General features: G+C 48.3%; 52 protein-coding genes. 49 read left to right on the top strand and 3 right to left on the bottom strand.

Annotated features, from left to right (window positions below; genetic code table 11):
- Positions 1–354 precede the first annotated feature (354 nt).
- From CX651_RS11150 to CX651_RS11320, 35 genes are all read left to right on the top strand, one after another.
- Positions 355–780 carry a flagellar protein FlaG gene (locus CX651_RS11150; RefSeq protein ID WP_101056060.1) on the top strand — a complete coding sequence of 142 codons (426 nt, stop codon included), beginning with the start codon at positions 355–357 and terminating at the stop codon, positions 778–780.
- 30 nt (positions 781–810) lie between these two features.
- Positions 811–2,166 carry a flagellar filament capping protein FliD gene (gene fliD, locus CX651_RS11155; RefSeq protein ID WP_101056061.1) on the top strand — a complete coding sequence of 452 codons (1,356 nt, stop codon included), beginning with the start codon at positions 811–813 and terminating at the stop codon, positions 2,164–2,166.
- Between the two features lie 18 nt (positions 2,167–2,184).
- Positions 2,185–2,532 carry a hypothetical protein gene (locus CX651_RS11160; RefSeq protein WP_101056062.1) on the top strand — a complete coding sequence of 116 codons (348 nt, stop codon included), beginning with the start codon at positions 2,185–2,187 and terminating at the stop codon, positions 2,530–2,532.
- A 9-nt stretch (positions 2,533–2,541) separates the two neighbouring features.
- Positions 2,542–2,952, top strand: coding sequence for a flagellar export chaperone FliS (gene fliS / locus CX651_RS11165; RefSeq protein ID WP_039035634.1), 411 nt, complete (start codon positions 2,542–2,544; stop codon positions 2,950–2,952).
- Positions 2,953–3,230: 278 nt separating this feature from the next.
- Positions 3,231–4,661, top strand: coding sequence for a sigma-54 dependent transcriptional regulator (locus CX651_RS11170; RefSeq protein ID WP_039035635.1), 1,431 nt, complete (start codon positions 3,231–3,233; stop codon positions 4,659–4,661).
- A 79-nt stretch (positions 4,662–4,740) separates the two neighbouring features.
- Positions 4,741–5,805 (top strand): sensor histidine kinase, encoded by a 1,065-nt coding sequence (locus CX651_RS11175; RefSeq protein ID WP_101056063.1) that lies wholly within the window; start codon positions 4,741–4,743, stop codon positions 5,803–5,805.
- Positions 5,802–7,133, top strand: coding sequence for a sigma-54-dependent transcriptional regulator (locus tag CX651_RS11180; RefSeq protein ID WP_101056064.1), 1,332 nt, complete (start codon positions 5,802–5,804; stop codon positions 7,131–7,133). The genes CX651_RS11175 and CX651_RS11180 overlap by 4 nt, the downstream gene beginning before the upstream one ends.
- Positions 7,134–7,310: 177 nt before the next feature.
- Positions 7,311–7,643 (top strand): flagellar hook-basal body complex protein FliE, encoded by a 333-nt coding sequence (gene fliE / locus CX651_RS11185; RefSeq protein ID WP_039035638.1) that lies wholly within the window; start codon positions 7,311–7,313, stop codon positions 7,641–7,643.
- 41 nt (positions 7,644–7,684) lie between these two features.
- Positions 7,685–9,394 (top strand): flagellar basal-body MS-ring/collar protein FliF, encoded by a 1,710-nt coding sequence (fliF, locus tag CX651_RS11190; protein ID WP_101056065.1) that lies wholly within the window; start codon positions 7,685–7,687, stop codon positions 9,392–9,394.
- Positions 9,387–10,430 carry a flagellar motor switch protein FliG gene (gene fliG / locus CX651_RS11195; protein ID WP_025011061.1) on the top strand — a complete coding sequence of 348 codons (1,044 nt, stop codon included), beginning with the start codon at positions 9,387–9,389 and terminating at the stop codon, positions 10,428–10,430. The genes fliF and fliG overlap by 8 nt, the downstream gene beginning before the upstream one ends.
- 13 nt (positions 10,431–10,443) lie before the next feature.
- A complete protein-coding gene (gene fliH, locus CX651_RS11200; RefSeq protein WP_101056066.1) occupies positions 10,444–11,418 on the top strand; it encodes a flagellar assembly protein FliH in 975 nt (324 codons plus the stop codon).
- The gene (gene fliI / locus CX651_RS11205) at positions 11,387–12,727 is read left to right on the top strand and encodes a flagellar protein export ATPase FliI (protein WP_101056100.1); all 1,341 of its coding nucleotides are present in this window, start codon (positions 11,387–11,389) and stop codon (positions 12,725–12,727) included. Before fliH ends, fliI begins: the two co-directional genes overlap by 32 nt.
- Positions 12,728–12,849: 122 nt before the next feature.
- Positions 12,850–13,299 (top strand): flagellar export protein FliJ, encoded by a 450-nt coding sequence (fliJ, locus tag CX651_RS11210; protein WP_101056067.1) that lies wholly within the window; start codon positions 12,850–12,852, stop codon positions 13,297–13,299.
- A 148-nt stretch (positions 13,300–13,447) separates the two neighbouring features.
- Positions 13,448–14,992, top strand: coding sequence for a flagellar hook-length control protein FliK (locus CX651_RS11215; protein WP_101056068.1), 1,545 nt, complete (start codon positions 13,448–13,450; stop codon positions 14,990–14,992).
- Between the two features lie 65 nt (positions 14,993–15,057).
- Positions 15,058–15,582, top strand: coding sequence for a flagellar basal body-associated protein FliL (gene fliL / locus CX651_RS11220; RefSeq protein WP_101056069.1), 525 nt, complete (start codon positions 15,058–15,060; stop codon positions 15,580–15,582).
- 26 nt (positions 15,583–15,608) lie between these two features.
- Positions 15,609–16,637, top strand: coding sequence for a flagellar motor switch protein FliM (gene fliM, locus CX651_RS11225; RefSeq protein WP_101056070.1), 1,029 nt, complete (start codon positions 15,609–15,611; stop codon positions 16,635–16,637).
- An 11-nt stretch (positions 16,638–16,648) separates the two neighbouring features.
- The gene (fliN, locus tag CX651_RS11230; RefSeq protein WP_101056071.1) at positions 16,649–17,029 is read left to right on the top strand and encodes a flagellar motor switch protein FliN; all 381 of its coding nucleotides are present in this window, start codon (positions 16,649–16,651) and stop codon (positions 17,027–17,029) included.
- A gap of 10 nt (positions 17,030–17,039) precedes the next feature.
- A complete protein-coding gene (gene fliO, locus CX651_RS11235) occupies positions 17,040–17,396 on the top strand; it encodes a flagellar biosynthetic protein FliO (RefSeq protein WP_101056072.1) in 357 nt (118 codons plus the stop codon).
- Positions 17,393–18,139: a flagellar type III secretion system pore protein FliP gene (fliP, locus tag CX651_RS11240; protein ID WP_101056073.1), complete on the top strand. Its 747-nt coding sequence runs from the start codon at positions 17,393–17,395 to the stop codon at positions 18,137–18,139. The genes fliO and fliP overlap by 4 nt, the downstream gene beginning before the upstream one ends.
- A gap of 9 nt (positions 18,140–18,148) precedes the next feature.
- The gene (gene fliQ / locus CX651_RS11245) at positions 18,149–18,418 is read left to right on the top strand and encodes a flagellar biosynthesis protein FliQ (RefSeq protein WP_039035647.1); all 270 of its coding nucleotides are present in this window, start codon (positions 18,149–18,151) and stop codon (positions 18,416–18,418) included.
- Between the two features lie 3 nt (positions 18,419–18,421).
- Complete coding sequence (gene fliR / locus CX651_RS11250; RefSeq protein ID WP_101056074.1) at positions 18,422–19,219, top strand: flagellar biosynthetic protein FliR; 798 nt, start codon at positions 18,422–18,424, stop codon at positions 19,217–19,219.
- Positions 19,219–20,355, top strand: coding sequence for a flagellar biosynthesis protein FlhB (flhB, locus tag CX651_RS11255; RefSeq protein ID WP_039035649.1), 1,137 nt, complete (start codon positions 19,219–19,221; stop codon positions 20,353–20,355). Before fliR ends, flhB begins: the two co-directional genes overlap by 1 nt.
- Positions 20,356–20,417: 62 nt before the next feature.
- Positions 20,418–22,523, top strand: coding sequence for a flagellar biosynthesis protein FlhA (gene flhA / locus CX651_RS11260; RefSeq protein ID WP_101056075.1), 2,106 nt, complete (start codon positions 20,418–20,420; stop codon positions 22,521–22,523).
- 6 nt (positions 22,524–22,529) lie between these two features.
- Positions 22,530–23,906: a flagellar biosynthesis protein FlhF gene (gene flhF / locus CX651_RS11265; RefSeq protein WP_101056076.1), complete on the top strand. Its 1,377-nt coding sequence runs from the start codon at positions 22,530–22,532 to the stop codon at positions 23,904–23,906.
- Positions 23,907–23,910: 4 nt separating this feature from the next.
- Positions 23,911–24,792, top strand: a complete 882-nt coding sequence (locus CX651_RS11270) for a MinD/ParA family protein (RefSeq protein WP_039035673.1) — start codon at positions 23,911–23,913, stop codon at positions 24,790–24,792.
- Complete coding sequence (locus CX651_RS11275; protein ID WP_101056077.1) at positions 24,785–25,504, top strand: RNA polymerase sigma factor FliA; 720 nt, start codon at positions 24,785–24,787, stop codon at positions 25,502–25,504. Before CX651_RS11270 ends, CX651_RS11275 begins: the two co-directional genes overlap by 8 nt.
- Before the next feature lie 47 nt (positions 25,505–25,551).
- The gene (cheY, locus tag CX651_RS11280) at positions 25,552–25,935 is read left to right on the top strand and encodes a chemotaxis response regulator CheY (protein ID WP_025011074.1); all 384 of its coding nucleotides are present in this window, start codon (positions 25,552–25,554) and stop codon (positions 25,933–25,935) included.
- Between the two features lie 13 nt (positions 25,936–25,948).
- Positions 25,949–26,686, top strand: coding sequence for a protein phosphatase CheZ (locus tag CX651_RS11285; protein WP_039035653.1), 738 nt, complete (start codon positions 25,949–25,951; stop codon positions 26,684–26,686).
- A 15-nt stretch (positions 26,687–26,701) separates the two neighbouring features.
- Positions 26,702–28,999, top strand: a complete 2,298-nt coding sequence (locus CX651_RS11290; protein WP_101056078.1) for a chemotaxis protein CheA — start codon at positions 26,702–26,704, stop codon at positions 28,997–28,999.
- Between the two features lie 20 nt (positions 29,000–29,019).
- Positions 29,020–30,168 (top strand): protein-glutamate methylesterase/protein-glutamine glutaminase, encoded by a 1,149-nt coding sequence (locus tag CX651_RS11295; RefSeq protein WP_101056079.1) that lies wholly within the window; start codon positions 29,020–29,022, stop codon positions 30,166–30,168.
- Positions 30,161–30,646 (top strand): membrane anchored protein in chemotaxis locus, encoded by a 486-nt coding sequence (locus tag CX651_RS11300; protein ID WP_101056080.1) that lies wholly within the window; start codon positions 30,161–30,163, stop codon positions 30,644–30,646. Before CX651_RS11295 ends, CX651_RS11300 begins: the two co-directional genes overlap by 8 nt.
- A 76-nt stretch (positions 30,647–30,722) precedes the next feature.
- The gene (locus CX651_RS11305) at positions 30,723–31,514 is read left to right on the top strand and encodes a ParA family protein (RefSeq protein WP_101056081.1); all 792 of its coding nucleotides are present in this window, start codon (positions 30,723–30,725) and stop codon (positions 31,512–31,514) included.
- The gene (locus tag CX651_RS11310; RefSeq protein WP_101056082.1) at positions 31,498–32,433 is read left to right on the top strand and encodes a chemotaxis protein CheW; all 936 of its coding nucleotides are present in this window, start codon (positions 31,498–31,500) and stop codon (positions 32,431–32,433) included. Before CX651_RS11305 ends, CX651_RS11310 begins: the two co-directional genes overlap by 17 nt.
- A 7-nt stretch (positions 32,434–32,440) precedes the next feature.
- Entirely contained in the window at positions 32,441–32,935 is a 495-nt protein-coding gene (locus CX651_RS11315) for a chemotaxis protein CheW (protein WP_101056083.1), read from the top strand.
- Positions 32,936–32,968: 33 nt separating this feature from the next.
- Positions 32,969–33,379, top strand: a complete 411-nt coding sequence (locus tag CX651_RS11320; RefSeq protein WP_101056102.1) for a DUF2802 domain-containing protein — start codon at positions 32,969–32,971, stop codon at positions 33,377–33,379.
- A gap of 113 nt (positions 33,380–33,492) precedes the next feature.
- On the opposite strand, the gene CX651_RS11325 is transcribed toward CX651_RS11320, so the two are convergent.
- Complete coding sequence (locus tag CX651_RS11325; protein ID WP_101056084.1) at positions 33,493–33,816, bottom strand: EscU/YscU/HrcU family type III secretion system export apparatus switch protein; 324 nt, start codon at positions 33,814–33,816, stop codon at positions 33,493–33,495.
- Between the two features lie 9 nt (positions 33,817–33,825).
- Positions 33,826–35,538 (bottom strand): hypothetical protein, encoded by a 1,713-nt coding sequence (locus tag CX651_RS11330; protein WP_146226003.1) that lies wholly within the window; start codon positions 35,536–35,538, stop codon positions 33,826–33,828.
- 303 nt (positions 35,539–35,841) lie between these two features.
- Between CX651_RS11330 and CX651_RS11335 the strand changes: the two genes are divergently transcribed.
- Positions 35,842–36,612 carry an MlaA family lipoprotein gene (locus CX651_RS11335; RefSeq protein WP_101056086.1) on the top strand — a complete coding sequence of 257 codons (771 nt, stop codon included), beginning with the start codon at positions 35,842–35,844 and terminating at the stop codon, positions 36,610–36,612.
- A 77-nt stretch (positions 36,613–36,689) separates the two neighbouring features.
- The gene (locus CX651_RS11340; RefSeq protein WP_101056087.1) at positions 36,690–37,796 is read left to right on the top strand and encodes a response regulator; all 1,107 of its coding nucleotides are present in this window, start codon (positions 36,690–36,692) and stop codon (positions 37,794–37,796) included.
- Positions 37,797–37,895: 99 nt separating this feature from the next.
- On the opposite strand, the gene CX651_RS11345 is transcribed toward CX651_RS11340, so the two are convergent.
- Positions 37,896–39,407, bottom strand: a complete 1,512-nt coding sequence (locus CX651_RS11345; RefSeq protein ID WP_101056088.1) for a peptide MFS transporter — start codon at positions 39,405–39,407, stop codon at positions 37,896–37,898.
- Positions 39,408–39,839: 432 nt separating this feature from the next.
- Here CX651_RS11345 and rfaH point away from each other — a divergent pair, with 432 nt between their 5' ends.
- The 12 genes from rfaH to rfbA all read left to right on the top strand — a co-directional run bounded on the left by rfaH (position 39,840) and on the right by rfbA (position 54,189).
- On the top strand, positions 39,840–40,337 hold the full coding sequence (gene rfaH, locus CX651_RS11350; protein ID WP_101056089.1) for a transcription/translation regulatory transformer protein RfaH: 498 nt from the start codon (positions 39,840–39,842) through the stop codon (positions 40,335–40,337).
- Positions 40,338–41,129: 792 nt separating this feature from the next.
- Positions 41,130–43,868, top strand: coding sequence for an SLBB domain-containing protein (locus CX651_RS11355; protein WP_101056090.1), 2,739 nt, complete (start codon positions 41,130–41,132; stop codon positions 43,866–43,868).
- 84 nt (positions 43,869–43,952) lie between these two features.
- Positions 43,953–44,924 (top strand): Wzz/FepE/Etk N-terminal domain-containing protein, encoded by a 972-nt coding sequence (locus tag CX651_RS11360; protein ID WP_101056091.1) that lies wholly within the window; start codon positions 43,953–43,955, stop codon positions 44,922–44,924.
- 276 nt (positions 44,925–45,200) lie between these two features.
- A complete protein-coding gene (locus tag CX651_RS11365; protein WP_101056104.1) occupies positions 45,201–46,190 on the top strand; it encodes an exopolysaccharide biosynthesis polyprenyl glycosylphosphotransferase in 990 nt (329 codons plus the stop codon).
- A gap of 6 nt (positions 46,191–46,196) precedes the next feature.
- Complete coding sequence (locus tag CX651_RS11370; RefSeq protein WP_101056092.1) at positions 46,197–47,126, top strand: polysaccharide pyruvyl transferase family protein; 930 nt, start codon at positions 46,197–46,199, stop codon at positions 47,124–47,126.
- 33 nt (positions 47,127–47,159) lie between these two features.
- Positions 47,160–48,269 carry a hypothetical protein gene (locus CX651_RS11375; RefSeq protein WP_101056093.1) on the top strand — a complete coding sequence of 370 codons (1,110 nt, stop codon included), beginning with the start codon at positions 47,160–47,162 and terminating at the stop codon, positions 48,267–48,269.
- 18 nt (positions 48,270–48,287) lie between these two features.
- Complete coding sequence (locus tag CX651_RS11380) at positions 48,288–49,121, top strand: glycosyltransferase family 2 protein (RefSeq protein ID WP_101056094.1); 834 nt, start codon at positions 48,288–48,290, stop codon at positions 49,119–49,121.
- A 2-nt stretch (positions 49,122–49,123) separates the two neighbouring features.
- On the top strand, positions 49,124–50,200 hold the full coding sequence (locus CX651_RS11385) for a hypothetical protein (protein WP_101056095.1): 1,077 nt from the start codon (positions 49,124–49,126) through the stop codon (positions 50,198–50,200).
- Between the two features lie 14 nt (positions 50,201–50,214).
- Entirely contained in the window at positions 50,215–50,955 is a 741-nt protein-coding gene (locus CX651_RS11390) for a glycosyltransferase family 2 protein (RefSeq protein ID WP_101056096.1), read from the top strand.
- Between the two features lie 220 nt (positions 50,956–51,175).
- A complete protein-coding gene (gene galU, locus CX651_RS11395) occupies positions 51,176–52,060 on the top strand; it encodes a UTP--glucose-1-phosphate uridylyltransferase GalU (protein WP_101056097.1) in 885 nt (294 codons plus the stop codon).
- Between the two features lie 159 nt (positions 52,061–52,219).
- Positions 52,220–53,317 carry a dTDP-glucose 4,6-dehydratase gene (gene rfbB / locus CX651_RS11400; protein WP_101056098.1) on the top strand — a complete coding sequence of 366 codons (1,098 nt, stop codon included), beginning with the start codon at positions 52,220–52,222 and terminating at the stop codon, positions 53,315–53,317.
- Positions 53,317–54,189 carry a glucose-1-phosphate thymidylyltransferase RfbA gene (rfbA, locus tag CX651_RS11405; protein WP_101056099.1) on the top strand — a complete coding sequence of 291 codons (873 nt, stop codon included), beginning with the start codon at positions 53,317–53,319 and terminating at the stop codon, positions 54,187–54,189. Before rfbB ends, rfbA begins: the two co-directional genes overlap by 1 nt.
- The last annotated feature ends 129 nt before the right edge of the window (positions 54,190–54,318 follow it).

A 54,318-nucleotide genomic window follows, 5' to 3' on the forward strand; every position in this document is an offset into this window, starting at 1 on the left:
TCAGACTTCCTCTGCGATGCTGGCCCAGGCGAACCAGTTGCCTCAGGTGGCCCTGTCACTGCTCTAAGCGATGATGCTCTGATAACGGCAGGCTGACATAAACGCCGCTGCGATTTGAACCGCAGCGGTATATCAGGAGGGGGAGGGCACGATGCCCTCCCTTTTGTTTGAGGACGCCATCTGTTTGCCATGCCCGGCGCAATGAGCTGGTTTAAGGCATAATAAGACCATGCTGTCGCAGCCTGTGTTTACATTAGGTATATGGCTGCCAAATGGTTACACTGGGCCCGTACGGCGACGCTGGAAATGTATAGCGGCATACGGCAAGAACAGGTATGTGTAGGGAGGAAACCCATGAGCGGTGAAATACAAATAGCTTCCACAGCCACATTTGCTGGGACATCGGCAACATACGACCGAGCCTTGCCGCCGGACGGGGCAAACAATGCCAGTCAAGTTGGCATAAAAAATGCTGGTTTTGCCGCGAAGGGCGAAGAGATTGGCAAGGTTGCCGCCTCAGAGCAGGTCTCTGGCACCCAGGCAACCAGCGAAGCAGATACCGAAGCCCTGCTGGAATTGACCGAGTCACTCACCGACATGATGAGCCTGATGCGTAAAGGCCTGGAGTTTAGGGTAGATGAAACCCAGGGCGCACCGGTGGTCAGTGTGATGGATATGGACTCGGGTGAACTGATAAGACAAATTCCTTCCGAAGAGGCTTTGGCCTTGGCTGAGAAAATGTCTGAAATTGCCGGTGTATTGATGAAGACTGAGGCGTAACTGGTACGTCACAATATGTAGGAGGTTAGCATGGCGGGTTTAACTGCGACCGGCATAGGTTCTGGGCTGGATATTAGTGGTATTGTTTCTGCTTTGGTTAATGCCGAGAAGGCACCCAAGGAGGCTAGGCTCAATCAGACTGAAGGGTTGATCAACACTCAAATTTCGGCGATAGGTGCGTTGAAAAGCAGTATTTCCGAGTTTATGGATAAGTTGAAACCCTTGTCTGAAAGCAAAACCTTTACCGGCTTTACTTCCAACTTATCCAAGAGCGATTATTTATCGGCCAAGGCGACGCCGGATGCTGTTGCCGGCAGTTACAACCTGGTGGTTGAACAGTTGGCGCAGAGCCAAAAGCTGGGTTCGGCCAATGTAACCGATGTGACCTCCCCTATTGGCAGTGGTTCGCTGGACATTGATGTTGCAGGTGAAAGCTTTGCAATTGAGGTCAATAGTGATGATTCGCTGCAGGATATAGTGAAAAAAATCAATAGCGCAGAGGATAATGTAGGGGTCACGGCGACTATTATCAACAGTGATGCCGGCCCCCAGATGGTGCTGACTTCCAATAAGACCGGAACAGACAATCAGATTCAATTATCGGCTACAGATGATACTGGCACTGCGTTGGCAGATACTTTCGCAATGACGGAAGTTCAAGCCGCTAAAGATGCCATATTGTATGTTGATGGTTTGAAGGTAACATCAAATTCCAATGAGGTTGAGAATGCCATTCAGGGGGTGACATTAAACCTCAAAGATGCGGATGCCGATAAAAGCACAACTCTGACCATAGAGCCGGACAGGGCTGGGGCAACCAAGGCGATTAAAGAGTTTGTTGATGCCTATAACAGCATGATGGAAACGGCCCGTGGGATGTCGAGTTATGATCCTAAGACCAAGCAGTCAGGTGTATTTCAAGGTGACTCTCTTATCCGGAGTTTACAAGGGCAATTTAGGGGTGCCATCTCATCGTCTTACGGTGAAGGTATGGCATTGGCCAATCTGGGGATCAAGACTACCCGCGATGGTTCCTTGGAACTTGATGAAGATCGTCTAAAAGAAGTTCTGGAAAATGATTTAGCCAATGTCACAGACTTTTTTACCAATGAAGAGAATGGGTTCGCGGCTAAAATGAAAAGCGTTGGTGATACCTATGTCCAAACTGGCGGATTGCTCGATAGTCGTGATGAATCACTGGATAATCGTCTGGCCAGGATTGGAGATGAACGCGAGTCTCTGGAATTAAAAATGAAGGCTTATGAGGATAGGCTCACTAAACAATACAATGCGATGGATTTATTGGTTGGTCAACTCAACTCTCAAGGAGCCTTGCTGAGCCAGCGTTTGAATTCTCTCCCTGGATTGGTATCCAATGATAAGTAACTCTATTATGGAGGTTAATTGAATTTGGAGCAGCAGATACTGTTGGACGAGTTGGCAAATTTGTCCAAGAAGCTTGTGGGGGTAGTAGACCAACTTGAGCAATGCTTGATGGAGCAGCTGGAAGAACATGAAGAGTTGGCTAGAGTCTTGCAGGGTTTGGTATTCGAGCGCCAAAAATTAATCGAACAGTTGGTAACATTACCACTGGAAAGTAGTCAAGATGTATTGGAACAACAACACCAACTGACTTTGGACATAGAACGTCGGATTTCTGTTGTTAGGAAAGCCTATGCCGATACTTTGATTACGCTCCGGGGGAATGATCGCAAACTGAATGTTTATCGAACCCTAGATTTTGAAAGGTAGGAACGAGCTATGAGAGGTTCACTGCAGTCGTATAGAACAGTTTCTCTGGAAAGCCAGCTTTCTGAGGCGAGTCCTCATAAAATCACTCAAATGATGTTCAGCGGGGCTTTGGAAAGAATCGCGCAGGCCAAAGCTGCGATGGAGCAAAATAATGTTGCCCAAAAAGGCGTCCTCTTGGGTAAAGCTATTGGTATTATCCAGGGGTTAAGAGGAAGCTTGGTAATGGAAGCCGGTGGTGAAATCGCTACCAACCTCAATAATCTGTATGACTTTATGCTGCGGCGTATTACAGAGGCGAATCTCAACAATGATGTGCAGGCTCTGGATGATGTTGCGGCTGTGCTGCGGGATATCAAAGAAGCCTGGGATGCTATCCCCGCCGATAAACATCACCTTACGGCTCATGAAGAAAATCGCTGAGTTATTGCTCACTCTGAACAAAGGCGCTTAAAGCGCCTTTTTGACATCCGTCATTTAATTGACGATATCGGTGTTTGTACCCTGAATTTAGACTAAAATCTGGAAGGGGTAGGCAGAAAAGCCATCCTAGGCTTGCTTATATCGTGCCGATAATACAATATTCAGCATTGCTAAAAATTTAGCTGAGTATGTGAAGAAAGCATTGCCAGACTTTCCAGAGCAACTAACACTAATAATTAATGCGAATCCATAATTGCCAAAGCTTAGCGGCCCACTGAATGATGCATACAGATCAACGAATTTTACTTGTCGGACCCCCCTCTGAGCGTACCAATCGCTTGTCTTGTGTTTTAGAGTTTATTGGTGAGCAAGTGGAAGTCGTGGCTCCCGATACCATTGATGCGCAATCTCCGGAAACTCGATGTCGGGCCATGATTTTGGTTGCAGATAGCGTAGAGGGTGATGCATTACAATCTCTGATGTTCAAACTGCCATGGCAGCCTATGTTGCTGCTTGGGCAGAGTAGCATTAGCTCCTCGAATCTGCTCGGCCGGATTGATGAACCCCTGAGCTATTCCCAGTTAACCGAGTTGTTGCACTTCTGTCAGGTTTTTGGCCAGGTCAAGCGGCCTCAGGTACCTACCAGTGCCAATCAGACAAAACTGTTCCGCAGTCTTGTTGGCCGTAGCGAAGGTATCGCCAATGTGCGCCATCTGATCAACCAGGTGGCCGGCTCTGATGCTACTGTGTTGGTGCTGGGGCCCTCTGGTACAGGCAAAGAAGTGGTTGCCCGTAATATCCATTATCTTTCAGAGCGTCGTGATGGCCCTTTTATTCCGGTCAATTGCGGCGCCATTCCACCGGAACTGTTGGAAAGTGAGCTGTTTGGTCATGAGAAAGGTTCTTTTACCGGCGCCATCAGCTCCCGTAAGGGGCGTTTTGAACTGGCCGAAGGCGGCACTTTGTTCCTCGATGAAATCGGCGATATGCCGCTGCAGATGCAAGTCAAGTTGCTGCGGGTGTTGCAGGAGAGAGTGTTTGAACGTGTGGGCGGCAACAAGGCGATTAACGCTGATGTACGGGTAGTTGCCGCGACTCACAGAAATCTGGAAACCATGATTGAAGAAGGAGAGTTCCGCGAAGACCTCTTCTATCGTCTCAATGTATTTCCCATCGAAATGCCGCCCCTTAGTGAGCGCCGGGATGATATCCCGCTATTATTGCAGGAGTTGGTCAGCCGGGTGTTCAATGAAGGCAAGGGCCGGGTGCGTTTTACCCAGCGTGCCATCGATTCGCTTAAGGAACATGGCTGGTCAGGTAATGTCCGTGAACTGTCCAATCTGGTTGAGAGGTTAACGATTCTCTACCCGGGTGGCCTGGTTGACGTTAATGACTTACCGGTTAAATACCGTCATATTGATGTGCCCGAGTACTCGGTTGAGGTTAGCGAAGAACAACTTGAGCGTGATGCTTTGGCATCTATCTTCAATGACGAAGAACCGGTTGATCTGCCTGATACCCGTTTCCCCAGTGAGCTGCCGCCTGAAGGAGTCAATCTTAAGGATCTCTTGGCTGAGTTGGAAATCGATATGATACGCCAAGCACTGGATCAGCAGGATAATGTCGTTGCCCGCGCGGCTGAAATGCTGGGTATTCGCCGCACCACTTTGGTGGAGAAAATGCGTAAATATGGCATGAGTAAAGATTAATATCCTGATAATTTTGACTTTTAAGTTGGCATAAAGTCTGCATTAACCCTGTCAGCATCGTATTTTTGACGGGGTTTATATGTCCGCAAGCCCGCTGGCACAGCTCGAAACCATCTCTCATCATGGCCGCGAATGGATCCCGGTAAGGGAAGCCGCCAATATGTCCAATCGTATGGAGCATATTCTGCAGGCCATGCCTTCGGGCGTCGTTATCCTCAATGGTGACGGCTTGGTCAGCGAAGCCAACCCGGTTGCCGAATCTTTGTTGGGTGTTCCTTTGGTGGGTCAGCGCTGGCTCACTATTATCAATCGCGCCTTCGCGCCGCAAAAAGACGATGGTCATGAAGTTTCCCTGCGAAATGGCCGCCGGGTGAAGCTGGCTATTACGCCGCTGACACCTGAGCAGGGGCAGCTGATTATGCTGACCGATCTCACCGAAACCCGGCTATTGCAGCAAAATCTTTCCCACCTTGAACGCCTGTCTGCTCTGGGAAAAATGGTTGCCACGCTGGCGCACCAAATACGCACTCCGCTTTCTGCCGCTTTACTTTATGCCGCTAATTTGGGTAGTCCAAGACTGGATACCGGCTCCAGAGAGCGTTTTCAGGGCAAACTGCTCGACAGACTTTCCGAGTTGGAACAGCAGGTCAATGACATGTTGTTGATTGCCAAAGGTAAGCAAGAGGAAGCCTGCGACAGAGTGCCTTTCTCGACAGTGCTGGAAAAAGTGATGGCCAACTGCGAGCCAATTGCCGCCAAGCAAAACGCCGAATTGAGTCTGCAACTTGAAGGTGACCGCGAGATGCAGGTCAATCTTCATGGATTGAGCTCTGCCATCAATAATCTGGTGATCAATAGCCTGGAAGCCGGTGCCACAAACGTCATTCTGCGCCTGAGCTGTGACCAGGCACTGCGCCTTGATGTGATAGATAACGGCAAGGGGCTTGATAGCAAGATGCAAAAACAGGTGTTGGAGCCTTTCTTTACCACCAAGCGTCAGGGCACAGGGCTTGGGCTGGCGGTGGTGCAGTCAGTCGTGCGCAGCCACGGCGGCAAATTGGATCTCAGCTGTGAGTTGGGCGCCGGTTGTACCGTTACGCTGAGCTTCCCACTGATGACAGCTTCTCAAGGGGGGACGGTATGAGCGAAGCAAAAATTCTTTTGGTGGAAGATGACGCCGCGCTCCGGGAAGCGCTGCTCGATACCTTGCTGCTGGCCTGTTACGAGTGTGTTGACGTCGCCAGCGCCGAAGAAGCGATAACGGCTTTGAAAGGTAATCGTTTTGACATGGTGATAAGCGATGTACAGATGGAGGGTATCGGCGGTATGGGGCTGCTGGATTATCTGCGTCAGCAACATCCGCAGTTGCCAGTCCTGTTGATGACGGCCTATGCCACTATTGATAATGCCGTCAGTGCTATCAAGTTGGGAGCGGTAGATTATCTCGCCAAGCCGTTTGCTCCTCAGGTGCTGCTTAATCAGGTGAGTCGTTATTTACGCCCCAAGGTGGTTAGTGGCAGCCCCGTAGTGGCTGATGAAAAGAGCTTGGCCTTGCTGGCATTGGCGCAGCGGGTAGCCGCTTCTGACGCCTCTGTGATGATAAGTGGCCCCAGCGGCTCGGGCAAAGAGGTGTTGGCTCGCTACATTCATCGGCACAGCCAAAGACCTGACGGGCCTTTTGTGGCGATTAACTGCGCTGCCATCCCGGAAAATATGCTCGAAGCCACCTTGTTTGGCTACGAGAAAGGCGCCTTTACCGGGGCTTATCAGGCTTGCCCCGGCAAGTTTGAACAAGCTCATGGTGGCACACTGCTGCTCGATGAGATTTCCGAGATGGAGCTGTCTTTGCAGGCCAAGCTGCTGCGGGTGCTGCAGGAGCGTGAGGTTGAACGCCTGGGGGGCCGCAAGACCATTAAGCTCGATGTCCGGGTACTGGCAACTTCCAACCGGGATCTGAAAGAGATGGTGGCCAAGGGCGAGTTTCGCGAAGATCTTTATTACAGGATCAATGTGTTCCCGCTTGCCTGGCCGGCATTGAATCAAAGACCGGCGGATATCATTCCGCTGGCCAAGCATCTGTTGGCACGCCATGCCGAAAATGCGGCAATTAACCCGGTTCCAGTTCTCAGCGATGCTGCCGTGCGGCGTTTGTTGGCCCATCGCTGGCCGGGGAATGTCCGTGAGCTGGATAACGTGATCCAGCGAGCACTGATCTTGAATCAAGGGCAGATAGAAGCCGGCGATATCATTATCGATTTGCAGGATGTTGCGCTGGGAGATACCACAGCCCAGGAAACGCCTGAGGCGCTCGGTGATGAGCTCAAGGCTCAGGAGCATGTGATTATTCTCGAGACTCTGGCCCAGTGTCAGGGCAGTCGCAAGCTGGTAGCCGAGAAATTGGGGATCAGTGCCCGCACTCTCAGATACAAGATGGCGCGCATGCGCGAGATGGGCATAGAGGTGCCCGCCTGAATATCCCCCAAAGCGGCCGTCAGGCCGCTTTCCAATCTTTATGTTTTTCCTCTGGCTCTGCTTGAATTCAGGGCCTTTAGCCATCTCAATTTTGATTATTCCACTTTTGGCAAACTAATTGCATAGAGTCCGGTAACCCAGATTTTTCGTCAATTCGCTGACGACAGGAGTGAGAAGATGCAAATAGGTGCCAATTCTTTATTGCAGGAAATGCAATCACTTAAAGGTGAAATTGCCCCAACGGGATTTCAGTCTTCGCCTGTACGTCAGGTGGGCAATACCTCAGGGGCCGACTTTAGCCAATTGCTGGCCCAGGCGGTCGGCAATGTCAGTGAGTTGCAAAGCACATCATCCAATCTGGCTACCCGGCTGGAGATGGGCGACACCACTGTGTCTCTGTCTGACACTGTTATTGCCCGCGAGAAAGCCAGCGTTGCCTTCGAGGCCACAGTGCAGGTGCGCAACAAGCTGGTTGAAGCCTACAAAGAGATTATGAGCATGCCTGTTTAAGGCCTGCTTGCATCACAGATCCCGGATAACAGGAACGCACAGTGAGCACAGAATTAGTAGCAGGATCCAATGTTTCCGCCGCTGGAACTACGCTGGATGGGGCCCAACAGGAAAACAAGTCGGGTGTATTGGGCTCCCTCGGGGGAGTGGATATGCTGCGGCAGATCACCATGATCCTGGCATTGGCTATCTGTCTGGCACTGGCGGTATTTGTGATGATTTGGGCTCAGGAGCCTGAATATCGGCCACTGGGCAAGATGGATACCCAGGAGATGGTACAGGTTCTCGATGTACTGGATAAGAACCGGGTGCCGTACAAGATTGAAGTCGATGTGATTACTGTGCCTGAAGACAAGTACCAGGACGTGAAGATGATGCTGAGCCGCGCCGGTATAGATTCCAGCGCCGATGCCAAGGATTATCTGAGCCAGGATTCCGGCTTTGGTGTCAGTCAGCGGATGGAACAAGCCCGGCTGAAGCAGAGTCAGGAGATGAATCTGGCGCGGGCGATTGAAGAGCTCAATAGTGTCAGCCGTGCCAAGGTGATCCTGGCGCTGCCAAAGGAAAATGTATTCGCCCGCAATCGCGCCAAACCCAGTGCCACAGTGGTGGTCAGTACCCGCAGGGGCGGTTTGGGCCAGGAAGAGGTTGATGCAATAGTAGATATTGTTGCCTCTGCAGTTCATGACATGGATCCCAGCCGGGTGACTGTGACAGACTCCAACGGCCGCTTGCTGAACTCAGGCAGTCAGGATGGGGTATCTGCCCGCGCCAGACGCGAGCTTGAGCTGGTGCAGCAAAAAGAAAACGAATACCGCAACAAGATAGATTCGATTCTGATGCCGATCCTCGGCCCGGAAAATTTCACTTCCCAGGTGGATGTCAGCATGGACTTCACCGCCGTCGAGCAAACAGCCAAGCGTTTCAACCCGGATCTGCCATCACTTCGCAGTGAAATGACAGTGGAAAACAACAGCGTTGGTGGCAGCAGTGGCGGCATCCCCGGAGCCCTTTCCAATCAGCCGCCGATGGAGTCCAATATTCCTGAAAACGCTGCCGATGCCGCAGAAAGCAGCAGTGTTACTTCAGGCAACAGCCATAGGGAAGCGACCCGTAATTTTGAGCTGGATACCACCATCAGCCATACCCGTCAGCAGATAGGTGTGGTACGCCGGGTCAGTGTCTCAGTGGCGGTCGACTACAAGGCAGGTGCTGCCGGTGAAAATGGTCAGGTCGCCAGAGTACCTCGCACAGGTGAAGAGATGGCCAATATCCGTCGCTTGCTGGAAGGCGCCGTTGGCTTCAACAGCCAAAGGGGCGACATGATAGAAGTGGTGACTGTGCCCTTTATGGATCAACTGGTTGAAGATTTGCCTGAGCCACCTCTGTGGGAGCAGCCCTGGTTCTGGCGGGCGATGAAACTCGGCATAGGTGCCTTGGTGATTTTGGTGCTTATCCTGTTCGTGGTGCGTCCCATGCTCAAACGCCTCATCTATCCCGATGGCCAGAATATGCCGGATGAACCTGCGCTGGGGCATGAGCTGGCAGATATTGAAGATCAGTACGCTGCCGACACCCTGGGCATGCTCAACCGCCCTGAAAGTGAATACAGCTATGCCGATGACGGTTCGATACTGATACCGGATCTGCACAAAGATGATGATATGATTAAGGCCATACGTGCTCTGGTGGCCAATGAACCTGAACTGTCCACCCAAGTGGTGAAGAACTGGTTGCAAGAAGATGCCTGAAAAAAAAGCGGATAAACCAGCCGAGAGCGGCTTCGACGTCAAGAATCTCAACGGGATTGAGAAGACCGCCATTTTGTTGCTGAGTCTCAGTGAAGCCGATGCGGCCTCTATTCTCAAACACTTGGAACCCAAACAGGTTCAAAAGGTGGGTATGGCCATGGCGGCCATGCAGGAGTTCGGCCAGGAGAAGGTGGTTGCGGTTCACAAGCTGTTTCTGGATGATATCCAGAAATACTCCTCCATAGGCTTTAACAGCGAAGAGTTTGTGCGCAAGGCACTGACTACCGCGCTGGGTGAAGACAAGGCCGGTAACCTTATCGAGCAGATTGTCATGGGCAGTGGCGCCAAAGGCCTCGACTCGCTCAAGTGGATGGACGCCAGGCAGGTGGCGACTATCATCCAGAATGAACACCCGCAGATCCAAACCATTGTTTTGTCCTATCTTGAACCGGATCAGGCAGCGGAAATCTTTGCCCAGTTCCCGGAAAACACCCGTCTCGATTTGATGATGCGTATCGCCAACCTTGAAGAGGTACAACCTGCAGCACTGCAGGAGCTTAACGACATCATGGAGAAACAGTTTGCCGGTCAGGGTGGCGCCCAGGCCGCCAAGATGGGTGGCTTGAAGGCTGCTGCCAACATTATGAACTACCTGGATACCGGGGTGGAGAGCCAACTGATGGAAACCCTGCGCGAGTCCGACGAAGAGATGGCGCAGCAGATCCAGGACTTGATGTTCGTGTTCGAAAACCTTATTGATGTCGACGACCGTGGTATTCAGACGCTGCTGCGGGAAGTGCAGCAGGATGTACTGATGAAGGCGCTCAAGGGCGCCGACGAGCCATTGAAGGAAAAGATCCTCGGCAATATGTCCAAACGTGCCGCCGAATTGCTGCGTGACGATCTCGAGGCCATGGGGCCAATTCGTATCAGCGAAGTGGAAGTGGCCCAGAAAGAGATATTGTCCATCGCCCGTCGCTTGTCCGATGCCGGAGAGATTATGCTCGGTGGCGGCGGCAGTGAAGAATTCCTCTGACAGGCGAGTTTGAATGACTGACAAAAAGGTGTCCCACAACATTTTGCCGCCGGATGAAGCGGACGAGTTTGTTCATTGGCAGTTGCCCGATGTGGGTGACGCCATGCCGCTTAAGCCGAGTAATCTGTTTGGCTATAAGCCTGGACGCATAGAGCCCAAGGCCGCCGAAGAGGCTGTATCACCACCGACTTTGGCTGAAATCGAATCTATCCGCGAGCAAGCCGAGCAGGAAGGTTTTGCCGAAGGCAAGGAACAAGGGCTGGCCAAAGGCCTGGAGGAAGGCCGTCTTCAGGGCTTGGAACAGGGCCACAGTGAAGGTTTTGCCCAGGGGCTTGAGCAAGGCCGGGAAGAAGGCTTGCAACAGGCCGCCGCCATGATAGAGCGTTTCGACGCCTTGCTCGCTCAGTTCGAGGCGCCGCTGGCGCTGCTGGATACCCAGATAGAAGAATCTTTGCTGACCTTGGTCGGCACTTTGGCGCGCAATCTTATTGCCCATGAGCTGAAGACCCACCCGGAACATATACTGGCGGCGCTCAGGCAAGGGATAGATGCCCTGCCTCTCAAAGAGCAGAAAGTGAATCTGCGCCTGCATCCCGAAGATATGGCTTTGGTCAGTGAGCTCTATGGTGAAGAGCAACTGACACGTAACCGCTGGACACTGGAAGCCGATCCCGGCCTCAACCGGGGCGATTGTGTGGTGGACAGCCAACGCTCGCAAGTGGATATGCGTCTGGAAACCCGTTTGGAAGGGGTGTTTGCCAATCTTGAAGCCGAACAATCCATGTTGGCGAAAAAGGCAGCCCAGCAGCAGGCCGCAATAGACGATAGGCCAAGCCTGCCTATACCGGACAGCGAGCAGGAGCAAACGCTTGCCGATGAACAAACTGCCGCGATAAACGATAAGACAGAGACTGCAAGCCAAGAGGGCGAACAGCCCAGCGAAGGAGACACTCATGATGCAGCAGCGCCGAAGCCAACTGCTGAGTGAACTCAAACACTTGGCTGAAAAGCAGGCGCCGTTTCAAGCGGTTGCCAGCGGCCAGTTGGTGCGGGTGGTTGGCCTGACGCTGGAAGCCAGTGGTTGCCGGGCGCCGGTTGGTAGTCTCTGCGCCATAGATACTATGGCGGGTAAGCTTATTGCCGAGGTGATAGGTTTTGACGATGAGCTGCTGTATTTGATGCCGGTGGAAGAACTCAGGGGCGTGCTGCCCGGCGCCAAAGTGATGCCGCTCGGTGAGCAAACCGGGCTCAGTGTTGGTTTGAGTCTTCTTGGTCGGGTGCTGGACGGCAACGGCCAGCCGCTTGATGGTATGGGCGCCCTGCACACAGACGAACAAGCCTCGCGCCACAGCCCGGCAATCAACCCCTTGGCCAGACGGGCGATTACCGAACCGCTCGATGTAGGCGTCAGAGCCATCAACGCCATGCTTACCGTGGGCAAGGGCCAACGTATGGGGCTCTTTGCCGGCTCCGGCGTGGGTAAGAGTGTGCTCCTTGGCATGATGACCCGCGGCACCACGGCCGATATTATTGTGGTTGGCCTGGTGGGGGAGCGTGGCCGGGAGGTGAAAGAGTTTATCGAAGAGATCCTGGGCGCCGAGGGGCGGGCCCGCTCTGTGGTCATAGCCGCCCCGGCCGATACCTCCCCCTTGATGCGCCTTCGCGCCTGCGAAACCTCGACTCGGATAGCCGAGTATTTTCGCGATCTCGGCTATGATGTTCTGCTGTTGATGGATAGCCTGACCCGTTACGCCCAGGCGCAGCGGGAAATCGCCCTGGCGGTCGGTGAGCCGCCGGCAACCAAGGGGTATCCGCCTTCGGTATTTGCCAAGTTGCCCCGTTTGGTGGAGCGCGCCGGTAATGGCGGTGAAGGGCAGGGCTCGATCACTGCCTTCTATACTGTGCTTACCGAAGGGGACGATCAGCAAGATCCCATTGCCGATGCCTCGCGGGCTATTTTGGATGGTCACATAGTGTTGTCACGGGCCTTGGCCGACTCTGGGCATTATCCGGCGATAGATATTGAAGCTTCCATCAGTCGGGTGGCACCTATGGTGATAAGCGAGGGGCACCTGGAAGCGATGCGACGCGTCAAGCAGGTTTATTCGCTCTACCAGCAAAACCGGGATCTGATCTCCATCGGTGCCTATTCCCAAGGCTCGGATCCGCGTATCGATAACGCCATACGCCTGCAACCCGCCATGAACGCCTTTTTGCGGCAGGGGATGCGCGATGCCATCAGTTTCAGCGATTGCCAGCAGATGTTGGGGCAGCTTGCCGCCCAATGTAAGGTGTAATGCTATTGAGTGCGGGAGTTTGCGTGCTCGACAAAAATGCAGTGACAATAGGGGAGCCTGATCTCAATAGAGCGCCGGGTTAAGGCCCGCAAGGCAGGCAATTTTAAGGAATAGTATTACAGATGGCGAAACCCGATCCTTTGCACACTGTGTTGAAATTGGCGGTCGAAGCCGAAGAGCAGGCGGCACTGCAGCTTAAAGCTGCGCAAATGGAATGCCAGAGGCGTAAGTCTCAGCTGCAGGCGCTGCAGGAATACCGTCTCGACTATATGAAGCAACTCGATGCTCAGCAGGGGCAGAGCATTGGCGCCTCCTATTACCAGCAGTTTCATCGATTTGTGCGTCAGGTAGATGATGCCATAGGGCAACAACTTGCTGTGGTCGCCGAGGCCGATAAGCAGCGGGGCTATCGGCAGCAACATTGGCTGGAGAAGCAGCAAAAGCGCAAGGCGGTGGAGATGTTGCTGGAGAAAAAAGCTCTGCAGGCCGAAGCCAAAGCTGCCAAACAGGAGCAGAAACTGATCGATGAGTTTGCTTCCCAGCATTTTTTCCGTCGTAAGCTCAAGCATTGAGCCCATTCCGACATCCATTCCCGGACAATTCCTTGAGAATTCATTCTATATTTTTTGTTGGCGTGAATTTTGCTTTGTTTGAGACAGAGACATTAATTCTGACTCGGCCTATCTTTATCTATTGAGGGCCTAGGTGCTGGAGGAAGGCATGCAGCAGTTATCCAATATCCTGTTCGGCAATGCAGGCAGCAAGGGAGTGGCCGCTACAGATGCGCTGCAATCAACTGATAACGAAGCTTTTTCTGCTGCTTATCAAGAGGCGCAGACTAAATTCTCATTCGACTCGCAAGGCGTTAAGCCGACATTTCCCGGCGGCAGTCTTGACAGTGAAAACTTCCATGCAAAGCAGGCTGTCGATGTCTCGCTCATTTTGGGGCAGATAGCCATGGGCAAGAACTTGCCGTCTGAAGACGGCACTATGGTCAACACTATGGCCACCAATATGGCCACCGAAGTCGATGAGCAAAGTCTGCTAACACAGATTGCCGCACTTACCGGGCTCAAGGAAGATGAGATCAAGGCCATGTCTCCCGAAGAACAGATACAGCTCCTGGAAAACCTTAAACAGAGTGGTGTCGAGCTTGGCATAGTAGCGATAGATAGCCCGGAAGGTGCAGAACTGATTACCGCTGACGAAAGTGACGAGAGTGAACAAGACAGCGCCAAACTGACCGATACTGATCAGGAAGCGGCAAGCAAAGGCGATAGCGAAGCAGAGGATGAAACCTTAGATGCTCCTTTACTGGCTCTTGATAAGACGGTTACGGCAGATAAGGCCAAGTCTCAGCAAGGCGAGCAACAAATGGGCTGGGCGGATGCTGATAAGTCAGCGCGTAAGGCGGCGACTCAGGATGGTATGGCTGCTGTGGCTCGTGAAGCAGTGCTTAATGCTGCTGAGGAAAAGAGTGACAAGATCTTGGCGCAAAGCGCAATTGCCGATAAGGCCAAGACAGATACTGCCGGCAAGTTGGACGCTGCGGTGGCAACGGCGGCAACGTCTGTTGGCGCTGACGGCAAGAGTGACAAAGCTACGGCCAAGGATGTTCTGGCAGGCGTGCTGAAGGCGGAGGCGAAAGGTGTGCAGAGCGCTGCCGAGGTACGAAGCCCTGTGAGTGACGCCATACATCAGGCGCTCAAGGGGGATGCGGCATCAACCCAGACAGATATCAGCCCATTCCAGCAACAGCTGCATCAACAAGGATTACAGCCTCCCCTGCGGGGAGAGATGGCCCAATATCAACTGTCGTTGAGGCAGGGGATGGAGCAATCACTGCAAACCGCCGATATGGTACAGCGTTTTGCCCCCGTGATGCGGCAGCAGTTGATTACCATGGTCAGTAATGGTGTGCAGCAGGCTGAAATTCGTCTCGACCCACCAGAGCTTGGAGCCATGATGGTCAGGGTTCAGGTGCATGGTGATCAGACTCAGGTGCAGTTCCATGTCACCCAACCACAAACCCGGGATATGCTGGAACAGGCCATGCCCAGATTGAGAGAAATGCTGCAGGAGCAGGGAATGAACCTGGCCGATAGCCACATCTCTCAAGGTGGTCGGGAGCAAGGCGAGCAGCAAGGTGGCAATGGAGGTGGTTTTGCCCAAGAGGGTGCCAATGGTGAAATTTCCGCCGAAGAAACGGCACAAAGCACAAATCACACAACAAGTTATGGCTCGGGTATAGATTATTACGCCTGAGCAGGTAACCTATAGGGATGGTATTTTCCGCGGGCATTGCGGTTGATTAAGGGAAAGGGTAGAGAATGGCAGAGCAAGAAGAGCTTGAGCTGCAAGAGGCGCAGGCGCCTAAAAGTAAAAAGAAACTCTTTATCTTCGGTGGCATAGGTCTGGTGGTGTTGCTGCTCATTGGCGCTGGCTTGTGGTTTTTCCTGGGGGGCTCAGATGATTCTGCGAACGATGCGGCCAAGGGTGAGCAGGAAACCGAAGTCACTCAGGTCAACGACAGCAGGGAAGCCTTCTATGTCGCTATGCCCAGGCCGTTTCTGTTTAATTTGCCGGGAGCCAATCGCTCCAGGCTGGTGGAGATCAAGGTGCAGCTTATGGTGCGGGGCAGTGATGACGATGTCACTATCAGGAAGCATGTTCCATTGATTGAAGATGCACTGCTGACTACCTTCAGTGGTGCCGATGTCGAAAAGCTCAGCAGCCAGGCGGGTAAGGATGAGCTCAGGCAGTTGGCGCTGCTCAATGTGCAAAACACGCTGCAACCGGTGACAGGCCGAAAAGTGGTTGAAAAAGTGCTGTTTACCGGCTTTGTGATGCAGTAACAGGGACAAGAGGCGAAGGCAATATCGTGAGTGATTTATTAAGCCAAGACGAAATTGATGCGCTGCTGCATGGCGTGGACGACGTCGAAGAAGATGATTCGCAGGAGTCGACTCTTGAAGCTCAGTCCTATGACTTTTCTTCCCAGGATCGTATTGTCCGTGGCCGGATGCCGACCCTGGAAATTGTCAATGAGCGCTTTGCCCGTCATCTGCGGATCAGCATGTTCAACATGATGCGCCGGGCCGCCGAAGTCTCCATTAACGGCGTACAAATGCTCAAGTTTGGTGAATATGTACATACTTTGTTTGTGCCAACCAGCTTGAATATGGTGCGCTTTAGTCCGCTCAAGGGCACGGCACTGATCACCATGGAAGCCAGATTGGTGTTCATTCTGGTGGACAACTTCTTCGGTGGTGATGGCCGTTTCCACGCCAAGATTGAAGGACGGGAGTTCACCCCGACAGAGCGGCGCATAGTGCAACTGCTATTGAAGATCATCTTTGAAGATTACAAAGATGCCTGGGCGCCTGTGATGGATGTCGAATTCGACTATCTGGACTCAGAGGTTAACCCGGCGATGGCCAATATCGTCAGCCCGACTGAAGTGGTTGTGGTTAACTCCTTTCATATTGAGGTAGACGGTGGTGGTGGCGATTTCCACATCACCATGCCTTATTCTATGATCGAGCCAATCCGTGAACTCTTGGATGCCGGGGTTCAAAGTGACAAGCAAGATACTGATATGCGCTGGTCTCAAGCGCTGAAAGACGAGATCATGGATGTCGAGGTGGGGCTGGATGCGCGCTTGCTTGAAAAAGAGATGACCTTAAGAGACGTGATGGAGTTCAAGGCCGGTGATGTGATCCCGGTTGATCTGCCTGAGCATATAGTGATGAAGATTGAAGACTTGCCTACTTACAGATGTAAGTTGGGGAGAGTCAAGGAAAATCTGGCGCTGAAGATCTGCGATAAGATCCCGCGTCCGGAAACGGTCAAGACCGAACTGCAGCTGGTAACCCGCAAAGGGAAATCCAAGGATATCTCGGAAATATAAGGTGAGAGAGAATGAGTACTGAAGAGATGGACGATTGGGCTGCCGCCATGGCTGAGCAGGCTGAAGAAGAGGCCAAAGCGGTTGATTTGGATGAGCTGAAGAATGATGCCAAGCCCTTGTCGGAAGCGGAAGCCGCCAAACTGGATACCATTTTGGATATTCCCGTGACTATCTCCATGGAGGTGGGACGCAGTTTTATCAGCATTCGCAACCTGTTGCAGCTTAACCAAGGCTCGGTAGTGGAACTGGATAGAGTCGCCGGTGAACCTTTGGATGTGATGGTCAACGGCACCTTGATTGCTCATGGTGAAGTGGTTGTGGTCAACGACAAGTTCGGTATCCGTTTGACGGATGTGATAAGCCAGACAGAACGCATCAAGAAACTTAAATAAGCCGGTGGCCATGACTCAAACAACGACCCAGGCGGCAACCGCCTTGACTCACGACGGCGGCAACAGCCTGGCGACCATGGCCAGCATGATGGGTGGGCTTATCCTGGTACTGGCGCTGATTTTTGTGCTGGCTTATCTGGTTAAACGCCTTAATCTGGTGCCGGGCAGCCAATCGGCTATCAAGACGCTGGCGGTTACCCCGCTCGGGCAAAAAGAAAGGTTGGTGTTGGTGGAGCTGGACGGTCAGCAGTACCTGCTGGGAGTTACCGCGGCGCAAGTTTCCCTGGTGGATAAGCTGGAGCGGCCGGTGACCATAGACAACGAGAGCTTCGCCGCCAAGCTCAGACAAGCCAGGGTGAAACCATGATGAAATATTGGCCACTCCTGCTACTTCCCCTGATATTGTTGCCAGGCTTTGCTCAAGCTCAGGATGCGCTGTTTCCTGCGGTAACCGTGACTACCGGGCCGGATGGTTCGACCCAGTATTCGGTGACCATGCAGATCTTGCTGCTGATGACCGCCATGAGCTTCCTGCCGGCCATGGTGATTATGCTGACTTCTTTCACCCGTATCATAGTCGTCTTATCTATCTTGCGACAGGCGATAGGGTTGCAACAGACTCCCTCCAACCAGGTTCTTATTGGTATGAGCCTGTTTATGACCTTCTTTATCATGGCGCCAGTGTTTGACCGTATCTATGATGACGCAGTGCAGCCTTACATGAATGACAGCATGACCTTGCAGCAGGCATTCGATGCCGGACAATCGCCGCTTAAAAAGTTTATGTTGTCGCAGACCCGCACCACAGATCTCAACTCCTTTATTGAGATCTCAGGTTATCAGAATATCAACAATCCTGAAGATGCTCCCATGACTGTGGTGATCCCGGCCTTTATCACCAGTGAGCTCAAGACCGCATTCCAAATAGGCTTTATGCTATTCGTGCCATTTCTGGTACTGGATTTGGTGGTGGCCAGTATCCTGATGGCCATGGGTATGATGATGTTGTCCCCCATGATTGTTTCCTTGCCGTTTAAGATCATGCTGTTTGTACTGGTCGATGGTTGGACCCTGGTGATGGGTACACTTGCCGGCAGCTTCGGTTTATAGGAGGCATAAATGACTCCCGAAGCACTGATCGACATTTTTCGCGAAGCCCTGGCGGTGATTGTGTTGATGGTTTCGGCCATAGTGGTGCCCGGGTTAGTTATAGGTTTGATTGTGGCCGTGTTTCAGGCGGCAACCTCCATTAACGAACAGACATTGAGTTTTCTGCCCAGGCTCTTGATGACTCTGTTCGCACTCATGTTTCTTGGCCATTGGCTGGTACGCACCATGATGGAGTTCTTTATCGAGATGGTTCACAGGATCCCACAAGTGGTGGGCTGAACCATGGAGATACTGTTCGACAGCATTCAACAAACCCTGGCCGCCTATCTTTGGCCCCTGTTTCGGGTGGCCAGCATGTTGATGGTGATGGCGGTTTTTGGTGCCAATACCACGCCCGCCAGAGTCCGTTTATTGCTTTCGCTGGCCCTGACGGTGGCGATAGCACCTGTCCTGCCGCCCATGCCCGGGGTGGACCTTTTCTCTCTGGCGGCGGTATTTATTACTGCTCAGCAAATTCTTATCGGCACTGCCATGGGTTTTGTCACCTTACTTATCATGCAAACCTTTGTGCTGACCGGGCAGATAATCGGTATGCAGACCAGTTTGGGTTTTGCCTCTATGGTGGATCCCAGCTCAGGGCAGCAGACACTTGTGATAGGTAACTTCTTTTTGCTGCTCACCACCATGATCTTCCTGGCGGTCGATGGTCACCTGGTGATGATACGTATGTTGGTGGCAAGCTTTGAAACCTTGCCGGTATCCAATGAAGGGATAAAAATCGCCAATTATCGAACTCTGGCCGAGTGGGGCAGTTATATGTTTGGTGCCGCTTTGACCATGTCTATCTCGGCCATTGTGGCTTTGCTTACCGTTAACCTTTCTTTCGGGGTAATGACCCGGGCGGCGCCACAGCTGAACATCTTTGCCATAGGTTTTCCCGTCACCATGATAGGCGGGCTGATTATTCTGTGGCTGACGCTGGGGCCTGTAATGGCTCACTTCGATGAGGTTTGGCATGCGGCGCAGCTGTTGCTGTGTGACATGCTGGAGCTGACCTGTAATCTGGATGGAGTGCCCTGATGGCAGAAAACGAAGATGGGCAGGAAAAAACCGAGGAGGCAACCTCCAGGCGCTTGCAACAGGCCAGAGAGAAAGGGCAGGTTGCAAGGTCAAAAGAGTTAGGCACTTCAGCGGTATTATTGGCTGCAGCTCTAGGTTTTGCCATGTTGGGGCCAAGTCTGGCTGCCAGTCTGGCCTCGGTCATGAGCCGTCTCTTCTCCATGGAGCGGGATCAGATATTCGATACCAATAGTCTGTTCAATGTCTGGGGTATAGTTGCCGCCGAGCTGGGTTGGCCTATGGCCGGTTTTATTCTGTTTCTCGGTTTCGTGGCCTTTGTCGGTAATATTGTCCTCGGTGGTATTAGTTTCTCGGCTCAGGCATTTATGCCCAAGGGCAGCAAGATGAACCCCTTGAACGGCTTTAAACGTATGTTTGGGGTACAGGCGCTGGTGGAGTTGGCCAAGGGGATTGCCAAGTTTTCTGTGGTGGCACTATCGGCTTATCTGCTGCTGAGTTTTTATTTCGACGATATCCTGAGGTTGTCGCAGGATCACTTGCCGGGCAATATACGCCATGCACTGGAGCTCTTGGTATGGATCTTTATTTTGCTCTGCGCTTCGACCTTAGTGATAGTGGTGATCGATGTGCCGTTTCAAATTTGGAATCACGCCAAACAGTTGCGGATGACCAAACAGGAAGTCAAGGACGAGTACAAAGACACTGAAGGCAAGCCTGAAGTCAAAGGCCGTATTCGCCAGTTGCAAAGGGAGATGGCCCAGCGGCGGATGATGACCGAAGTGCCCAATGCCGATGTGATAGTGGTTAACCCTGAGCACTTTGCGGTGGCGATAAAATATGATGTCGACAAGTCACCGGCGCCCTTTGTGCTTGCCAAAGGTGTCGACGATGTGGCCTTTAAAATCCGTGAAATTGCCAGGGAGCACCAAGTCGCCATAGTGTCGGCGCCGCCATTGGCGCGGGCGATTTACCATACCACCAAGCTTAATCAACAGATCCCCGAAGGTCTTTTCACCGCTGTGGCCCAAGTGCTCGCCTATGTGTTCCAGCTCAGGCAATACCAAAAAGGCAAGGGCACACGGCCCAAACCCATTCCTCTCAATCAACCCATTCCGGATGAATACAAGCAGTATTGAGGTGAACTTGGCGTGAAACTTGCTGAACTCAGCCCAAGTGTCAAACTTCAGGCTAATAGTGAATGGATGTTAAAGCGACGCTCGGGCAACTGAGGCAAGTAAAACCGGCAAACTTCAAGGGCGTAGGCACGCCGCTTCTGGTGCTGGCGACATTGGCCATGATAGTTTTGCCTATGCCGGCCTTTCTGCTGGATATCCTGTTTTCCTTCAATATCGCTTTGGCGCTGGTGGTGCTCTTGGTGGCTGTTTATACCCAAAGGCCGCTGGATTTTGCCGCTTTCCCGACCGTTTTGCTGGTTGCCACTTTGCTCAGACTGGCGCTTAACGTCGCCTCTACCCGGGTGGTGTTGCTTGAAGGTCACAATGGTGGTGATGCAGCCGGTAAAGTGATTGAAGCCTTCGGCTCGGTGGTGATCGGCGGTAACTATGCCGTGGGTCTAGTGGTGTTCCTCATTCTGATTATCATCAACTTTGCCGTGGTGACCAAAGGTGCAGGGCGTATCTCTGAGGTAAGTGCTCGCTTTACCTTGGATGCTATGCCGGGTAAACAGATGGCGATTGATGCTGACCTCAATGCTGGGATCCTTAACCAGGAGCAGGCCAGGGTGCGCCGCGAAGAGGTGACCCGCGAGGCTGACTTCTACGGCTCTATGGATGGTGCCTCCAAGTTTGTTAAAGGGGACGCGATTGCCGGTATTTTGATCTTGGTGATCAATATTCTCGGTGGTTTCATCATAGGTATAGTCCAGCACGGGCTGAGTTTTTCCCAAGCGGTAGAGATTTACACCCTGCTGACCATAGGTGACGGCTTGGTAGCGCAGATCCCAGGGCTGCTGTTGTCGATTGCTGCGGCGCTGATGGTGACCCGCCAGAATGAGTCCGGCGATATGGGACAGCAGGTCGTACAGCAGATGTTCGACAATCCCAAATCTTTGATGATCGCTTCGGCAGTGCTCTTTGTGATGGGAATAGTACCCGGCATGCCACATCTGGCATTTTTAACCTTTGCAGTACTGACCTCTGTGGGCGCTTTCTTTATCTATAAGCGCAATGAAAAGAACAAACAACAGGCGCTGGAACTGGCCAAGAAAGGGCCGACCGAGAAAAGCCTTAGTGAACCTAAAGAGCTTAGTTGGGACGATGTGCGTCATGTTGACACCATAGGCTTGGAGGTGGGTTATCGCCTTATTCCTTTGGTGGATAAAGGTCAGGGCGGCGAGCTTCTTGGCCGTATCAAAGGGGTTCGCAAGAAGTTGTCTCAGGAGCTGGGATTCCTGGTGCCGGCGGTGCATATCCGCGACAACCTGGACCTTTCCCCAAATGCCTATCGTATCTCCTTGATGGGGGTGGCCAGTGGTGAAGCCGAAGTGCGTCACGATTGCGAATTGGCAATCAACCCGGGCCAGGTATTTGGTAAGCTGGATGGCATAGAAACCAAAGATCCCGCCTTTGGTCTGGATGCGGTATGGATTGCACCCGAGCTCAGAGAACACGCCCAAACCCTGGGTTACACGGTTGTGGATGCCGCCACTGTGGTCGCTACCCATCTCAGCCAACTTTTGACCAACAACGCCTCCAAACTGCTGGGTTATGAAGAAGTGCAACAGTTGCTGGATATGCTGGCCAAGCATTCGCCCAAATTGGTCGATGGTTTTATTCCCGATGTGATGACCTTGGGGAATGTGGTTAAAGTGATGCAAAACTTGCTTAATGAAGGGGTGTCGATTCGGGATCTGCGTACCATAGTGCAAACTTTGCTTGAGTATGGGCCCAAAAGTAATGATACCGAGGTGTTGACCGCCGCCGTGCGTATTGCCCTCAAACGTATGATAGTGCAGGAGATAGCCGGTCCTGAGCCGGAAATCCCCGTCATAACTTTGGCGCCAGAATTGGAACAGATGTTGCATCAGTCAATGCAGGCGACAGGGGGCGAAGGTCCGAATATCGAGCCGGGACTGGCAGAGCGTATGCAACAGTCACTGGCAGGCGCAGCCCAGAAGCAGGAAATGGTCGGTCAGCCCGCCATATTGCTGACATCCGGCATGCTGCGTTCTACCCTGTCTCGTTTTGTTAAGCACACTATTCCCAATCTGCGGGTGATCTCTTATCAGGAGATCCCAGACGAGAAACAGATACGTATAGTGTCAGCCGTTGGCCAACAGGGGTAACCGAGAGTGAAGATTAAACGTTTTTTTGCCAAAGATATGCGCGCAGCCCTGGCTCAGGTGAAAGAGACTCTGGGCGCAGATGCCGTGATCATGTCCAATAAAAAGGTTACCGGCGGCATCGAAATAGTGGCAGCGGTTGATTATGACGACCCCAAGCCAGCAGCGGCACCAACCGCATCGCCTTTTATGGAATTGGGAGAGGATAAAGTCTCCCTCGGCGCTGGGCATGTACACACTAGCAGAAAAGCCAAACCAGAGCCTGTGGCCGACTCTTTGCAAGCTTTACTTGAGCGGCAACAGAGCCGTTTGAATGAACAGCTTGGGCAGCAAAGTAACGTCAAGGAACTCGAGATGCCGGCTTGGGCCCAAGGGCTTACTGAAGAGCACAAACCTGCACCACAGCTGCGGGAAAAGACACCGGAGCGGGTAAGCAAGGGCAACAGCGCCAAGCAACAGCAAGAGATGGAGGCCATGCGTGAAGAGCTGGCTTCGCTGCGCGGCTTGTTGACGCACCAGCTGTCCAGTCTAATGGCGGATCAGCGCAGCCGCACCGATCCCGTCGGCGCTATGCTGGAACGTAAATTATTGGAAGCTGAATTCTCCCCCGAAGTTGCCGAGCGTCTGGCATCGCTGAGTCAGCACTATCAAAGCGCTGAGCTTGGACATGCCTTGCCGCAAAGTCTGGCAAACCTGCTTGATAATCAGGGGGATGATTTAATGCGTCAGGGTGGAATTGTCGCCCTGGTCGGCCCTACAGGAGTCGGTAAAACCACGACATTGGCTAAACTGGCGGCCCGTTTTATTGCCCACCATGGCCCGGATTCCGTATTGTTGGTTACCATGGACCATTATCGCATCGGAGCCTTTGAGCAATTGGCAACTTATGGCAAAATAATGGGATGCCCGGTGAAGCAAGCTCATGACCTCAATGAGTTGGAGCAGATACTGTATCAGTTCCGCAGCCGGAAGCTGGTTTTGATAGATACCGCTGGTATGGGTCAAAGGGATATGCGCCTGTACCAACAACTGGATAATCTTGCCGCCAATACCCGTTTGCCTATTCGTAGCTATCTGGTGCTCTCGGCGACCGGCCAACGTCGGGTGCTTGAAGAGGCGGTAAGTCATTTCCAGCGAATTGATCTCGCGGGGGCGGTTTTAACTAAACTTGATGAGTCCGTCTCTTTGGGGGCCGCGTTGAGCGTGTTGATCCAAAGTGGATTATCATTAAGTTATATTACTGATGGTCAAAGGGTTCCTGAGGATATGCAGGTCGCCGATACCCTGACCTTGGCCAAGCAGGCATTGGCCATACTGAACAAGACTGAAGCAAGTCATTTTAATAATAAAGCCAGGTCAGAAGAGATGACCTATGCATTTGAGTAAAGCTATGACCCGGGACCAAGCGAGCGGTTTACGAATGATGAATCAACCAAATAACGAAAAAGTAAAAGTAATTGCCGTGACCGGAGGCAAGGGGGGCGTGGGTAAAACCAGTGTCTCCATCAATACTGCGGTTGCTCTGGCAGAAAAAGGCAAACGTGTCCTGGTTTTGGATGCTGACTTAGGGTTGGCTAATGTGGATGTGATGCTCGGCCTACGCGCCGAACGCAATTTGTCCCATGTGCTATCGGGAGAGTCTGAACTTGATGATATTATCGTTCGTGGCCCAAAAGGAATAGGCATTATTCCTGCCACCTCGGGGACTCAGGCCATGGTCGAACTGACTGCGGCACAGCACGCCGGGCTTATCCGCGCCTTCAGCGAAATGAAAACCCAGTTTGATATCTTGGTAGTCGATACGGCCGCCGGGATCTCGGATATGGTACTCAGCTTCTCTCGTGCATCACAGGATGTACTCGTGGTTGTCTGTGATGAACCCACCTCTATTACCGACGCTTATGCGCTGATTAAGATACTCAGTCGTGAGCATGGTGTGTTCCGCTTCAAAATTGTCGCAAATATGGTACGGAGTTTGCGGGAAGGGATGGAGTTATTTGCTAAGCTCAGTAAAGTAACAGACAGATTTTTGGATGTGGCACTTGAACTTGTGGCAACTATCCCGTTCGACGAGAATCTGCGTAAGTCGGTGCGGAAACAGAAACTGATAGTGGAAGCTTATCCCAAGTCTCCGGCCAGTATTGCTTATCATGGACTGGCAAACAAGATTATGAGCTGGCCTATACCTCAGCAACCTGGAGGGCATCTCGAGTTTTTTGTTGAGCGCTTGGTTCAAAGGACAGATTACCGAGAGGATGGTACGAGTGAATAAAGCGGCTGCATACGCAGGTTTAAACGATAAGACACAGATCGTTGAGCATTATGCACCGCTGGTAAAACGAATAGCCCATCATCTGCTTGCCCGTCTGCCTGCATCGGTTCAACTCGATGACCTGCTGCAGGCCGGCATGATGGGATTGCTGGAAGCTTCATCCAAGTTTGATGGCAGCAAAGGCGCCAAATTTGAGACCTTTGCCGGGATCCGCATCCGTGGCGCCATGATAGATGAGATACGCCGTGGCGACTGGGTTCCGCGCTCGGTTCATCGCAATAACCGGCGAGTCGCTCAGGTGATGGATGAGCTTGAACAGGAGTTGGGGCGGGATGCCCGTGATAGTGAAATTGCCGAGCGATTGGAGATGTCGTTGGATGAATATCATCATATTCTCAATGATGTTTCTACCGGTAAAATCATAGGAATAGAAGATTTGGGGGTAGCGCCCGATGTGTTGATGTCGGAAGATATGCCGGCAGATGACACTTTTGAGGGCCTGGCTCAAAGCAAATTCCAATCAGCCTTAACCGATGCCATTAAGCGCTTGCCAGAGCGCGATGCCTTGGTTTTGTCGCTGTATTATGACGAAGCACTGAATTTAAAAGAGATTGGTGTCATTCTTGAGGTAAGTGAGTCCCGGGTGAGCCAGATCCATAGTCAGGCCATGCTGAGGCTGAAAGCCAAACTCAAGCATTGGACACAAGCGTAATTAATGATTGAGCAACTTATAAGTATGTCAGCTCACCGGAGGAAACCTTGGACAAGAATATGAAGATTCTTATCGTTGACGACTTTTCAACGATGAGACGGATCATTAAGAACTTGTTGCGAGACCTGGGGTTCAATAACACCCAGGAAGCAGACGATGGTTCAACAGCTCTGCCTATGCTGCAAAAGGGCGACTTTGACTTCGTCGTGACCGACTGGAATATGCCCGGGATGCAGGGAATCGATCTGCTCAAGGCGATTCGCGCCGACGAGCATCTCAAACATATCCCTGTGTTAATGGTAACTGCCGAAGCCAAACGTGAACAGATTATTGCGGCGGCTCAGGCCGGTGTGAATGGTTATGTTGTTAAGCCTTTTACCGCGGCTACGTTGAAAGAGAAATTGGATAAGATTTTCGAACGGCTCGGTTGAGTGGGGTGATGCAATGAAAGCAGAGACATCCGGGCTGGTGACTTTGGAGCAGGCACAGGAATTGGTTGCCCTGCTCAGTCAGGGAGAGCAGGACAAGGCCGACGAATTGCTGCGGGAACTGGCGGCTCCCCTGCAAAGGGATCTGTTCGAAGAAGTCGGTAAGTTGACCCGCCAGTTGCACAACGCCTTAGTGGATTTTCAGGTAGATAGCCGCCTTATTGAGCTTGCCAACACTGATATCCCCGATGCCAAAGAACGTCTTACCTATGTCATTGATATGACAGAGCAAGCAGCCAACAAAACTATGGACGCAGTCGAAGAATGCCTGCCTTTGTCGGATGCTTTGAGCACCAACCTGCAAAATGTCAAACCAGCCTGGGATAAGCTGATGCGCCGTGATTTGGCCTTGCATGAGTTCAAGGGCCTGTGTCATGACGTACAACACTTTATGCAACAGAGTGAAGCTGATGCTTGTCGGCTGCGGGAATTACTGAATCAGATACTGATGGCTCAGGATTTTCAGGATTTGACCGGACAGATGATCCGTCGGGTCATAGAACTGGTGCGGGAAGTGGAAAACAGCTTGGTTTCTTTGCTGACCGTGTTCGGTGAGCAGCCGCTGGATGATCTCTGTGGCGCTGAGGATAAGAGCATAGAGGCAGAAGGTCCCATACTGAACGCAGAGCAACGCGAAGACGTGGTGAATGGTCAGGATGAAGTCGATGATCTGCTATCAAGTCTGGGTTTCTAATTAGGAGTCAATTTAATGGCCTTTGATGTTGATGAAGAGATACTCCAGGATTTTTTGATTGAAGCTGGCGAGATCCTTGAGCTGTTGCAGGAACAGCTGGTATCTCTGGAAAATAATCCGGAAGATACAGATTTGCTCAACGCCATCTTCAGGGGATTTCACACGGTCAAAGGCGGTGCAGGATTCCTCGGGTTGGGGCCCATGGTGGATGTCTGCCACGAGGCAGAAAACACCTTCGATTTATTGCGTACCGGTAAGCGCAGTGTCAACTCCGAGTTGATGGATATCATACTGCAAGCGTTGGACACGATTAACACCATGTTCAACCAAACCCAGTCCGGTCAGGAGCAGGAAGCTGCAGATGAAGTGTTATTGGCGAAACTTAAGCTGCTTAGCTCAGGTGCGCCTTTGCCTTCAGAACAGGCTCAGGCGGAAACGCCTGCCGCAGTTGAAACCGGCGATGAGAGTGTTGATGAGTTATTTGATGGCATGCTTGATAGCGCCGCGGTGGAGCTGTTTGAGGAGCCAACTTCACAACCCCCCGAGACATCGAACCAAAGCGGTGCAGCCAGTATAGATGAAATCGATGAAGCCGAGTTTGAAGCCTTGCTGGATGCCTTGCATGGTTCAGGTAAGGGACCTTCTGCCGGTAGTACTCCGGCCCCGAGTAGTGATGCTACCAACTCCAGCGACAGCGCCTCTGTAAGTTCTTCTTCGGATGACATCACTGACGATGAATTTGAACGACTGCTCGATGAGTTGCATGGTAAGGGGCAGTTTGCCGCGGCGCCTGCAGCCAACAGCGCAGTCGTTGAGGAAGCCGCATCTGCCAGTGTCGATGCCGATGAAATCTCCGATGATGAGTTTGAAAAGCTCCTCGATGAGTTACATGGCAAAGGCGCCGGTCCAGGGGCTAAAGCCAGTGGTTCAGAGCCTGCTGTATCCCAACCCTCGGCATCTCAAGCTTCTACATCTCAAGCAGCCCAGTCCAAAGCGCCTGCAGCGGCTACACAAAAGGTCACAGCTGCAACTGCCAAAGTCGAGGCTCCTAAAGCCGCCGCCAAACCTCAGGCCAAGTCTCCAGCTGTTGCTAAAGAGGCTACACCTGCCAAGGCTGCAGCCAGCGTGCCGCAGGGGGAAACCACAGTTCGGGTTGATACGGCTCGTCTGGATGAGATCATGAATATGGTCGGTGAGCTGGTATTGGTGCGTAATCGCCTGGTCAGTCTTGGGATATCCCGTGAAGACGAGGAGATGTCCAAGGCGCTGGCCAATCTGGACCTAGTGACTTCCGATCTGCAGGGTGCTGTGATGAAGACCCGGATGCAGCCGATTAAGAAAGTATTCGGTCGTTTCCCTCGGGTGGTTCGCGATTTGGCCCGCAGCCTCAATAAAGAGATAGATCTGCGGATGATAGGTGAAGACACGGATCTGGATAAGAACCTGGTCGAAGCCCTTGCTGACCCTCTGGTGCACCTGGTGCGTAATTCAGTGGATCATGGTATTGAAATGCCTGATGTACGTGAGGCCAATGGTAAACCCAGAACCGGGGTGATTACCCTGGCAGCCAGCCAGGAAGGTGATCATATTCTGCTTAAAATTGAGGATGACGGCGCCGGTATGGATGCTGGAAAACTCAAAGAGATTGCTATTAGTCGTGGCGTGCTGGATGAAGACAGCGCTGCCCGTATGTCCGATCAGGAAGCCTATAACCTGATTTTCGCCCCCGGCTTCTCGACCAAGGTAGAGATTTCTGATATTTCCGGCCGTGGGGTGGGGATGGATGTGGTTAAGACCCGTATCACCCAACTTAACGGCTCTGTACATATCGATTCAGCCAAAGGTAAAGGCACCCGTCTGGAGATTAAGGTACCCTTGACCTTGGCGATTATGCCCACTCTGATGGTGGAAGTTGCCAAGCAAGTGTTTGCCTTGCCGCTCTCCAGTGTGAATGAAATTTTCCATCTGGATCTGACCAAGACCAATATAGTGGATGGACAACTGACGGTAATTGTCAGGGAAAAAGCGGTGCCGCTGTTCTATCTCGAACGTTGGCTTAGCCGTAAACCCATGAGCTTCCAACATGGTGACAAGAAGCATGGCCATGTGGTTATAGTGCAGCTTGGCACTATGCAGATAGGCTTTGTGGTGGATGCCCTGATAGGTCAGGAAGAGGTGGTGATTAAACCGCTGGGCTCCATGTTGCACGGTACGCCGGGGATGGCGGGGGCCACTATAACATCGGACGGCGGTATTGCGCTGATCCTCGATGTACCAGGATTATTGAAGCACTACGCCAAGTCCAAGCGTTGAAGTGCTGTATAAGGATTTAAATGACCATTAAAGTTTTGGTTGTCGATGATTCGAGCTTCTTTCGACGACGAGTCAGCGAAATAGTCAATCAGGATCCTGAGCTTGAAGTGATAGGAATGGCCAATAACGGTGCCGAAGCCGTTAAGCTGGCCGCTGAGCTCAAGCCTCAGGTAATCACCATGGATATTGAAATGCCGATAATGGACGGAATAACCGCCGTGCGGCAGATAATGGCCACTCATCCGACACCTATCCTGATGTTCTCCTCTTTAACCCATGATGGCGCCAAGGCGACCTTGGATGCGCTGGACGCCGGGGCTTTGGATTTTCTACCCAAGCGTTTTGAAGATATTGCCACCAACAAGGATGAAGCGATTCGTTTGCTGCAGCAAAGGGTCAAGGCGTTGGGACGCAGGCGGATATTTCGCCCCATAGTTCGGCCGAACGTAACACCTACGCCTGCTGGTTCGTCAAACCGACCAGCAGCGTCAAGCAGTTTGCAGCGCCAGAGCTCTACAGCAGCAAGTATTGCTGCCAATCGCCAATTGCAGAGACGCAATACGGGGGCGGCGCCTGCAAGAGCCAGCGGCAAGCAATATAAATTGCTGGTGATAGGCACTTCCACCGGTGGGCCTGTGGCATTACAGCGAATATTGACCCAGTTCCCGGCGGACTATCCACATCCCATTTTATTGGTGCAGCATATGCCGGCAGCTTTTACACCGGCCTTTGCCAGCAGGCTTAATGGTTTGTGCAAGATAGAAGTCAAAGAAGCTGTCAACGGTGACATGCTCAGGCCCGGTTGCGCTTATCTTGCGCCCGGCGGCATGCAAATGATGCTGGAGCGTTCAGGGGCCTCAGGCCGGATTAAAATTCTCGCCGGCAATGAAGACATGAATTACAAGCCCTGTGTCGATATCACTTTTGCTTCAGCTTCCAAGGCGTTTGGTGGTGATGTTTTGGCGGTTATCCTGACGGGAATGGGCGCCGATGGCCGTGAAGGGGCGCGCATGCTCAAAGGTGTTGGCGCTACCATCTGGGCCCAGGATGAAGCTTCCTGTGTTGTTTATGGTATGCCGCAGGCAGTGACAACCGCCGGTATCTCCAGCCAGTCCATTTCGCTGGATAATATGGCTGAAGCGATATTGCGAGAGTCGGCTCGTGGCTGATAACGAAACGCGCATACTGGGATACCGGTTGGCGCTGTTTTTATGTTTGGTTGCCCTGTTGGTTGTGGCTGCACTTTACTGGGATTTGCGACAAAAGAACCGGCAACTGAGTGAGGAAGTCACCCAGCTTGAGTCGTCCCAAGTGCTCTTGATGGTGCCGGATGAACAGGCGGCGATTATTGCCGATTGGATGAGCCGTCATCCGCAGCAGACTGCATCCTTATTGGATGTGATTAGACCTAAGGTGGCATCGGGGGCAGAGACGGCAGCGGATGTATCGCCTCAAGTGCAAGCTCCCCGGGCGGCAGTGGCTGCAGAGAACCCTGAAAAAATAACGGTTCAAGGCACTGCTGTAACGCCAGCGCCCCAAGCTGAGACTGAAGATGCCAGGGTGACGGAGTTGGAAAATGGCGTAAAAGTAATACGTTTACCTCACGGTGGGATCCGGGTCACTACCCGTGAAGAGGGTAATGAGTAGCCGTACAAGACAAGAACGACAATAATAGTGGCTCGTTTCACGAGTTGGCCGACAAGGCGAGAATAAGGGGCAGAAAGTGAAGGTCTGGACCATTGCAAACCAAAAAGGCGGAGTGGGCAAAACCACAACAGTAGCCAGTTTGGCGGGCACGCTGGCCAAGCGTGGTCAGCGGGTTCTGATGATAGACACAGATCCCCATGCTTCGCTGGGTTACTATTTGGGCATAGATTCGGAAGAGGTGCCCGGCTCATTATATGACCTGTTTCTGGCTCATAAGCAGCTTGACACCTCTTTGGTAAAGCAGCATGCGGTTCCCACCTCGGTTGAGGGAGTCGATCTTTTGGCGGCAACTATGGCGTTGGCCACTTTGGATCGCGCCCTTGGTCACCAGGAAGGCATGGGGCTGGTGCTGCGTAATATTCTCAAGTCGGTTGAGGATGACTATGATGTCGCCTTGGTCGACTGTCCTCCTGTGCTGGGGGTATTGATGGTCAATGCTCTGGCAGCCAGCCAACATATAGTGATCCCGGTTCAGACCGAGTTTTTGGCGATTAAAGGCCTGGATAGAATGATCAAAACTATGGAGCTGATGGGGCGCTCGAAGAAGATCCGCTACAGTTACTCCATAGTGCCAACCATGTATGACAGACGCACCAAGGCTTCGCCCGCAGCTTTGCAGCATCTCGGCGAGGTATACGGCGATACCTTATGGCCGGATGTGATCCCTGTGGATACCAAGTTTCGCGACGCCAGTTTGGCCCACCTGCCGGCGTCCCACTATGCCCCCAACACGCGGGGGGTGAAGGCCTACGAGCGTTTGCTCGATTATCTGCTGGCGGGGGAGTTTAACCATGTCAAAATCGGTTGATGAGACTGTTTTTGATTATTTCAACCTGTTGCTGACTGAGTCTGACCCGGCAGCCCAAACGACACCCACTGGGTTAAGGGATAATACTGCTGCGCCAATAGAGGCTGAGCCCAAGATGACGGTCATTTCCCGGCCTGATACAAGTGCCGAGCAATATCCGGCAGCGCAGAAGACGCCGACACTTGACCGCAATGCGCTGGAGCAGTTGTTGGCGCCGGTGTTTAAAGAGGCGGTTGCTGAGACGAAAGCGGCTGAAGTGGCTACAGAAACGCCGTTGAAAACGGTTAACAAGCTTGAACCGCAGGTGGAAGCTATTGCCGGGCAGTTGAATGTTCAAACTGATGCCGCCGTGAGCGAACAGGCTCAGCTCCAAGAGCTAACAGAGCCTGAGCGACAGGAAGTGGTGCAATTGGAGACGCAAGTCGGCGCACCGGCAGTGCCTCTAGAACCGCTTAAGGATCAACTGGAAGACGAGTTTCAAGTATTGTTCTTTAAAGTGGCGGGACTGACATTGGCGGTGCCGCTGATAAGTCTGGGCGGTATCGTCAGAATAGAGCGTATTAATCATATTTTTGGACGCCCAAGCTGGTTTATGGGGGTTCAGGGCTACCGGGATTCACAACTGAATATCGTTGATACCTGCGCCTGGGTTATGCCGGAAAAATACGACGATAAACTGGCGCAATCCGTAAATTATCAATATCTTGTAGTATTGGAAAACAGTAATTGGGGTTTGGCTTGTGAGTCTTTGGTCAATGCGGTCAAAATTGACAAGTCGCAGGTCAACTGGCGAGGCAGTCAAGGTAAACGCCCCTGGTTGGCCGGAGTAGTGAAAGAACAAATGTGTGGCATTTTACATGTGCAGGCATTGATTGAAATGCTCAATGCCGGGTTAGGTTGTCAGGATCCGATAGACTGAGGTAAATATGACTGATTCAAGAAATGTAGCAGCGGTATCTGCAAGCAAGGACGATGCCGTTCTCCAGTGGGTAACCTTCAGGCTGGATAACGAAACCTATGGCATCAACGTGATGCAGGTTCAGGAAGTATTGCGTTATACCGAAATTGCCCCGGTCCCGGGGGCTCCTCACTATGTATTGGGGATCATCAATCTGCGCGGTAATGTGGTGACTGTTATTGATACCCGCTCGCGTTTTGGCTTACCTTCCTCAGAAGTGGACGACTCTACCCGAATCGTAATTATCGAAGCGGAAAAGCAGGTGATAGGTATCTTGGTCGACAGTGTCGCCGAGGTGGTTTATCTGCGCCGCTCTGAAATCGATAACGCGCCGAATGTGGGTACCGAAGAGAGTGCCAAGTTTATTCAGGGGGTCAGCAATCGTGGTGATGAGCTATTGATCTTGGTCGACTTGGACAAGTTGCTTTCAGATGATGAGTGGGCCGAGTTGGCACAAATCTGATAAGTCTTGGTGGAAAAGGAGTTTTAACCCATGATGGGCGATGGTTTCTTGATCGCTGCGCTGGTATATGTCATTGCCTGTCTCGGACTGGTACTTTACTTGCAAAAACAAAGCAATAAGCTCAGGAACAAGGTTGAGGCGTTAACTGTCCTGGTCAAGGAAAGCGACAGGCAAAGAGAGGCCTTCAAGCGGGAACTGCAGGAACTGCGTAGCGGTACCATAGGCGTTGGCCGTCGGGTGTTGGAGCTGGAAAAGCGTCTGGCGCAGCAAAATGCTCGTCTCGATGAGTCAATGCAGCAGGACCCTCAGGCCAAGCTTTACAGCCGGGCTATGAAAATGGTGCAACTGGGAGCCGGAGTCGATGAGCTTATCCGCGAGTGTGAGCTACCCAAAGCGGAAGCAGAACTTTTAATTCGCTTGCATGGCAAGACAGCCCGGGCCTGATATTCAATCAAATAAAAAGAGCGCATTTAAAATGCGCTCTTTTTATTTCTATCGTCAGGAAAACGAACGAAGCCCCTTCAAGGTAATTCTTTGCCTGTGTTAGCTCTCTTTCTTTAGGCCTGGTCGACAATTCTTTGATGCAGGTTATTCCACTGCTCGGGAAACTTGCCATCCAGCATATAGACAAAAGCGATCAGCTCGGCGATCAGTTGATAGAGTTCCTTGGGGATCTCTTGTCCCAACTCCAGCATTTGCAGAAAATCACTCAAGTAAGGGTCTTGATGGATATGAATGCCCGCCTCTTTTGCCAAAGCGATAATCTCCTCAGCCAGCAGATCTTGCCCTTTGGCGGTGATTTTGGGCGCAGTTTTGCCATCATAACTCAGGGCCACCGCCTGACGAGGTTTGCTTGGCTTGTCGGTTGAATCTTCGGACATGGTTTTTCCTCAGGCCTTCAGTTGTACCAGGTAATGATCGCCGGGCAACAGGGAAGCGGGTACAGGGGCAACGTGGGCGTTCAATTCATTGGGAGTGAGTCCTAACTGAAGCAACTTTTGCGACAATGGTTGCAGGAAATTACTCACTCTATTGATCAGGGTTTGGGTGCTGCCGACAAACTGTAGGTCGACCTTGGTATCCTTCACTTGCGCCTTAATGAGCAAGGAGCCCATTCCCAAGTTAAACTTGAGCTGCAACTGCCATGCTTTGTCTTTGTTTGTGTCCTGATCCGACTCTTGATGCTCGAATTTGCCTTCCAGCTGCTCATTTCTTTGGTTGAGATAGTAGGGCAGCATAAAATACCAATATTGACCGCCGTTATCTGTATTGGCCTGTTGATAGAGTGCTACTGCCTGAGACATCTGCTGCAGCGCATCCAGTGTACCGTGCTTTTCCAGCGAGGCCAGTTGGTAATTTTGCAGACCGGATTGACTTTGCAACCCTTCTAAATATTGCTTCAAACGCTGAGGTACACTGAGGTTTTGATTGCCGGCCCTGATGCCAAGCAACAGCTGAAACAAGGTGGTAATGGCACCGGCTTGTGTCAGCGTTTGCGACGGTGCTTGTTGGTGGGTTAGTTGTAATCCAGTGAGGCCCAGTAGTTCAGCTCTCAGCAAAGAGGGCTCGGTCAGTTCACTCAGGGGGACAGGTGATAACGCCGGTAGCTGCTTGAGTAGCTCTGTCGCCTGGTTGTATTTGACTTCAAGAGCCATCGCCTCGGCCCTCGGCATGGCTCCGGCTTTGTTAAAGGCGCGCTGAAGAAAGTTGAGTTCGGGCGTTTTCGGCGCCTCTGGTGTTACTTTATCGGATCTTGTCCTAGTCGTTGGTTTTTCCGTTGGGGCGGTTGGTTTTTCTGCTGTAGTCGTCCTTGCCAACTGTTGTAAAGCCTGAAGTGAAGCTTTGTCTGTCCTTGGTAAAACAGCCGCTCTTGACTCAACCAAGCTAATTTTATCAAGTGTTTGCTGTGTCAAAGGTAATGCAGCTGTCGATACCTTACTGCCAGGCGCCGTTATTGAATTGGTTTTGGAGTCAATACTCGCTCGGGTCTCTGAGTTTATTTGCGGCGCTTGAGCTTTGGGTTGTTGTTCCAGAAGTTTGATTAACCTGGCATAGGTTTGGGCGAGTTCCGGCTTGGTTATCAGACGCTCATTTGCCACATCGGTCGTTGTTGTTGACAAAGCAGGGGCCGGCGATAGTTTCACATCCAGTCTTGCGTTAATAGGGCTTAATTCCAGCTGCAGCCCTTGATTGTTGCTGATGACCTTGGCGACATATTCTCCTGCCGGTAGTTGTAACTGCGCCGGAAAGGCTATGCTGGTACCGTTGGCAAAGCGCATATCAGCCTGAGAAACAGTTAACATGGGTAGCGGGTAGCCTTGTGGTCTGGCTGCCAACTGTTGCAGTACGGTTTGGCTGATGCCATTTTTGGCTGCCAGCTGCATCAGTGCATCCGGCAGCTTTATCTGTACTTCATTCGCCAGCCACAGCAATTGCACCGGCCTGCCTTGAATAATCTCCCCTAAGGGACGGGTCAGCTCCAGCAGGGCAGTATTGGACTGATATATAAGTGCTTTAGCTTGTGTGTTGGCCTGAGGTTCGACGAACTGCAATTGGTACTGAGTATTTTGCAACTCTAATCTGAGCTCGCTACCTAAATCCACTACAGTTACCGGTAACAGCGGAATAGACACGTTTGTTTGAGAGGAAGGCCCTGGCCCTGAAGGCGGGATTGTACCTTTGATTGGATCCATTGTTGCAAACCCCACTCCTCTAGTTGATTTCTTGATGGGCAATCGTAAATTTAAATTTGATCTATTTCCTCAGCGAAGTATCCTTATCCGTCCGAATCGGCATTGGTAGAAGGTTGATTGTCGCACCGGATAATCTTGTTATCGGCGCATAGTAATCAAAGCTTTAACAGTTTTTCGGTTTGACTACAGTGGTACTTATACAAAGAGAGTAATATGAAGTTTAAATGGATTCTGATGCTTGCGGCTGCCCTGGGGGTTCATTCGGCAGTGGCTGCAGAAAGCGGTGAAGGAAAGAATACACAGGACGTACGCATCAGCTACAGTGACCCGCGGGATCCTATCGAAGGGTTCAACCGAGCCATGTGGGACTTCAACTACCTTTATCTGGATAGGTATCTCTATCGTCCAGTTGCTCATGGTTATAACGATTATCTGCCCATTCCGGTTAAATCAGGCATTAATAACTTTGTTCTTAACCTGGAAGAGCCCCACAGTCTGGTAAACAACACGCTGCAAGGCAAGTGGGGCTGGGCCTTGAATGCCGGAGGCCGTTTTACCGTTAACTCAACCGTGGGGTTGCTCGGCCTGATTGACGTCGCCGATATGATGGGAATGCCCCGTAAACAGGACGACTTCAACGAAGTGCTGGGTTACTACGGTGTACCTAACGGGCCTTACTTTATGGCACCATTCTTCGGTCCTTATATCACCCGTGAACTCGCTTCAGATTGGGTGGATGGTCTATACTTTCCTTTGTCAGAATTAACTATGTGGCAGTCAGTGATCAAGTGGGGGCTGAAGAATCTCCACGCACGCTCAGTTGCCATAGATCAAGAAAGATTAGTAGACAACGCGCTCGATCCATACACTTTCGTTAAAGACGCTTACATACAGCACATGGACTATAAGGTGTACGACGGCAATGTGCCTTCGAATGAGGACGAAGACGAGTTGCTAGATGAATATATGCAGGAACTGGAGTAACCCACCCTCTGCTTCTCTACCCGCAGGAGGTTAAAGGTTACTCGTTACCGGCGATTGATACCTGCGGGGATTTAACCATGGCGCTGAACAGTCTCAATGTACTGCTGGTTGAGGATGACCCTGTTTTTCGCAATATTGTTGCCGCCTTTTTGAGTGGACGGGGCGCCAATGTTGTTGAAGCCGAGGACGGTGAGCAAGGGCTGCAGAGTTTCAAAAGCCAGAAATATGATGTGGTGGTAGCCGATCTTTCCATGCCTCGAATGGGGGGCTTGGAAATGCTCAAGGCGATGTCGCGCATTAACCCCGCTATTCCTTCCATTGTGATCTCCGGAAATCAGGTTATGGCCGATGTAGTCGAGGCTCTGCGGATAGGTGCCTGCGATTACTTGGTTAAGCCAGTATCCGATCTTTACAGTATCGAGCACGCTATTAATCAATGCCTGACATCTGTGGATCAGGAGCACGCTGCTGTTAATCGGGACGTTGAAGAACTCTCTTTTATGGAGCTGAATGAAAACTTGGCTTTGCTTGAGCAAAATGCAGAAGCAGCCAGATGCGTGCAGCAACAGCTATTCCCCGCGAGTCATATTGAATATCCCAAGGCCAGATTGGATTACAGTCTGTTCAAGCACGAACAGGTAAGTCCTTACTTTATCGATTCTGCCATGGTTGGTAACCATCATTTAATTATGTATATGGCGCACTTTCATCCGGAGGATAATCGCGCTGCTTTTGCCAGTGTGTTGATGCGGAGTTTTGTTAACCAGAAGCTTAAACTTAATCGCACCGGTGTCAGTTCTGTGGTGATAGAACCCTTCAATATGTTGAGTTATCTGAATGATCGTTTGGTCAAATCAGGCTTGGACCTTTATTGCGATATGATTTACGTGGCAATAGAACTTGATAGTTACCGGGCAGCCATTGCTCAGGCGGGCAGGGGACTGAGGTGTTACATACGTAACCAAGATGGCATTACGCCACTGGCGCTGGCGGATTCGCTGCAGTTGGGACTACTTGAGTGGGGTAAGCCAACAACTCAATTTCGAAGCTTAATGCCCGCAGAGCAGCTTTGTGTTGTTTCCAGTGAGGCAGAACATAGACAGCTGCTGCAACAAAACAGATTCCTGGGGCTGAATTTTAACCCCAAGATCCCCCAGGGGGGCTTTGTGCAACTGTCGTTGTAACGCTTCATAATGACCAAGCCAAGGTGGCAAGTCATTAAATTGCAAAAGATAAAAAAGGCTGCATACTGCAGCCTTTTTTATTCGGTAACCGAGTGATTATTAGCGTTTTATCGCTTCATGCTCACCTGTTACGGCAATTTCTTGCTCCAAAGCTTCTTCTTCGGAGTGATCGTGAATTTTGCTTTCTGCGCCGTGCATCCAATCGACCAGTTTATCGGCCATAAAGTAGAGGAGCACGCCTGAAATGGCTGCCGTGATGGCAATGCCGGAGAAGATAGACATGGCATTGGCCAGCTGTTCTTCTTTCTCGCCGCCGTGACCGATAAAGGAACCTACATAGCCTGCGGTTAAGTTAGCAATAAAAATAAAGCAGAACCAAAAGCCCATCAGCAGTGACATGATACGCAGAGGGGCCAACTTAGTGACCATAGACAAACCGATAGGGGAAAGGCAAAGCTCACCCATGGTATGGAAGAAGTAGGCACCAACCAACCACCACATACTGGACTTGGCAGAGGCGTCGCCACCCATCTCCAGTACTGCACCTATCATAAACAGGAAGCCAATAGCCAAAAGTATCAGGCCGAGAGCAAATTTAACCGGTGAGTTGGGCTCTTTATTTCCAAGACGGATCCAGATAGAAGCGATCACGGGGGCAAAAACCACGATAAAAATGGCGTTCAGTGACTGGAAGTAAGTTGTCGGCACTTCCCAATTACCAATAAAGCGGTCGGTGAACTCATTGGTGAACAGATTCATCAAGCCACCGGCCTGCTCAAAACCCGCCCAGAAGATGATGGTAAACAGACCCATCACCATGATCACTTTAATGCGATCACGTTCAACTTTAGTCAGGGGTTCTTTTCTTACTTCACCGCGCTCGGCAGCACGTTGTTTTTCAATTTTTGCTGCTGGAACTGTACCTATATCACCCAAGAGTTTTTGGGCAAAAAGGAACTGAATAAGCAGAGAGATCAGCATACCGACACCGGCACAGAAGAAACCGGCTTGCCAGTTGTTAACTGTCACTTCAACGCCATCGATAATTTCTTTATGGCCAAAGTTAGTATAGGCCCAGGCGACAACAAAGCCGGACAGGGCGGCACCCAAGTTAATACCCATGTAGAAGATGGTAAAGGCGCCGTCGCGGCGGTGATCGCCTTCTTCATATAGGTCACCTACCATGGTTGAAATGTTAGGCTTAAATAGGCCGTTACCCACAATCAGGGTACCAAGACCGGCATAAAAGACTATGGTCTCCATCCCGGGCACCCAACTATGGGGGGCTGCCAAAGTGAATTGGCCTATCGCCATCAAGGCACCACCGATATAAATCGCTTTCCGCTGGCCAAGAACATTGTCGGCCAACCATCCACCTAAAAGTGGTGTCAGATAGACCAAGCCGGTAAACCAAGCGTAGAGTTTCAAAGCGTCTGCTTGAGTCCAGCCTAACCCCCCTGCGCCTTGGGTTCTTACTTGGTCAACAAGATAAAGTACCAGAATGGCACGCATCGCATAGTAACTGAATCGTTCCCAAAGCTCTGTTGTGAACAGCAGGAACAATCCCTTGGGATGTCCGAGCACAGTCCCCTGAGGTTTTGCTAAGCTCATGAAGTCTTCCACCTTAAAATTGTTAATTGGCCGTGTGACAAAAGTCGACACAGAAAGCGATTGTATTTATCCCAGCTGTTTTGCCGTTAACATCACACTGTTTTGTAAAGTGTTATGGGCATGTCTTTTAATGCGCTGTGATTGAGGCTTTGGTTTTCTGTATTGTAATTTGTTCATCAAAAGCAACAAAGCTCACCTTATATACTCTGGATCCAGTTACAAAGTCAATTTCAGGGCCGGGAAGCGGCGGCTTTATGAGCAATACATGCCTTTGTGTGGTCAGACCTGTTCGGTTTGTAACCGTAATTTCAATTAGACCAAAGTGGGGGGAGAGGGAAACCTGAAATTCACTTTCAATTGTAAACTTATGTCTGATATGATTGCCCGCTGTGATAGGACGTCACCCGACAGAAACCAAGTAGTGAGAACACCATGAAGGCCTGGTACCTTTTGTACTGTAAACCTCGCAGTGAAGTGAGGGCTCAACAGAATCTGATGCTCCAAGAGCTTGAGACCTATTTGCCGATGGTGCGGCTTGAAAAGAAAGAGAAAAACAAAACTGTCGTTCAAAAGCAACCTCTGTTTCCCAACTACCTATTCATCAAGTTTGACCCTGAACTGACCAGTGTGCGCCAGATCCGCTCTACTCGCGGTGTTGCCAATTTGGTTAATTGCCGTGAGAAACTGCTGCCAATTGATGAGCAACTGATCAATCAGCTCAAACAACGTGAATTAGCTACGCCCTTGATCACAGAAAAGCCCCTGCAATCCGGTGATAAAATACAGTTTACCGAAGGGCCATTTACTGATTTTGATGGCATATTTGCTGAAAAATGCGGCGATACTCGCTGTAAAGTATTGTTTACTTTCCTTGGTCAGCACAAGAGCATAATAGTAGATCAAAAGGCAATTAAAGCAGCGTGTGCGTAATTGCCTGCTGCCCGTGTAGGACATTTCCCATTGTTACAAAGCTCAACATTTGCGAACTATGAATAAATTTGCATTTTTTGCCAAAAAATCAATATCTTATATTTTTCATTTTTGCAAAAATAGTCTGACTGTAACTTGGTAGTTGAATTATTGCTCAGCTTAACAAGGATTGGGTGTTTTTTGAACTGTATCACTTGGGGTGTTGGGATATAATCCCCCGGCAAAGTAAGACCTGGTACAGGAAATGAATGTTACCTTAAAGACTTTGGGTAGCATTTTTTTAACGCTTTAAAAAATATAGTTTTTGCATTGCAAAGGGCAAGTTGGAGGCCGCAATCCATGGGCGGTAGCGTGTCTGAAGGACAAGAATATGAATAGTTTCATATTCTTAGTGGACGCCGAAGCTCTCTGAGCGCCACGCGGAACGGTAGCGTGTCTGAAGGACAAAAGTGGACGCCGAAGCTCTCTGGGCGCCACGCGGAACGGTAGCGTGTCTGAAGGACAAAAGTGGACGCCTAAGCTCTCTGAGCGCCACGCGGAACGCTAACCCTGTGATGGTGCGAAAACCTGTATAACTCAATGGGTTTGATGTTTATGGCTAAACGCTATTATCAGGTTCAGAGAAGTTAAACCGGAAACTGTTCAGTTTCCGCCATTTAAAAAATCAGCAAGTAAGAGGCGTTGGTTTCAAATGGAATCCGGGTTGAAGCGCGTATCGCGTTAAACGCGGTTGTTGCATTGCTGAAAGGTTCATTTGATTTTTAGTGCTATTCACCATTACGGAGACAACTGGTGTTACAGAAAACCAAAAAACTCATCATAGCGGGTATCGGCGCTTTGGCTTTGCTTGGCTCGCAAGCTCAAGCTGTTACGCCATCACCTCAAATGATCGAACAATTCAAAAATTTGCCTCGCGCTGAACAGGAAAGGTTAGCCAAGCAGTATGGAATAGATCCTTCCATATTGAGTGGAGGCAGTAACATCAGTCAGAAACCGGTCAATCCGCAAGTTGTTTATCCAAGAGAAAAAAAGGATAACAGTGCTAATGGGGGCGAAAAGCCAACTTTAGACTTTACGGTTGAAGCAACAGACAAGAGTGCTCTCAAGCGTTTTGGTTACTCCTTGTTTGCCGGAGAACCAAGCACTTTTGCACCGGTTTCCGATGTGCCGGTTCCCAGTGAGTATCTGATGGGGCCAGGGGATACCCTGATGGTGCAACTTTTCGGTAAAACCAATAGAGAGTTCTCACTTACCGTTAATCGCGATGGCACTGTACAGTTCCCTGAACTCGGCCCTATCAGTATTGCCGGTTTAAGTTTTGCCGAAGCCAAAGATACCCTTAAAAAACGCATCAAACACCAGATGATAGGCATAGAGTCGAATATCACTATGGGTGAACTGCGCTCTATTCGTATCTTTGTGGCCGGTGATGCCTACAAACCCGGTTCTTACACTGTATCCAGTCTGTCAACCATGACTCAAGCGCTGTTTGTCTCCGGCGGCGTGAATGAAATAGGTTCACTGCGTAAGGTACAGCTGAAGCGTGGCGGTAAATTGGTCGGTACTCTGGATCTTTATGACTTATTGATGCGCGGTGATGCCTCCGGCGATCTGAGATTGCAATCCGGGGATGTGGTGTTCATTCCTCCTGTGGGTGGGCTGGTCAGTGTGGCCGGCGAAGTACGTCGCCCTGCTATCTATGAGCTGAAAGGCGGTGAAACCTTTGGGGATGTGGTGAATATGGCCGCCGGTGTTAAGCCGGGTTCCTATCCAAAGGCCAGTGTGGTCGAACGTTACAATGACCAAGGCCTTAAATCTTTGCTCACAGTTGACCTCACTTCAGCCAAAGGTCAAAAAACAGTGGCCAAAGCGGGCGATGTGGTTAGGGTTAAGGGAACCTCAGGGCAATATGATAATGCCGTGACTCTGGTTGGCGCTGTTGTCCGGCCTGGAAAGTACCAATGGCATCAAGGTTTGAGGGTGAATGATATTCTCAAATCCATTTGGTCTGATTTACAAATATCCGCCGATTTGGATTATGCAATTTTGCTTCGTGAGGTGGATGACTATGGCAACATAGAGGTTTACCAATTTGCACCCGGAAAGGCGATTGTTAATCAGGACGCCAAGGAAAACCTGGTACTGCAACCAAGAGATAAGCTGGTTGTTTTCAACTTCAGTGACGATAGCCTTAACCGATATGAGCTGAATAAGCTGGTCAAGCAAAGAGTGGCCAAGGTGACTTCGCTTTCGGGGAACTCACTGATAGGAAATGATCTGTTCAAGGCAGGTTTCAACCTGCTGCAAAGTAAAACTTTGCATAAGCGCAATGCTGTTGGTGGGGTAGTGGTTGATGACAGTGATGCAACAAGTGATGAACAGGCCGTTGTAACCTCAGAAGTCAGTAAGATGTTATTGAACCTGTTTGATGACACTGACTTAATCAAATATAGCTACATGATGAATCGTAGCGAACTCTTGTACCCGGTTATTAGTAAACTCAACGCCCAGGCGCGCGCCGGTGACAGTGTAAAAATTGTTGCCGTTGGTGGCCAGGTTCGTCACGAAGGTATGTACCCGCTGACGGTTAATGCTTCTGTCAGCGCTTTGATTGAAGCCGCCGGGGGCTTGAAAGAAGGCGCCTACACAGCCAGAGCAGAGTTAACCCGCACTGTTACTAATGCGGGCGGTTCATCCATAGAGCATAAAACTGTGGACTTAACCAGTGCGCTTCAGGGTAATAAAACCGCTGATTTGCCACTGGAAGGGCGCGATATTCTTACTGTGATGACCACCCCTGATTGGCAGGAACATCAAACCGTAGAAATACGCGGCGAAGTTAAGTTCCCGGGTATTTACAATATCCGCCGCGGTGAAACGCTTCAGGATGTGATCCAACGGGCCGGTGGCTTTACTGAATTTGCTTATCTCCCTTCTGCGGTATTTGTGCGGGAATCGGTGCGTAAGCAGGAGCAGATGGAAATTAAAAAGCTGGCCGACCAACTGCGGCGGGATATCGCCACCAGAGGGGTTTCCAAGGACGGCAACTTAGTTAACTATGCCGATGCTCAATTGATGCTGAAAGATTTAGAAAGCATTCAGGCTGTTGGCCGTTTGGTGGTGGATTTGCCGGCTATCTCAGTGGGGATATCCCAAGCAGATATCCAGATGGAAGATCAAGATATTCTTTATGTGCCATCAACCAAACAGACCATAGCGGTTATGGGCGAAGTGCAGCATGCATCGACCCATAGGTATAAAGAAGGTATTACTCTTGACCAATATCTTGATATGTCCGGTGGTGCCCGTAAGCGTGCTGATGAAGACAGAACTTACGTAATTAAGGCCGATGGCTCGGTAATGATGCCTAAACGTTCCATGTGGTTCAGCAGTGAAGACAATCTGCAACCCGGGGATACCATCATAGTTCCATTGGATACAGAGTATAAGGATAACCTGACACTCTGGAGCCAGGTAACCCAAATCATTTACAACACAGCTGTGGCCGTAGCGACCATTTCTGGGTTGTAACCTCAAATAAAATGGCTTTGCTCCAGAGAGGCTTAACGCCTCTCTGGAGCAAAATCAAAATCACTGATTACTAGATAAAAAAATATGACATCAAATATTACCCCTCAGCAGCATCCTGACGCGCAGTTTGCGGCGAATGCGCTAAGAGATGATGAAATTGATCTTCGTGAGCTTTTCAGCGTAATTTGGCAAGGTAAATGGTTGATTGCGGGTATCACCCTGGTGTTTGCCGTCGCCTCTGTGGTTATCGCGCTAATGCTACCGAATATCTATAAATCGGAAGCATTATTGGCCCCGGCGTCGGAAGAGCAGGGCGCAGGAGGGCTTGCGGGACTTGCTTCCCAGTTTGGTGGCCTTGCCAGTATGGCGGGGATCAACTTAGGCGGCAAAGGTGGCACTGATAAGACGCAACTGGCGATTGAAGTACTCAAATCAAGGCAATTTATCGGTAACTTTATTGAAAAACATCAAATTCTGCCTGAGCTAATGGCGGTCGATAAGTGGTACATGGCCGACAACAGTTTGTCATTTGACCCGGATATTTATGAGCAAGGCAGCAAGACTTGGGTACGTGAGGTAAAGCCGCCATTTCAGCCAAAGCCTTCTTTACAGGAAGCACATAAAGCATTTTCTAAAATACTCGTTGTCAACAAAGATAAAGAAAGTGGCATGGTGCAGATATCGATAGAACATCAATCCCCTTTTATCGCCAAGCAATGGGTAGATTGGTTAATTGCAGATATCAACTTAACCATGAAAGAGCGGGATGTTGCAGAGGCTAACCGAAGTAGTGAATTTTTAAATAAACAGATTGAACTCACTAATGTTGCCGACATTCGAGCCATTCTATACAAGTTGGTAGAAGAACAGGCTAAAACAATTATGTTCGCCGAAGTGCGTGATGAATATGTGTTTAAAACAATCGATCCAGCTTTTGTCCCCGAAGAAAAGGCTAAGCCAAAGCGTGCATTAATTTGCGTGCTAGGTACTATGTTAGGCGGTATCTTGGCCGTGATGATAGTTCTTGTCAGGCATTTTGTTGGAACAGAAAGTTAAAGCAAATAAATTATGGGCTATTAAGTTTGTTTTGAAAAAACGCTAACGCAATGTTTTAAGGGGTGGCAAAGGATCGATTATCTCCAGTTGGATGAAATGTGTCCAGGCTGGAGTTGAAAGGCAGAAATGCGCACGTGAATGAATTCAGTGACGTGGTAGTAGTAGCCTGATTTATCCTAGAGAAATAACCAATAAACACTAATCCCTTGTTTTACCAATGTTTAGGTAAAAGTATGTATTCTGGCATAAATGACTTTAATAAAAGTTGGTCTGAGAATGAATATTCGAGTAAATGAAAATATTGAAAATGAAGAATTTCAACCGATTAAAATGGTATCAAAACGTTTTAAATCAAAGTCGCAAGCATTAAGGCAACCAACAATTTATGTTTATTGTCCGAAGGATAGGGAGTTGTCTATAGGTGAAATCATCTATGATTACTCATTTGATATGGTTGTTAATGATTACAGTGTTAATGACTTTAGTTGTAAAGTTATATGCCACTTTGAAAGTGCACGTCTAAGCAAAGAGCAAAGACAGTTCCTAGTAAAAGCGACAGAGCTTGGAGCTTGGGTGGAACCTTTAGTTAGTTATCTCGACCAGAGGTTGGGTTATACGGAAGTACGCTTGCTTCATAGTGGTTACTTTTTACATCAAAAAGCATTTTCAATTTTATCGACTAAGCGAACTCAGTTAGCTAAACGAGTAATAGATTTGTTTGCATCCTTTTTACTCTGTAGTGTTGCAATACCGGTAGGGATTATTACTGCGTTGGCTATTAAACTCGAAAGTCCAGGTCCTATTTTTTATAAACAACGTCGCACAGGGCAATATAATGATGAATTCGAAGTGATTAAGTTTCGTTCAATGCGTAATGATGCTGAAAAGGCAGGTGCACAATGGGCTGCACACAATGACGCCCGTGTGACCAAAGTAGGTAACTTTATTCGTAAAACTCGTATTGATGAATTACCACAGATTATAAATATTCTAAAGGGGGATATGTCAATAGTAGGACCTCGTCCAGAGCGAGAGGTTTTTATTTCAAAACTAGAAAAAGAAATCCCCTATTACCGTTTTAGACACGCTGTTAAACCAGGGGTGACAGGACTTGCGCAGGTTAGTTATCCTTATGGTGCATCTATTGAGGATGCGGTATGGAAGCATAAATACGATATCTATTATATTAAGCACCACAGCACTATGCTAGATATTAAAATTTTATTTAAAACAGTAAAAGTTGTTCTTTTTGGGATGGGGCGTTAATTTGTTATGAGCAATCGCGGTGGTAGTGTTTTTGTTTTTGGATATCAAGGTCTTGGGAATATTGGCGATGATTTGATGTTTAAGACGTTGGCCGAATATTTTAAATGTGTCGGAGTAGATGTTTATTCACATAAGAGAAAATACCTTATAGCAGAAGAAAAAATGTTATCTGGTTTCAGTCTTTTGTGTAAAATGATTTTTTGTGATAAGTTTTACGTTTCGGGTGGGAATATCTTTTCTTATGAAAGGCCGCGCTCAATAATTAAAGTTGTTTCTTTTTTTCTTCTTTTTAATTTTCGTCATCTCATAAAAAAGGAAACTATTGTTGATTCGGTGGGGTTGAATTTGCGGGTTGGTTATTTCTGGCGTCTGATTTTGGTTTTAACTTTAAGGAAAGTTAATGAAGCTTATCTGAGAGATAATCTCTCTTTTCGATTTTTAAGGATGTTTTCTCCAGGTAATATTTATTTTAGGCATGATAGAGTTTATCGTAATGCAAAAAATATCCGTTCTTATAAAAAACAATTACAAAGCCCCGGGAGTCTTTGCGAGGATAAGTATTGCATTTGGTTTTTGTCAGAAACTGCCATTGATAAAGATAATGTTGATTCTGAAGTTAAGCTTATAAAAGAAATCGTTGCTTCTGGATATTGTATTAAATTTTTGGTGCAGGAAAAATCTGATGAAGTAAGATTAAATAGTTTTATTAATTCGTGTTCTTGTTTAAAAGGTAGGTATAAAAAAATTAATTACGCGTATAGCGAGCTTGGAACAATATTGCTAGAAATTGAACGGGCTGATTTTTCTATAACAGAAAGATATCATGGGGCGTTGTTGTCTGAGGTGTTCTCTGTAAAATGGTTACCTTTTTCACAGTCTGAGAAGCTAAATAGATTGGATGTTGGTGATTATAAGTTGAATAAACTGCCATTGTGATTTGGATGCAGAAAATTATCTCGGTATTGTGGAATGTTCTTAACTTTATTTAGTGTTATATTTTTGTTGTTGGTGTCTTTAGCTAAGATATATTTAAGTAAGGTTTTACCTACAGATGATTATGCGGCTTTTACAGCCGCTTTGGGTTTGGCGGCTCTTTGTGGATCAATTTTTTTTGGCGCGTATCCTAAACTATATCCAGGAAAGGTAAAGGAGTTAAAATTTATAAGTTTAGACTTACTTTCTATCTTTTCTTGTGTAGGGTTAATTACTTTTGGTTGGTTTCACTTTAATGTAAAAATTTTGTGCTTAATGGTTTGCTTCATGCTTTTTTATGCCTTTCATGAAAGCTCGTCTATTATATATTCATTGCTTTCAAGTGGGAAAAAGTTGATGCTTATAGAGTTTAGCCATTCATTAATATTTATCTTATTTATATTTTTTAGTTTTTTTTACAGTATAAATATTTCGGCTATTGCACTTTTTGCTTTCCCGGTGATTATCTTTTTGTTATATTTGTTGGTTAATGATGGGTTTAAATTTAAGGTTGATTTGAATCTTTCTCAGGCATTTGTTAATGATAAGTATATTGTATTAGTTTCTGCTGCAAGTGTATTTTTGATTCCTTTCTTGTTTTATAACTTTTTTGATTCAGGAAAGGCTAGTTCTATGATTGCCTTTTTCTATATCTTTTCTATCCCCATTGCGTTTAATCAGGTTTTAATTAATCGGTTTTTATATAGAGTGAGGGTTAGTCTGTTTAGGTCAAGCTTAACAGTGTTTTTTGTTGTTGCTGTGCAGTCTGTTTTTTTTTATTGGTTTAATAGTACTGAATATTACATTGAATTAATTAAATTTTTAACTCCTTACAGTCTTAATGTTCTATTTATACCTTTGTTTATGTTTATGTTTTCTAGAGCATTTTTTTCTGTGGTATTCATTGAAACTAGATTTAAAAAGTTGCCTTTAAGATTTTCATTTTTGATTGAATGTATTAAGGTAGTTTTAACAGTTGTGAGTGTTTGGCTAACAGCTATATATGCTGGAGATGATGAGGTTTTGTCTATATTTTTTATATTTTTCTCTATCTCATATCTCATTTCAGCCATTTTTTATTTGGTAGGTATTCGGTTAGATAAATAGTGTGGCTGGAGCGAATTTATGAATATTTGTTGTTTTGTTCTAACTTTGAACGAAGGTAAAAATGTAACTACTTGCATACAAAGTTTGAGGTCCATTTTTGATACTAAAGATGTTTATATTTTAGACTCTGGTAGTGTTGATAACACGGTTGAGCAAGTTGAAAAACAAGGTATTACAGTATTGACCAATGTTCAAGTTGGTACTTATTCAGCGGCAGAACAACGTAACTACGCATTGAACTATGCTAGAGATAATGGTTATGATTGGGTTTTGTTTATTGATGCAGATGAGTATCTATCGGATTCGTTTGTAAATGCATCCTTAAAAAAAATTGATGAATATAGAACTTTTGATGTTATATCAATTCCTATGCTTTATCGTTTACATGGGAAAAATATACGCTCTATGGGGTACCCTAACTGGCATGATAGAATTGTTCGTACTAACCAATCATTTAAAGCCAACGTCGGTGAGTATATAGAATCAAAATCGCGAGCCTATGCCAATGAATTGGAAATCGTGCATAATTTTAATTCCCTGGGTATGCGACGGTTTATTGAAAAACAATCAAGGTATGCTGAATATATAGGGAAGCAAATATATGATTATTCTCAAGGTAATGCTAGTGATTACTTTTTTAAGCCAGGAATTAAAGGGTATTTAAAAAAAGTTTTTAGTAGAATGGGGCTTTTTAGACCCTTTATTAGATTTATCTATCAATATATATTTAGACTGGGATTTATTGAGGGGCGTTCTGGCTTTATTGCGGCTGTGTATATGTTTATTTTTGAGTTTTTGGTCGCTGTTTCAGTCATTGAGTATAAACGAGAAAAATCAAACTTGGTCTTGTAATAATGAAATCTACTAAGGATTTTTCTTTTGGTGAAATGCTAAATGTTATTTTAGTCACCGTATTATTTTTATGCTTACTTATATTTTCTTGGGGCGCTGATTATAGTTTTCTTATCGATCCAAAGTACTATTTTGAAGCTGTTTCTCATTCGTCAGATTTAGAGAATGCATTAAAGTCTGGTTCTCGCTGGTCTATTGATTATGGGTTTATTCTATTTTCATTAGCAATAAATCAACTATTCCTATTTGTTAATATCAATAGTGTTTCCCCTGATAATTACCAACTTGTCTCATCCGCAATAGTTAGTGTATTACTTTTTATTGCTTACATCTCTATCTTGAGATTTTATGATAAAAAGCTTGTTTTTATTAGTGCATTGATGTTGGTAGTAAACCCTTCATTTGTCGGAGCTTTGTTCAATATATGGAGGCAGGGTTTTGCAGAGTTCTTTGTTTTATTATTTATTGCGTATTACAATGTTAGGCTTTTGAGGGTGCCCATTTTATTTTTAGCGTGTACGTTTCATTTTAATACAGCTTTGCCTTTTGTTTCATCACTATTTTCTAAGTTTTTTCTTAAAAGATTGTATATAAGTTTTTTTGCTTACATAATTTTCACAGTTTTGGTGTGTTATTATTTTGAAGGGTTATTTGAGCAATATGAAGTTTTAGACGTTTATGCAAATACTAATAGTAAGTTACCTTGGATAAGACTGTTGTTTTGTGTTGGCACCTTTTTTTTTTCATTAACTATTTTTTTATTATTTAGAGTGGATAAGCGGGATTGTTGTGCTGTTTCATCAATTTGTATTGATGATATTTTTAGAGTAACTTTTTTTTGTGTAGCTTTGGTATTGCTTTTAGGTTTTGTCTTTGCTTTAGTTATGCCTGCAGCATCCGAGAGAGTGATGCATTATTACTTTGTTTTATTTCCTATTTTTAATTTATTAGCCTATGAAAGATGTAATAGTTCAGGGAAGGTGTTGCTTTTCCTTTTCTCATTAAGCTACTTGCTGATTAACTGCTTTGTAGTTTTTAATTCTCAGACATGGAATAATGTTAAGTTTTTAATGATTTAAAGAGTTGATGGGTTATGGTTGAAGGTTTAGTTTCTGTAATAATGCCAGGTTACAATTGTTCTCGGACAGTTGAAAGGGCTATTGAAAGTTTGTTAACTCAAGGTTACGAAAATTGGGAATTAATATATGTAGATGATAAATCTGATGACGATTCTGTTGTAGTTGTTGAGTCAATAAAAGACTCTAGAATAAAAGTAATTGTAATGGAAAGTAATTCAGGAACGCCAGTAATACCGCGTAATATTGCAATTGGTGAGGCCAAGGGGCAATATATTGCTTTTTTGGATTCCGATGATATGTGGCATAGAGATAAACTTTCTACGCAGATTAATGCTATGAGAAAGTCAGGTGCATTTGCTTGTCATGCCTACTACCAGCGTGTAAACCAGCATGGTGAAGTGCTTAATCTTGTAAAGAGCCCACAAATTGTAACCTACAAGATGATGCTTTCTACTAATTATATTGGCAATTTGACAGGAATTTATGATTGCTCCAAGTTAGGCAAGTTCTTTCAAAAACGAATAGGGCATGAAGATTATCTCATGTGGTTAGAAATTTTATCTAAAACTGATTCTGTTGGAGTAAGATTTCCCTTAGGTTGTTATACAGTTAGCACAAGCAGTGTATCTTCTAATAAATTTAAAGCAATGAAGTGGCATTATAATGTTTTGCGAAAAGAGTTGGGGTTTAGTAATGTTAAGGCGTTTGGATACTTTTTGCGTTACGTATTTAACGCTTTTCTTAAACGATTATAATTATTTATAGTGGTTTTACAAGGTTCTGGTGGCTTCAATCAAACTGCTGTACGCATCTTTAGAAGGTTTGATTTTAAATCTTATTTCTTGGATTTATCCTAGATGCTTTTTATGGATTTTATTGTGAATTGATTTTTTATCCACCAAATGCGGTTGATTTTATCATATTTTAATGACTACATTTACTTTTTTGGTGGGGAGATAAATAAGAGATTTAATTATGAAAGTTGTTATTCCCGTAGCGGGACTTGGGACCCGTATGCTTCCTGCGACTAAGGCTATCCCGAAAGAGATGTTACCGCTTGTTGATAAGCCGCTTATTCAATACATAGTGAATGAGTGTGTTGCAGCCGGTGTGAAAGAGATTGTGCTGGTGACACATGCCAGTAAAAATGCGATCGAAAACCATTTTGACACCTCATATGAGCTTGAGTCGACGCTTGAAAAGCGGGTAAAGCGTCAGTTGCTCGATGAAGTACAATCAATTTGCCCAAAAGGTGTGACAATTATGCATGTTCGTCAGGGCGAGGCTAAGGGACTCGGTCACGCAGTGCTTTGCGCAAAACCTTGTATAGGCAACAGTCCTTTTGCGGTTGTGTTACCTGATGTGATTTTGGATGAGTATAGTGCCGATCAAAGTTCAGAAAATCTGGCGGCGATGATCAAACGCTATAAAGTGGCTCAAGCTAGCCAAATTATGGTGGCTCCAGTACCTCATGATGAAGTAAACAAGTACGGTATTGCTGATTGTGCTGGGGTAGACATTGAACCTGGAGAGTCATCAATTATTAAGGCGATGGTTGAGAAGCCTGCAGTTGATGAAGCACCATCAAACTTAGCTGTTGTTGGTCGTTATGTTTTGTCAGAAAAAATCTGGGATTTACTGGCTAAAACCCCCGCTGGTGCAGGTGATGAGATCCAATTAACAGACGCTATCGACATGTTGATTGAATCAGACACAGTCGAAGCCTTCAATATGACAGGTAAGTCTCATGACTGTGGTGATAAGCTTGGTTATATGACAGCGTTTGTCGAATACGGTCTGCGCAATGAAAAGCTGGGTAAAGAGTTTCGTCAGCAACTATTGAATTTGCTAGCACAATAGACTTTACTTTTACTTCAAGTGAATGCCCACTTTTTCTTAAAGTGGGCATTTTCGTTTTCAGCAGGTTAGATTCCAGGAAGTGTTGCGAAATTGTTTGTAATTTATCACTCAATCATAGTCGTCTAGCATGGCTAAACTCATCAAATCTGGTAGTGAAAAATGAAGATACTGGTCACAGGTGGGGCTGGATTCATTGGCTCTGCAGTTGTTCGTCATATTATCAACAATACCCAAGATAGCGTAATTAATGTCGACAAGTTAACTTATGCAGGCAATCTCGAGTCTCTTGTCAGCGTAGAGAAAGATAAACGATACGCTTTTGAGCAAGTTGATATCTGTGACCGAGCAGAATTAAACAGAGTGTTTGATGAGCATAAGCCTGATGCAGTTATGCACTTGGCAGCAGAGTCTCATGTAGATCGCTCAATAACAGCTCCTGCTGATTTTATTCAAACAAACATAGTTGGTACTTACACCCTCCTAGAAGCGACTCGTGCATATTGGCTCGAGCTATCTGATGATAAGAAGAGCACTTTTCGTTTTCACCATATTTCTACCGATGAGGTTTATGGTGACTTACCGCATCCAGATGAAGTGCAAAATTCAAACGAGTTACCTCTATTCACTGAAACTACCCCATATGCTCCGAATAGTCCGTATTCGGCATCGAAAGCATCCAGTGATCACCTCGTTCGCGCTTGGTTGCGCACCTATGGTTTGCCAACAATAGTGACCAATTGCTCAAATAATTATGGCCCTTTCCAATTTCCTGAAAAACTGATCCCACTTGTGATTTTAAATGCGGTGGAAGGCAAGCCCTTGCCTGTTTACGGCAAAGGTGATCAAATTCGTGATTGGTTATATGTAGAAGACCACGCTCGCGCTTTGTATAAAGTTGTGACAGAAGGAAAAGTTGGTGAAACCTATAATATTGGTGGTCAAAATGAAAAACGAAATTTGGAGGTGGTAAAAACAATATGTGCGATTTTAGACGAATTGATGCCTAAAGCTACGCCGTACGCGGAACAAATCACTTATGTGGCAGATCGTCCAGGTCACGACCGTCGCTATGCCATCGATACTACCAAAATGAGCAAAGAATTAAATTGGGCTCCTGATGAGACCTTTGAAACAGGGCTGCGCAAAACAGTGCAATGGTATCTTAACAATCAGGCTTGGAGTCAGCGAGTTCAGGACGGCTCTTATCAAAGACAACGCTTAGGTTTAATTTGTAACCTAAATAAAGGTAAAAATTAATGAAGGGGATTGTCTTAGCCGGTGGTTCAGGTACAAGGTTATATCCATTGACTAGAGGTGTATCTAAGCAGCTATTGCCGGTTTATAATAAGCCTATGATTTACTATCCGTTATCAACGTTAATGCTGGCGGGTATTCGTGATATTTTGATCATTACGACGCCTGAAGACAACGAAAGTTTTAAGCGGCTACTAGGCAATGGTAGCGACTACGGCATTCGTCTTGAGTATGCAATCCAAGAAAGTCCTGATGGTTTAGCACAAGCTTTTATAATCGGTGAAAATTTTATCGGTGACGATAGTTGCTGTTTAGTTTTAGGTGACAATATTTTTTACGGTCAATCCTTTACCAAGACGCTGCTAAATGCGGCTAGTCGAGAGCATGGTGCGACTATATTTGGTTATCAGGTTAAAGATCCGGAGCGTTATGGAGTCGTGGAGTTTGATAACAGCATGCGCGCTGTTTCAATAGAAGAAAAACCGCGTAATCCTAAATCTGACTATGCTGTGACAGGGTTATATTTCTACGATAATCGTGTTGTTGAGTTTGCCAAACAGGTGAAACCTTCTGGGCGGGGAGAGTTAGAAATTACCACTCTCAATGAGATGTATCTTAACGATGGCTCTTTGAATGTTGAGCTATTAGGCCGTGGTTTTGCGTGGTTAGACACTGGAACACATGAAAGTTTACTCGAAGCAGCTTCATTTGTTCAAACGATAGAGCATGTACAAGGCTTGAAGGTTGCTTGTTTAGAAGAGATTGCTTTTCAACAAGGCTGGTTAAATAAACAAGATCTATTAAGGATTGTAAGACCTATGATGAATAGTGATTATGGCCAGTACTTGCATAAGTTATGCCTGAAAGTTAATTAGTAGGTCAGGATAAAGCGTTGTTGCCTGGGACTGTGTTCGAAATACTGTGTCAGATCAATAATCAGCCACTGATGCGCGAATTCAACTCCGAAGTGCACCACTCGCTAAATTAGGCTGCCTTGCGTAATT

Source organism: Shewanella chilikensis, assembly GCF_002836945.1.
Classification (GTDB): Bacteria; Pseudomonadota; Gammaproteobacteria; order Enterobacterales; family Shewanellaceae; genus Shewanella; species Shewanella chilikensis.

Coding starts and splice junctions, on each gene's coding strand:
- CX651_RS11380 (WP_101056094.1), top strand. CDS start 48,288: ATGAATATTTGTTGTTTTGTTCTAACTTTGAACGAAGGTAAAAATGTA.
- flhB (WP_039035649.1), top strand. CDS start 19,219: ATGGCAGAAAACGAAGATGGGCAGGAAAAAACCGAGGAGGCAACCTCC.
- fliJ (WP_101056067.1), top strand. CDS start 12,850: ATGGCGAAACCCGATCCTTTGCACACTGTGTTGAAATTGGCGGTCGAA.
- CX651_RS11295 (WP_101056079.1), top strand. CDS start 29,020: ATGACCATTAAAGTTTTGGTTGTCGATGATTCGAGCTTCTTTCGACGA.
- fliH (WP_101056066.1), top strand. CDS start 10,444: ATGACTGACAAAAAGGTGTCCCACAACATTTTGCCGCCGGATGAAGCG.
- CX651_RS11370 (WP_101056092.1), top strand. CDS start 46,197: ATGAGCAATCGCGGTGGTAGTGTTTTTGTTTTTGGATATCAAGGTCTT.
- fliR (WP_101056074.1), top strand. CDS start 18,422: ATGGAGATACTGTTCGACAGCATTCAACAAACCCTGGCCGCCTATCTT.
- galU (WP_101056097.1), top strand. CDS start 51,176: ATGAAAGTTGTTATTCCCGTAGCGGGACTTGGGACCCGTATGCTTCCT.
- CX651_RS11270 (WP_039035673.1), top strand. CDS start 23,911: ATGACCCGGGACCAAGCGAGCGGTTTACGAATGATGAATCAACCAAAT.
- CX651_RS11340 (WP_101056087.1), top strand. CDS start 36,690: ATGGCGCTGAACAGTCTCAATGTACTGCTGGTTGAGGATGACCCTGTT.
- CX651_RS11345 (WP_101056088.1), bottom strand. CDS start 39,407: ATGAGCTTAGCAAAACCTCAGGGGACTGTGCTCGGACATCCCAAGGGA.
- fliI (WP_101056100.1), top strand. CDS start 11,387: ATGCAGCAGCGCCGAAGCCAACTGCTGAGTGAACTCAAACACTTGGCT.
- CX651_RS11290 (WP_101056078.1), top strand. CDS start 26,702: ATGGCCTTTGATGTTGATGAAGAGATACTCCAGGATTTTTTGATTGAA.
- fliE (WP_039035638.1), top strand. CDS start 7,311: ATGCAAATAGGTGCCAATTCTTTATTGCAGGAAATGCAATCACTTAAA.
- fliQ (WP_039035647.1), top strand. CDS start 18,149: ATGACTCCCGAAGCACTGATCGACATTTTTCGCGAAGCCCTGGCGGTG.
- CX651_RS11175 (WP_101056063.1), top strand. CDS start 4,741: ATGTCCGCAAGCCCGCTGGCACAGCTCGAAACCATCTCTCATCATGGC.
- fliO (WP_101056072.1), top strand. CDS start 17,040: ATGACTCAAACAACGACCCAGGCGGCAACCGCCTTGACTCACGACGGC.
- rfbA (WP_101056099.1), top strand. CDS start 53,317: ATGAAGGGGATTGTCTTAGCCGGTGGTTCAGGTACAAGGTTATATCCA.
- CX651_RS11170 (WP_039035635.1), top strand. CDS start 3,231: ATGATGCATACAGATCAACGAATTTTACTTGTCGGACCCCCCTCTGAG.
- CX651_RS11215 (WP_101056068.1), top strand. CDS start 13,448: ATGCAGCAGTTATCCAATATCCTGTTCGGCAATGCAGGCAGCAAGGGA.
- CX651_RS11310 (WP_101056082.1), top strand. CDS start 31,498: ATGTCAAAATCGGTTGATGAGACTGTTTTTGATTATTTCAACCTGTTG.
- fliG (WP_025011061.1), top strand. CDS start 9,387: ATGCCTGAAAAAAAAGCGGATAAACCAGCCGAGAGCGGCTTCGACGTC.
- flhA (WP_101056075.1), top strand. CDS start 20,418: ATGGATGTTAAAGCGACGCTCGGGCAACTGAGGCAAGTAAAACCGGCA.
- CX651_RS11285 (WP_039035653.1), top strand. CDS start 25,949: ATGAAAGCAGAGACATCCGGGCTGGTGACTTTGGAGCAGGCACAGGAA.
- rfaH (WP_101056089.1), top strand. CDS start 39,840: ATGAAGGCCTGGTACCTTTTGTACTGTAAACCTCGCAGTGAAGTGAGG.
- CX651_RS11390 (WP_101056096.1), top strand. CDS start 50,215: ATGGTTGAAGGTTTAGTTTCTGTAATAATGCCAGGTTACAATTGTTCT.
- CX651_RS11335 (WP_101056086.1), top strand. CDS start 35,842: ATGAAGTTTAAATGGATTCTGATGCTTGCGGCTGCCCTGGGGGTTCAT.
- CX651_RS11360 (WP_101056091.1), top strand. CDS start 43,953: ATGACATCAAATATTACCCCTCAGCAGCATCCTGACGCGCAGTTTGCG.
- CX651_RS11385 (WP_101056095.1), top strand. CDS start 49,124: ATGAAATCTACTAAGGATTTTTCTTTTGGTGAAATGCTAAATGTTATT.
- CX651_RS11150 (WP_101056060.1), top strand. CDS start 355: ATGAGCGGTGAAATACAAATAGCTTCCACAGCCACATTTGCTGGGACA.
- CX651_RS11375 (WP_101056093.1), top strand. CDS start 47,160: ATGTTCTTAACTTTATTTAGTGTTATATTTTTGTTGTTGGTGTCTTTA.
- fliL (WP_101056069.1), top strand. CDS start 15,058: ATGGCAGAGCAAGAAGAGCTTGAGCTGCAAGAGGCGCAGGCGCCTAAA.
- fliN (WP_101056071.1), top strand. CDS start 16,649: ATGAGTACTGAAGAGATGGACGATTGGGCTGCCGCCATGGCTGAGCAG.
- fliS (WP_039035634.1), top strand. CDS start 2,542: ATGAGAGGTTCACTGCAGTCGTATAGAACAGTTTCTCTGGAAAGCCAG.
- CX651_RS11325 (WP_101056084.1), bottom strand. CDS start 33,816: ATGTCCGAAGATTCAACCGACAAGCCAAGCAAACCTCGTCAGGCGGTG.
- CX651_RS11180 (WP_101056064.1), top strand. CDS start 5,802: ATGAGCGAAGCAAAAATTCTTTTGGTGGAAGATGACGCCGCGCTCCGG.
- CX651_RS11320 (WP_101056102.1), top strand. CDS start 32,969: ATGGGCGATGGTTTCTTGATCGCTGCGCTGGTATATGTCATTGCCTGT.
- CX651_RS11315 (WP_101056083.1), top strand. CDS start 32,441: ATGACTGATTCAAGAAATGTAGCAGCGGTATCTGCAAGCAAGGACGAT.
- fliD (WP_101056061.1), top strand. CDS start 811: ATGGCGGGTTTAACTGCGACCGGCATAGGTTCTGGGCTGGATATTAGT.
- fliP (WP_101056073.1), top strand. CDS start 17,393: ATGATGAAATATTGGCCACTCCTGCTACTTCCCCTGATATTGTTGCCA.
- rfbB (WP_101056098.1), top strand. CDS start 52,220: ATGAAGATACTGGTCACAGGTGGGGCTGGATTCATTGGCTCTGCAGTT.
- CX651_RS11365 (WP_101056104.1), top strand. CDS start 45,201: ATGAATATTCGAGTAAATGAAAATATTGAAAATGAAGAATTTCAACCG.